The 57,671-nt window shown below is 43.7% G+C and carries 60 protein-coding genes (2 of these 60 cut by a window edge); 3 read left to right on the forward strand and 57 right to left on the reverse strand.

Going from position 1 to position 57,671, the window contains the following annotated elements; translation table 11 throughout:
- The 18 genes from BR02_RS0103185 to BR02_RS0103270 all read right to left on the reverse strand — a co-directional run.
- On the reverse strand, positions 1-346 hold the start of the coding sequence (locus tag BR02_RS0103185; RefSeq protein WP_051688102.1) for a Coenzyme F420 hydrogenase/dehydrogenase, beta subunit C-terminal domain. Its footprint begins 803 nt before the window's first position; only the first 346 of its 1,149 coding nucleotides appear in the window; the start codon lies at positions 344-346; the stop codon falls past the left edge of the window.
- A gap of 18 nt (positions 347-364) precedes the next feature.
- Positions 365-1,897 (reverse strand): lipopolysaccharide biosynthesis protein, encoded by a 1,533-nt coding sequence (locus BR02_RS0103190; RefSeq protein WP_031514117.1) that lies wholly within the window; start codon positions 1,895-1,897, stop codon positions 365-367.
- A gap of 8 nt (positions 1,898-1,905) precedes the next feature.
- Positions 1,906-3,021: a polysaccharide pyruvyl transferase family protein gene (locus BR02_RS0103195; protein ID WP_031514119.1), complete on the reverse strand. Its 1,116-nt coding sequence runs from the start codon at positions 3,019-3,021 to the stop codon at positions 1,906-1,908.
- Positions 3,022-3,069: 48 nt separating this feature from the next.
- Positions 3,070-4,260, reverse strand: a complete 1,191-nt coding sequence (locus BR02_RS14700) for a glycosyltransferase (RefSeq protein WP_031514121.1) — start codon at positions 4,258-4,260, stop codon at positions 3,070-3,072.
- A gap of 38 nt (positions 4,261-4,298) precedes the next feature.
- A complete protein-coding gene (locus BR02_RS0103205) occupies positions 4,299-5,579 on the reverse strand; it encodes an O-antigen ligase family protein (RefSeq protein ID WP_031514123.1) in 1,281 nt (426 codons plus the stop codon).
- Positions 5,576-6,703 (reverse strand): glycosyltransferase, encoded by a 1,128-nt coding sequence (locus BR02_RS0103210; RefSeq protein ID WP_031514125.1) that lies wholly within the window; start codon positions 6,701-6,703, stop codon positions 5,576-5,578. The genes BR02_RS0103205 and BR02_RS0103210 overlap by 4 nt, the downstream gene beginning before the upstream one ends.
- A gap of 230 nt (positions 6,704-6,933) precedes the next feature.
- Entirely contained in the window at positions 6,934-8,082 is a 1,149-nt protein-coding gene (locus BR02_RS0103215; protein WP_031514127.1) for a glycosyltransferase, read from the reverse strand.
- A gap of 44 nt (positions 8,083-8,126) precedes the next feature.
- On the reverse strand, positions 8,127-9,347 hold the full coding sequence (locus BR02_RS0103220) for a nucleotide sugar dehydrogenase (protein ID WP_031514130.1): 1,221 nt from the start codon (positions 9,345-9,347) through the stop codon (positions 8,127-8,129).
- Positions 9,347-10,621, reverse strand: a complete 1,275-nt coding sequence (locus BR02_RS0103225) for a glycosyltransferase family 4 protein (protein ID WP_031514132.1) — start codon at positions 10,619-10,621, stop codon at positions 9,347-9,349. Before BR02_RS0103225 ends, BR02_RS0103220 begins: the two co-directional genes overlap by 1 nt.
- A 110-nt stretch (positions 10,622-10,731) precedes the next feature.
- Positions 10,732-11,352 carry an acetyltransferase gene (locus BR02_RS0103230; RefSeq protein WP_031514134.1) on the reverse strand — a complete coding sequence of 207 codons (621 nt, stop codon included), beginning with the start codon at positions 11,350-11,352 and terminating at the stop codon, positions 10,732-10,734.
- Positions 11,349-12,029, reverse strand: coding sequence for a sugar transferase (locus tag BR02_RS0103235; protein ID WP_114638776.1), 681 nt, complete (start codon positions 12,027-12,029; stop codon positions 11,349-11,351). The genes BR02_RS0103230 and BR02_RS0103235 overlap by 4 nt, the downstream gene beginning before the upstream one ends.
- The gene (locus BR02_RS0103240; RefSeq protein ID WP_031514138.1) at positions 12,030-13,106 is read right to left on the reverse strand and encodes a DegT/DnrJ/EryC1/StrS family aminotransferase; all 1,077 of its coding nucleotides are present in this window, start codon (positions 13,104-13,106) and stop codon (positions 12,030-12,032) included.
- 98 nt (positions 13,107-13,204) lie between these two features.
- Positions 13,205-13,564, reverse strand: a complete 360-nt coding sequence (locus BR02_RS0103245; RefSeq protein WP_031514140.1) for a four helix bundle protein — start codon at positions 13,562-13,564, stop codon at positions 13,205-13,207.
- Between the two features lie 129 nt (positions 13,565-13,693).
- Positions 13,694-14,539, reverse strand: a complete 846-nt coding sequence (locus BR02_RS0103250) for a YveK family protein (RefSeq protein ID WP_031514142.1) — start codon at positions 14,537-14,539, stop codon at positions 13,694-13,696.
- 42 nt (positions 14,540-14,581) lie between these two features.
- Complete coding sequence (locus BR02_RS0103255; protein ID WP_031514144.1) at positions 14,582-16,405, reverse strand: SDR family NAD(P)-dependent oxidoreductase; 1,824 nt, start codon at positions 16,403-16,405, stop codon at positions 14,582-14,584.
- A 65-nt stretch (positions 16,406-16,470) separates the two neighbouring features.
- Positions 16,471-18,933, reverse strand: coding sequence for an O-antigen ligase family protein (locus tag BR02_RS0103260; RefSeq protein ID WP_031514146.1), 2,463 nt, complete (start codon positions 18,931-18,933; stop codon positions 16,471-16,473).
- A 177-nt stretch (positions 18,934-19,110) separates the two neighbouring features.
- Positions 19,111-20,181 (reverse strand): TolC family protein, encoded by a 1,071-nt coding sequence (locus tag BR02_RS0103265; RefSeq protein ID WP_169738565.1) that lies wholly within the window; start codon positions 20,179-20,181, stop codon positions 19,111-19,113.
- A 109-nt stretch (positions 20,182-20,290) separates the two neighbouring features.
- A complete protein-coding gene (locus tag BR02_RS0103270) occupies positions 20,291-22,639 on the reverse strand; it encodes a copper amine oxidase N-terminal domain-containing protein (RefSeq protein WP_051688103.1) in 2,349 nt (782 codons plus the stop codon).
- A 607-nt stretch (positions 22,640-23,246) separates the two neighbouring features.
- Here BR02_RS0103270 and BR02_RS0103275 point away from each other — a divergent pair.
- Complete coding sequence (locus BR02_RS0103275) at positions 23,247-23,951, forward strand: LCP family protein (protein ID WP_031514153.1); 705 nt, start codon at positions 23,247-23,249, stop codon at positions 23,949-23,951.
- 96 nt (positions 23,952-24,047) lie between these two features.
- On the opposite strand, the gene mreB is transcribed toward BR02_RS0103275, so the two are convergent.
- The 4 genes from mreB to spoIID form a co-directional block, all read right to left on the reverse strand.
- A complete protein-coding gene (mreB, locus tag BR02_RS0103280) occupies positions 24,048-25,082 on the reverse strand; it encodes a rod shape-determining protein (RefSeq protein WP_031514154.1) in 1,035 nt (344 codons plus the stop codon).
- 423 nt (positions 25,083-25,505) lie between these two features.
- Complete coding sequence (spoIIID, locus tag BR02_RS0103285; RefSeq protein ID WP_031514156.1) at positions 25,506-25,757, reverse strand: sporulation transcriptional regulator SpoIIID; 252 nt, start codon at positions 25,755-25,757, stop codon at positions 25,506-25,508.
- A 195-nt stretch (positions 25,758-25,952) separates the two neighbouring features.
- Entirely contained in the window at positions 25,953-26,600 is a 648-nt protein-coding gene (locus BR02_RS14705; protein WP_031514158.1) for a M23 family metallopeptidase, read from the reverse strand.
- 287 nt (positions 26,601-26,887) lie between these two features.
- On the reverse strand, positions 26,888-27,808 hold the full coding sequence (gene spoIID, locus BR02_RS0103295) for a stage II sporulation protein D (RefSeq protein ID WP_031514160.1): 921 nt from the start codon (positions 27,806-27,808) through the stop codon (positions 26,888-26,890).
- Between the two features lie 222 nt (positions 27,809-28,030).
- On the opposite strand from spoIID, the gene BR02_RS0103300 reads away from it, so the two are divergent.
- On the forward strand, positions 28,031-28,273 hold the full coding sequence (locus BR02_RS0103300; RefSeq protein WP_031514162.1) for a hypothetical protein: 243 nt from the start codon (positions 28,031-28,033) through the stop codon (positions 28,271-28,273).
- Positions 28,274-28,328: 55 nt separating this feature from the next.
- Here BR02_RS0103300 and murA read toward each other — a convergent pair whose 3' ends face one another.
- From murA to BR02_RS0103420, 23 genes are all read right to left on the reverse strand, one after another.
- Positions 28,329-29,585, reverse strand: coding sequence for a UDP-N-acetylglucosamine 1-carboxyvinyltransferase (murA, locus tag BR02_RS0103305; RefSeq protein ID WP_031514164.1), 1,257 nt, complete (start codon positions 29,583-29,585; stop codon positions 28,329-28,331).
- A 168-nt stretch (positions 29,586-29,753) separates the two neighbouring features.
- On the reverse strand, positions 29,754-30,386 hold the full coding sequence (locus BR02_RS0103310; protein ID WP_031514166.1) for a hypothetical protein: 633 nt from the start codon (positions 30,384-30,386) through the stop codon (positions 29,754-29,756).
- 159 nt (positions 30,387-30,545) lie between these two features.
- Complete coding sequence (locus tag BR02_RS0103315; protein ID WP_031514167.1) at positions 30,546-30,947, reverse strand: F0F1 ATP synthase subunit epsilon; 402 nt, start codon at positions 30,945-30,947, stop codon at positions 30,546-30,548.
- 1 nt (position 30,948) lies between these two features.
- On the reverse strand, positions 30,949-32,367 hold the full coding sequence (atpD, locus tag BR02_RS0103320) for a F0F1 ATP synthase subunit beta (protein ID WP_031514168.1): 1,419 nt from the start codon (positions 32,365-32,367) through the stop codon (positions 30,949-30,951).
- 46 nt (positions 32,368-32,413) lie between these two features.
- A complete protein-coding gene (atpG, locus tag BR02_RS0103325) occupies positions 32,414-33,286 on the reverse strand; it encodes an ATP synthase F1 subunit gamma (RefSeq protein ID WP_031514169.1) in 873 nt (290 codons plus the stop codon).
- 35 nt (positions 33,287-33,321) lie between these two features.
- Positions 33,322-34,827, reverse strand: coding sequence for a F0F1 ATP synthase subunit alpha (gene atpA / locus BR02_RS0103330; RefSeq protein WP_031514170.1), 1,506 nt, complete (start codon positions 34,825-34,827; stop codon positions 33,322-33,324).
- Between the two features lie 24 nt (positions 34,828-34,851).
- A complete protein-coding gene (locus tag BR02_RS0103335; protein ID WP_337999113.1) occupies positions 34,852-35,382 on the reverse strand; it encodes a F0F1 ATP synthase subunit delta in 531 nt (176 codons plus the stop codon).
- A gap of 8 nt (positions 35,383-35,390) precedes the next feature.
- Positions 35,391-35,927: a F0F1 ATP synthase subunit B gene (gene atpF, locus BR02_RS0103340; RefSeq protein WP_337999114.1), complete on the reverse strand. Its 537-nt coding sequence runs from the start codon at positions 35,925-35,927 to the stop codon at positions 35,391-35,393.
- A 123-nt stretch (positions 35,928-36,050) separates the two neighbouring features.
- Positions 36,051-36,281 carry a F0F1 ATP synthase subunit C gene (gene atpE / locus BR02_RS0103345; protein ID WP_031514173.1) on the reverse strand — a complete coding sequence of 77 codons (231 nt, stop codon included), beginning with the start codon at positions 36,279-36,281 and terminating at the stop codon, positions 36,051-36,053.
- Positions 36,282-36,325: 44 nt separating this feature from the next.
- On the reverse strand, positions 36,326-37,084 hold the full coding sequence (gene atpB / locus BR02_RS0103350; RefSeq protein ID WP_031514174.1) for a F0F1 ATP synthase subunit A: 759 nt from the start codon (positions 37,082-37,084) through the stop codon (positions 36,326-36,328).
- 49 nt (positions 37,085-37,133) lie between these two features.
- Positions 37,134-37,478 carry an ATP synthase subunit I gene (locus BR02_RS15010; RefSeq protein ID WP_157834920.1) on the reverse strand — a complete coding sequence of 115 codons (345 nt, stop codon included), beginning with the start codon at positions 37,476-37,478 and terminating at the stop codon, positions 37,134-37,136.
- A 153-nt stretch (positions 37,479-37,631) separates the two neighbouring features.
- The gene (locus tag BR02_RS0103365) at positions 37,632-37,892 is read right to left on the reverse strand and encodes an AtpZ/AtpI family protein (protein WP_051688104.1); all 261 of its coding nucleotides are present in this window, start codon (positions 37,890-37,892) and stop codon (positions 37,632-37,634) included.
- A gap of 237 nt (positions 37,893-38,129) precedes the next feature.
- The gene (gene wecB, locus BR02_RS0103370) at positions 38,130-39,278 is read right to left on the reverse strand and encodes a non-hydrolyzing UDP-N-acetylglucosamine 2-epimerase (RefSeq protein ID WP_031514182.1); all 1,149 of its coding nucleotides are present in this window, start codon (positions 39,276-39,278) and stop codon (positions 38,130-38,132) included.
- 68 nt (positions 39,279-39,346) lie between these two features.
- The gene (locus BR02_RS0103375) at positions 39,347-39,658 is read right to left on the reverse strand and encodes a MazG-like family protein (protein ID WP_031514183.1); all 312 of its coding nucleotides are present in this window, start codon (positions 39,656-39,658) and stop codon (positions 39,347-39,349) included.
- Between the two features lie 181 nt (positions 39,659-39,839).
- Positions 39,840-40,388: a GerMN domain-containing protein gene (locus BR02_RS0103380; RefSeq protein WP_031514185.1), complete on the reverse strand. Its 549-nt coding sequence runs from the start codon at positions 40,386-40,388 to the stop codon at positions 39,840-39,842.
- 84 nt (positions 40,389-40,472) lie between these two features.
- Positions 40,473-41,507: a type I glyceraldehyde-3-phosphate dehydrogenase gene (gene gap / locus BR02_RS0103385; RefSeq protein ID WP_031514188.1), complete on the reverse strand. Its 1,035-nt coding sequence runs from the start codon at positions 41,505-41,507 to the stop codon at positions 40,473-40,475.
- Between the two features lie 39 nt (positions 41,508-41,546).
- Entirely contained in the window at positions 41,547-42,278 is a 732-nt protein-coding gene (locus BR02_RS0103390) for a DeoR/GlpR family DNA-binding transcription regulator (RefSeq protein ID WP_031514189.1), read from the reverse strand.
- Between the two features lie 145 nt (positions 42,279-42,423).
- Positions 42,424-42,864, reverse strand: a complete 441-nt coding sequence (locus BR02_RS0103395) for a deoxycytidylate deaminase (RefSeq protein WP_031514191.1) — start codon at positions 42,862-42,864, stop codon at positions 42,424-42,426.
- Positions 42,865-42,950: 86 nt separating this feature from the next.
- Entirely contained in the window at positions 42,951-44,192 is a 1,242-nt protein-coding gene (locus BR02_RS0103400) for a serine hydroxymethyltransferase (RefSeq protein ID WP_031514194.1), read from the reverse strand.
- Between the two features lie 63 nt (positions 44,193-44,255).
- Positions 44,256-44,726 (reverse strand): ribose 5-phosphate isomerase B, encoded by a 471-nt coding sequence (gene rpiB / locus BR02_RS15835; RefSeq protein ID WP_031514196.1) that lies wholly within the window; start codon positions 44,724-44,726, stop codon positions 44,256-44,258.
- A 57-nt stretch (positions 44,727-44,783) separates the two neighbouring features.
- Positions 44,784-45,257, reverse strand: coding sequence for a low molecular weight protein arginine phosphatase (locus BR02_RS15840; protein ID WP_031514198.1), 474 nt, complete (start codon positions 45,255-45,257; stop codon positions 44,784-44,786).
- Between the two features lie 24 nt (positions 45,258-45,281).
- A complete protein-coding gene (locus tag BR02_RS0103415) occupies positions 45,282-45,818 on the reverse strand; it encodes a manganese efflux pump MntP (protein ID WP_031514200.1) in 537 nt (178 codons plus the stop codon).
- A gap of 80 nt (positions 45,819-45,898) precedes the next feature.
- Positions 45,899-46,957 (reverse strand): L-threonylcarbamoyladenylate synthase, encoded by a 1,059-nt coding sequence (locus BR02_RS0103420; protein WP_031514203.1) that lies wholly within the window; start codon positions 46,955-46,957, stop codon positions 45,899-45,901.
- Between the two features lie 112 nt (positions 46,958-47,069).
- Here BR02_RS0103420 and BR02_RS0103425 point away from each other — a divergent pair, with 112 nt between their 5' ends.
- Positions 47,070-47,765 carry a nickel/cobalt transporter gene (locus BR02_RS0103425; RefSeq protein WP_031514205.1) on the forward strand — a complete coding sequence of 232 codons (696 nt, stop codon included), beginning with the start codon at positions 47,070-47,072 and terminating at the stop codon, positions 47,763-47,765.
- Here the strand turns inward: BR02_RS0103425 and prmC are convergent.
- From prmC to BR02_RS0103480, 12 genes are all read right to left on the reverse strand, one after another.
- Entirely contained in the window at positions 47,725-48,615 is an 891-nt protein-coding gene (gene prmC, locus BR02_RS0103430) for a peptide chain release factor N(5)-glutamine methyltransferase (RefSeq protein ID WP_051688105.1), read from the reverse strand. The genes BR02_RS0103425 and prmC overlap by 41 nt on opposite strands.
- Before the next feature lie 23 nt (positions 48,616-48,638).
- On the reverse strand, positions 48,639-49,706 hold the full coding sequence (gene prfA / locus BR02_RS0103435; protein WP_031514208.1) for a peptide chain release factor 1: 1,068 nt from the start codon (positions 49,704-49,706) through the stop codon (positions 48,639-48,641).
- A 164-nt stretch (positions 49,707-49,870) separates the two neighbouring features.
- Entirely contained in the window at positions 49,871-50,071 is a 201-nt protein-coding gene (gene rpmE, locus BR02_RS15020) for a 50S ribosomal protein L31 (RefSeq protein ID WP_084170918.1), read from the reverse strand.
- Between the two features lie 98 nt (positions 50,072-50,169).
- Positions 50,170-51,411 carry a radical SAM family protein gene (locus tag BR02_RS0103440; protein WP_031514210.1) on the reverse strand — a complete coding sequence of 414 codons (1,242 nt, stop codon included), beginning with the start codon at positions 51,409-51,411 and terminating at the stop codon, positions 50,170-50,172.
- Positions 51,412-51,461: 50 nt separating this feature from the next.
- Positions 51,462-52,367, reverse strand: coding sequence for a M23 family metallopeptidase (locus BR02_RS0103445; RefSeq protein WP_031514212.1), 906 nt, complete (start codon positions 52,365-52,367; stop codon positions 51,462-51,464).
- A 73-nt stretch (positions 52,368-52,440) separates the two neighbouring features.
- Positions 52,441-53,721: a transcription termination factor Rho gene (gene rho / locus BR02_RS0103450; protein ID WP_031514214.1), complete on the reverse strand. Its 1,281-nt coding sequence runs from the start codon at positions 53,719-53,721 to the stop codon at positions 52,441-52,443.
- 80 nt (positions 53,722-53,801) lie between these two features.
- Positions 53,802-54,305, reverse strand: a complete 504-nt coding sequence (locus BR02_RS0103455; RefSeq protein ID WP_051688106.1) for a DUF2062 domain-containing protein — start codon at positions 54,303-54,305, stop codon at positions 53,802-53,804.
- A gap of 43 nt (positions 54,306-54,348) precedes the next feature.
- Positions 54,349-54,999, reverse strand: a complete 651-nt coding sequence (fsa, locus tag BR02_RS0103460; RefSeq protein WP_031514217.1) for a fructose-6-phosphate aldolase — start codon at positions 54,997-54,999, stop codon at positions 54,349-54,351.
- Positions 55,000-55,059: 60 nt separating this feature from the next.
- A complete protein-coding gene (locus tag BR02_RS0103465) occupies positions 55,060-55,914 on the reverse strand; it encodes a class II fructose-1,6-bisphosphate aldolase (RefSeq protein WP_031514219.1) in 855 nt (284 codons plus the stop codon).
- 112 nt (positions 55,915-56,026) lie between these two features.
- A complete protein-coding gene (locus tag BR02_RS0103470) occupies positions 56,027-56,719 on the reverse strand; it encodes a hypothetical protein (protein ID WP_031514221.1) in 693 nt (230 codons plus the stop codon).
- Positions 56,720-56,822: 103 nt separating this feature from the next.
- Positions 56,823-57,185: a response regulator gene (locus BR02_RS0103475; protein ID WP_031514223.1), complete on the reverse strand. Its 363-nt coding sequence runs from the start codon at positions 57,183-57,185 to the stop codon at positions 56,823-56,825.
- 76 nt (positions 57,186-57,261) lie between these two features.
- Positions 57,262-57,671, reverse strand: the 3' portion of a protein-coding gene (locus tag BR02_RS0103480; RefSeq protein ID WP_051688108.1) for a Yip1 family protein. 319 nt of this gene lie beyond the right edge of the window; only the last 410 of its 729 coding nucleotides appear in the window; the start codon falls outside the window, past its right edge — the gene reads right to left on this strand; its stop codon occupies positions 57,262-57,264.

Genomic DNA, 57,671 nt, shown 5'->3' on the forward strand with positions numbered 1-57,671 from the left:
CTACTTCAAATTCATTGTTAAAGCTCGCTCCAAAAACAACCCCACCTTGGTCTATTACCTGTTCTGCAATTAATGTAAAAATACCACCAGATGAGCTATCTAATCTAATCTTTTCATCATTATTAATACACGAATATGCAATCGGATCATTAAATACTTGCTTTCTATTAATTATTGGACATACATTTGCGCATTTATTACATTTTATGCATAAACTATAGTCAACCGATGGATATAAAAATCCTTCTTCATCTGTTTCCATAGAAGTAGAGTTTGTAGGACATATATTTTCACATGCATGGCATCCCATACAGTCCTTCTTTTCTTTTAACTCTTTATCGATCATAGCACACCCACCTATTAGCTAATTATCCCACTTAAATACCCGTCCAACAACTCTTCTTATTGGTTTTCCGATCAAGTCCTTCTCGTATTGATTCATTCCAAGAAGCCACATTGAAGTGCAAAATATGATAACATAAATGATTCCAAATCCTAAGAAGGATAATATATTATAAAGGTTAAACATTTTATTTATTAATATACCAACCAGTATTGGCAGTACTAAAGCTGGCAGGAAACTAAGTATCTGTTTCCAAAAGTACCTCATATCTAAGCCAACTTTAACATGATTATACCAATTCATAATGAATCCATTTCCAATTATAAGTGCAGTGGCTGTACCAATGGCAGCTCCTACTTCACCATACATCTTTGCCAAAGGGATTGTTATTATTACATTAATAATTGCAATAAACAAATAGACCCAAGTTGGAAATTGATGCATGTTTTTTGCTCGTTGTATTTCTATTCCTATGTTTTGAATGAGTGGTATAGTTACAGGTATTGCTAATAATAAAACTACTGGGTACGAACCATCATAATTATTACCTGCCCACATATTAATAAATGGTCTACCAAAAAAGATTAGACCCGTTAAAATTAATGAAAGTATAATAAACTGTATTCTTCCAATTCTCGTGAATAACTTAGCTAACTCATCGTTATTGTCAGCACTGGCCACTAGTCTATGCACCCTGGGAATAAACACACTAGATATAGCCGTTGAAAGCGACAAATAATAAGTATTTAACTGTGCTGCTAGACCATAAATAGCAACAGAAATCGTTCCATGGAATCTACCTAAAATAAATTTATCAACATTCCAATTAATCTGATCAATTACTAGATTAATAAAGATATATGAAGAGAAAACCGTCATTTCCCTCATCAACTTAAAATCAAATTTCCTAAAAGAAAATCTCATTTTTAGTTTTTTAATACAATAAATGGCATTAATAATCTCAATAGAAATATTTAGAGCAGTAGTCATAACCACCATTCCTACAGAACCGTAACCCATAAGCAAAACGGGTAATACAACAAATGGATTGACTACAATTTTAATCATTTGAACTAATTTTTGAAAGATAAACCGTTCATTGGCGGTAATGTGAGCAGTAAAAACAATGTTAGGAAATGAGATAGCTAAATTTATTACGAGGATCATCATCAATATCTTTGCTCTGGATAACTCGGTACTAGTAAGCTCCGATCCAAAAATCGCTTCAGTATTTAAAGCTAATATTGTTCCAGCAAAAACAGCTATCAGTCCAAGAATGGAAAAAATAATTAAAAACATACCATTCAAAGTAGCAATTTTTTCTTTATCTGCTTGAACTTTATACCTTGAATAGTAACGCATATAAGCACTGCCAAACCCAAAGTTTAATACTCCTAAATAAGCAACAACTGCTGCTACTAGGTTATAAAGACCATATTCGCTCTGCCCAAGTAATCTTAGCATTATTGGAGTATAGATAATTGATACTACATAACCTAACCCCATAGATATATATGATAAGGCAGCTCCAGCCTTTAATTGGTTTACCTTCATAATTTATTCTAATCCTCAATCTCCAAAGCATTTTTTAAATAGTCTAGTGATTTCTTCCTTTCAGCTTCTAAAATTGGTGGCACATGAGAGTAATCAGTTTCGAATACATTATCTTGCCATGATATGTTTTCAGCTTTTCTAGAGTTCAATTTGAATTTATTTAAAAGCGTATCAATTCTAGAATACATTGAAGTAGAACCCATCCTTTCAAACACTATAAAAGGCTTTTCTAAAAGTATTGAAAAAACTGCACCATGAAATGAATCTGTACAAAATATACTGCAGTCATTAATATAATCTATAAATTCACTAGGGCCTGTACGATAAGTTTCCTTTTCTCTAATATCCCCTAGGTTAATTACTTCCAATTTGTTTTCTTTAACTATGTTTTTAATTTGCTTTTTATAATTATCTGGCATACCACCTAAAAAATAAGTTAATAGATATTTTCCTTTAGGTTTGTTATTAGCTTGTTTTGCTATAGATAACCACTTTTCCTTCGTTAAAAGTAGTGTCGGATCAACTAATACTGGAGCATCCCTACCGGTTAACTCTTTGATTATTTTAGCACCATCATCTTCTCTAACAGACAACTTGTGCATACCGGAAAGCCATTTTTTATAATTTTTTGTGAATTCCGGTTTTATTTCAGATATACCAAAACTCGGTGCATAGGCTATTCTTTTATGTTTTTCTGCAAAGGTCAGGAAAAAGAAAGAAGTGCCATGCAGATTATTAGGATTCCAAACTTGATCACTGCCAGTAACAAAATAATCATATCGTTCAGATAAGTTTCCTGGAATATCACTTTTAGAAATAGCATAGTCGGTTTCTTTTATGTATTTTAAAGTAAACCTTTTAAATTCTTCAGTTCTTTTTGCAATGGTATCTTTTCTTATATTTTTCCAGATTCTATTGTAAGTTTTAATATATATTTCTTTAATACTACTCTTTCTTAGATTATTGATTCTTCTTTCTAGGCTTACCCCGCTTTTTGCTCTATCATTAATAATTGTCTCACAATAAAACCCCGAATTTTCTAGCACTTCTTGCATTGCATAATTTTGCAATCTATTACCATAATTAAAATAACCATTTAATGTTAATATTGCAATTTTTCTCATAGCCCTGCCCCTGTTATCCTTCTGAATTTATTATAATTAACACCTTCATTAATCCATGTCGTTTTTGATTCTTTCTAAAAATTTGGCTGCTAAATCTTCATGATTTAAGACACTTGCAGTATCTATTGCACTATATATAATTCTTTTTTTGTCTTTTATGTTTAACATAATTGCTTTTTCTAAAGTTACTTTTAAATTCTCAATGTCATCTGGAATACACAAAAAACCATTCTCACCATCAATTATTACCCCATCAATTCCCTCACCCTTAGAGCCTATGGTTATACATCCTTTTGCCATGGCTTCTACATAAACTAACCCAAATGTTTCAGGTGAACTTACCATTGCAAATATATCTGCTTCTTCCATTAACGCTAGTGTTTCATCCCTAGTTTTTTCACCTTCAAAATAAATATAATCTTCACTTCCTAGAGCTTTAACTTGTTTTTCCAGCCTCACTCGTTCAGGTCCATCCCCTATAATTTTCAGAATATAACCTTTTTTGTCTTTTATTCGTGCAAATGCATTTATTAATACATCTACTTTTTTTATTTTTTTCAAGCTACATGCAATCATAATAATTTTATTAGCATTTGCAATTTTTCTTTCTAATTTGTTACTATTTATAATATCTGTTTTATTAATTCCAAATAATATCTTATAGTAATCTTTTTCATTTTTGTTTCCATCATATACTTTTAAAAAGTTTTCTTTAATCTTTTTTGATCTAAACACTATTTTATCTACATTTTGATCAGTATTTATAAATCTTTTATAATTTTTCTTCTTAGATAGATATACTATATCAGAATTGTGTAAGCTTGCTAATAAAACACTATGACATGCCTTTGCAACTAATTCCCCTATATAAATTGATGGATTTAACATGTCACATATTATTATATCAGGGTTTTCTTTGTTAATTATTGTTTTTATAATTTTCTTCGCAACGAGTCTTATATCTTTGTTCCGATATCTTACTTTGGGGATTTTAGGAATAGGTACTCTATAAATATTGACATTGTCTAAAATGAAACTTTCTTCATACGCTAGCTTATTCATTGTCTTTGTTTTTTTTAAACATCTAAATATATTAGGGTAATATGGCCATAGTCTTATTACCTTTAATTCATTTTCTTTAACCCATTCCTTTGCAAAATTATGTACGGCATGTGTCGCTTGTATATTAGATTGACTTACATATCCAGGATATAGTGTTGTAATTAAGAGTATCCTCATTCTTATTCCCCTCATAAAGATCTGTTTTTTCTATATATTTAAGATGAATTTATTTTCTTGATGATTTTACTATCAGGTACTAAAGCTGCCAAAATCATTATTAAAGGCATAATTTGAAAACAATTGTAAATAATAGATGGTATCATGTATATTGCACTTCCAATTAATATAGACAAATATAGATATTTAAAAAAACTACGTTTACTTTTAATAACGGGAAATATAAAAATGAAAACAATATAAATCGTACCTACAATTCCATATCTCTTTAAAAATAGCAACCACTCATTATCTACTGAATGTTCATATTCAATTGACTTAGCAGGTCCTAACCCAAATATTGGACTGCTTTTAAAGTGTACAATATGTTCTTCCCAATTTGAGAGTCTTGCTTGAAAACTTGAGTCTGTTCCTATATTAATTCCCCTCATAAGTCTCCAAGTAAGCTCTTGAGGCAGGAAATTGAATATTATAGTGCCGATAGTTATTAAAAATACAACGGAAAAAATAACAACTTTTACTGCTTTTAAATTAATATTTCCTTTAAGAAAATTACTTATATTAGAGCTAAATAAATATAAAAAGGTAAACATGATTATACCAACACTCATAAAAAGAAATCCACTTCTAGATAGAGTCATAAGTACTCCTACAATAAACACCATCATATATAAGATATTCTTTTTCTCTTTGGTTTTTAAATATAAACCCCAAGACAATATAGCCCCTATCCCTGGCATAACTGCATATTCATTAGGATTAGATGTCATGCCAATTACCCTTGGAAAAGGATAATTATTAACTAAAGTTCTAAATTGAGTAGGTGCTATTATTTGAACATATTTTTCATTTAGATTAAATAAATTAAAGTATTGTTGAGTAGCAATTGCCACAGATATTAATAATATAAAAATTGTAAATTTTAAAATCTTGAGTTTATCTTTTTCATTTTTAATTGTCAATAAAATAATTAAATAAATTCCAAGATAAATAAAAATTTTATACAACTCAAAGAAATCGCTAGGTAAAACTTTTATTCCTTTAATTGAACCCACCAATATGGATAATATTATAAAAAAAGAAAAACTTAGATATAGAACTGGAAACCTTATGTTTTGTCTATTTATCCCAGTTTTCTTTCTTAACATTAGTTTCATGTACAAAAAAATTGCACAAATAACTACTATAACTTGTTCTACTCTAAATGCGGGTAAGCTAGTAATTCTAATATCAGGAATTAATATTATTGAAAAAACTATTATATAAATCATCCATAGGTTACTAGATGAATGTTTTTCATAATTATGCCTATCTATCATAAAATTCTCCTGTATTCCCTAATTATTTTTCCCCCAACAACCTCTGATGAGAATTTTTCTTTTATTTCTGTCGCTATGCTTTTTCTATTATATTTACCACTTTGTTGTTTCATATATTTCATGGCTTCTGTTAATTCTATTTTATTATCTACTTCAATTAATAAGCCATTTTTATCATTAATAAACATTTCTGGGCCACCACACTTAGTAGCAATAACCGGAAGTCCTGTTGCCATGGCTTCAATATAGGCTACCCCAAAGGTTTCTAGCTTTGATGCCAAGACAAAACAATGACTTTCTTGCATTTTTTTTGCAATAGTTTTCCTATCCACTAACCCCTCTAAAAACACTTGATTTGCCAAATCCAATTTTTTAATTAATGTTTCAAGAGTTTTTCTTTCTGGCCCTTCTCCATAAATGTATAATTTTATTTTTTTCTTACCTTTGAATGCATCATAAAATGATTTGATTAATAAGACCATTCGTTTGTTTGCTAACAAGTTACCAACTGATATAAAATTAAATGTATCGTAAAATTTATTAAAAGGTTTATACCGAAAGTTTGATGTATCAACTATGTTAGGGATTACTATCGAGGCTACTCCAAATTTATTTTTTAAATTATCAGCTAAATAATTACTAACAGTTATTACTTTTTTCATATAAATATATGTATTATTGCCTATATCCTGATGATAGCCACTTAGCTCATCTTGGTTCATTCCCGAAAAGTGTTCCGTATGTATTAATGGAATACCTGAGTTTTTAAATAACTCAGCAGTTATATATCCCATACCAATAAAATGAGAATGAATTATATCCGGTTCTCCATACTTATTGACTATTTTTTTATATAACCTATTTAATGCAGCTTTTTTGATTTTATTTAAAATATAATTAGGTATCCTACCACAAGGAATATTTATGGCCTCTATTTGTACCCCTTCTTTAACGAAGCTTTCATAGCCCCATTTTCGCCATCTGCGTATAGATCTAACATCTATTACAGCATATACCACTTCAACACCAGCTTTAACAAGAGCCTTTACTTGGTCAAATTCAAAAATGCCATTCATTTTATATTTTTCAGTTGGATAACCCCTCGAAACTATTAATACTTTCATAAATTCAGCCCTTTATGATTTTTATGAACTAACTATTCTTCTCCATGAGAAACTTTTATCTATTACAAATACATTTTACGAAAATCCTTTTTAATTTTCTCAAGGGATTTATAATAATTCTCTAAAAATAACAAGACCAAGAAGACTAAACTTTTTTGAGTCTTTATTTTCTCATACATCCGTAATCTTCTTATTCTTAAAATCTAGACTTTTAAAATATTGCACTTAGCTTATGTTATATGTTTGTATAATTCTATTAATCTCTTTTTCATTTCCGCCCACGAATAATTATTGTACGCAACTTTAGCATTTTTACCAAGTTCTTCCCAATCTAATGATCGACTAATTATCCTGTTAAGTAATTCTTTAAATGACTCTTCAGAATAATCAATGACATACCCCATCTTATTATCATTGACAATTCTATCAATGCCAGAGTTTCTTGCTACAATTATTGGTTTACCTAGCATCATAGCCTCATAAGCCTTATTGGGTGCAGAAAATTTATGATTAGGTATTCCCGGATCATACAAAGCAAACATAAAATCAGTTTTAGAATAAAGTCTAAGAGCTTCTGTATAATCTATCATTCCATAATAATTAATATTAGAATATTTACGACTCATATCCTCCACATAGTTACTTAATGTCCCCATACCAGCAATATTAAGTATTATTTGTGGATAATCCTTTATCACCTCTAAAGCTGATTTTATAAATCTGCTCTTGCCTAAACCACCTACATAAGTAAAAACGACCTTTTGTTTATGGGTATCCTCTTTTTTGGTTTTAAACATATCATCTATAAGCTCATCTGATACAATTGGAGTATTGTGAATAACTGTGAGATTTTTAGGATTACTACCCTCTATTTGTTTTATCCTATCTTCTGTACAAACAATCGTTGAAATTGCGTTATTTATCACCTTAAACTCTATCCTTCTAATAAATGGTTTTAGCTTTGAAGGTAAAGCACTTCTGCTATCAACATAAAAATCCGCGATATGATAAACATATCCCTTTTTAATTATTTTCGATATTAGAAGCACTGGTAGTCCAACGTCCAAATCAAATGCGTGTATTATATCGTACTTATCTTTGTTCCTTAAAAACCAAATGAACACTATTATTTGAAAGGCAATCAACTGAATAATATTGGTTATTCCTTTCCCAGGCGTGCTTTTGAGGTTTATTTCATAATTGTCAATAATTTTATCAGCAATAGCATAATTTTTCTTTTTTATACCTTTTGTCTTTCCTGAGTATCTATTTCTAGATAATATACAAACACTATCGAGTTCATTGCATAATGCATCTGACACCCTAGCCAGTGCAGCGTTTGTTCTAGCTTCAGCATTTCTTGAAATGCAAACTTTCATCATATCCCTCTTTAAATAAAATTTTCTTCACAAATCAAGTATCTCTACAATTTATAAACACCATCAAAATTGCAGATGTTTTTAGTGTCTAAGATTAACTTGTCTTTCACTAACTCAAGATTGTTTTTTATATGATCATGAGCAGTCATTATAACGAGTATTTCAATTTCATTTAAAAAATCTCCAAAGTTCATAAATTGATGATCAACGATTCTCTTCTTAATAAATGGATCATATACTTTAACTCCAAAAGCTAAATGCTCGTCCATTCTTTTAAGAAGTTGTAATGTTGGGCTTTCTCTGGTGTCATCAACGTTTTCTTTATATGCTAAGCCATATATGCCGATTTTAGAAATATCATTAATTTTATGCTCTCTCATTATATCTCGGATCCTACCTAATACATGAGTAGGCATAGAGTCATTAGTTTTTCTAGCCGTTAATATCAAGTTAGTTAGGTCAGGATAATCGCCCACTAAAAACCATGGATCTACAGATATACAGTGACCTCCTACCCCAGGGCCTGGTTGCAGAATGTTAACTCTTGGGTGCTTATTTGCGATACGAATAATCTCATATACATCCATATTATCTGCTCTGCAAATCTTTGCTAATTCATTAGCAAAAGCTATATTAACATCACGATAGGTATTCTCTACTACCTTTGACATTTCAGCTGTTCTAATATCTGTTAGTACAATTTCAGATTTGCAAAAACTAGAGTATAATTCTTTTACTTTTTCACCAATAACTGAGTCATCAGCACCTATTGTTCTAGAATTATATTCAAGCTCGTAAATCATATTTCCTGGAATAATTCTTTCAGGGGCATGGACTAAGTGAACATCCTCTCCAAGGGTAAAACCTCTTTTTTCTATTGCCGGACGGATATGTTTATCAATAGAACCTGGAGATATTGTTGATTCAATAATTAGCACTGCACCTTTTTCACATACATCAAGAACAGTGTTTACAGCAGATACCACATACTTACAATCAATTTTTTTACTTGAATTAACAAAAGGTGTTGGCACAGTAATTATATAGGTATCTGTTTTCTGATATTCAGTAGTAAACTTAATACCCTTGTTTATGGCTTCCTTAAAAAGCTCTTCTAGGCCTTCTTCTTCAAAAGTTAGTTTGCCTTGTGATAATGAATCTACTAATTCTTGATTAATATCTGTTCCTATGACCTCAATGCCACTTCTTGCAAGCATTAATGCTGTTGGGAGTCCTATATAGCCAAGACCAATTACATTAACCATTATTTGTTCTCCTCCGTCACACAATCAATTACTTGAATCAATTTTTTTGTTAAAACCTTAAAGTCGAATTCTTTAGCTCCTACCCTAGCATTTTGACCTAGTTGATCATATTGTGTCTTTGGCATTTCTTTTATATCTAAAATGGCTCTAGCTAAGTCATCCCCAGAAGCATTTTCAATTTCAATTCCGCATTTATACTTATCTATTATTGAGTAGCCCATTTTCACTGTCGAGATAATTGGTTTGCCCGAAGCCATGTATTCAAATAATTTATTAGAGCTATTTCCTCTAGCCCAGTTGTATTGATTCTGAGAATAATTAAGAATATTGACTGATGATTTACTTAAGATATATGGTATAAAACGTTTATTTACAAAGCCTTTTATTTTAACATTAGTTAAACCCTCAACCATAACTCTTTGTTCTAACATTTTCCTTTGGTCTCCGTCACCATATATTAAAAATTGAATGTCTTTATGGTCTTTTAATCGCAAAGCTACATTCAGGATTTTACCTACATCATTTACAGGCCTAATTGCTCCAACATAAACAACATTAAACTTTTTTGCCTCTAAATCAGGATCATCAAGAATATTTAAGTTTGAGGATTTTATAAAAGCATCTAAATCAACACCATTATTTATGTAATATGCTTTCTTTAAATTAATAACCCCACCTTGAAATAAATCCCATTTCTTCTCTTTGATATAATCTGTATCGCCTTCTTTTGTAAATATAAGTGCATCGGCTTTCTTATAAATCCAGTGTTCCCCTGAAACAAGCACTTTTCCAAGAAGGCTATTTTCTTTGACTTTATTGAATGCAAATATAGCTTCTGGCCATAAATCCCGCACTTCACAAATACAAGGTATATTAAATTTTTTAGCTATTTTAATACCTGCCACTAATGTAAGTGGATGTACACTTGAAGCTAATATAATATCTGGTTTGCCATGTTTCTTTGAGTATTCTTTTGCTACTGGAAATAAGTTTTTATAAAATGAAATCATATTGAGAATTCTTTTTTTTCCATTTCCTTTATATTTTGGAGTTTTAATAAATACAAATGGAATGTTATCTCTCGTGTCAGTTGAATATATTCCTTCTTCAATATCTATAACATCACCAGTATTATGTCTTACATTAGCACAGAAAATAGTTGTATTATAACCATTTTTAATCAGGTTCTTTGCAAACCAATAGTGACGTCCACCACGATTTTGGTACATATCAGTAGCATAATGATTCCATAGCCAAATGTTTTTTTTCTTCAACTTTAAGTCCACCTTGAGCTTTTCTTTGTAATGTTTATTGTAGAAAATCCTTTTATAGAATACATGTTGTTTTGTTCTATAAACCGGCTCTGTTTTTCATTGACGTTATATCAATGTATTTTCTTCACAGGCAACCCAATATATGTTCCAGCTTCAGTTATATCCTTAACCACTACAGCACCTGCACCAACTATGCAATCACTGGTAATATTTATATTATTACTTACAACACTTCCTATCCCCAACCATGTGCCCCTCCCGACTATAACAGTACCAGCAATATGTACACCTGGGGATATGTGAGTGTAATCTTCAATTACACAGTCATGATCTATTGTGGCACCGGTATTGACTATACAACCTTTACCTATCATGGTGCTACAGTTAATCACTGTTCCAGCCATTATTACTGTGCCAGCATCTATTTCAACCTGTTCCCCAATAATAGCACTAGGGTGAATTAATATTGGTATACTGGCACCTGCCATTTCAAGGTCAATCAGTATTTTTTCTCTTGTTTTGTTATTGCCTATTGCAACAAAAATCTCATAATCATTTATATATTTTATGGCATCACTAGATTTGCCTATCACCTCTAAGTTCATTGAGGTTTTTATGCTTTCATTATCATCTAAAAATGCTATGCTCTTCCATTTATTCATTTTCACGGCAATGTCAGCAACAACTTTACCATGGCCACTGGCACCGATTATAAGAAGTTTGTTTTTCATAGCTCTACTCTTCCCTTGGTATCTCCCTTGAAGGGCTCCATTGTGGCTGCATTCTCTGAATTGACACCTTCTCTTACAAAAACTTTCTTGAATGTTAAGAGAATAATCTTCAGATCACCAATAAAACTAATACTATCTACATACTCTACATCAAAGTTAAACTTGCTTTCCCAGCTAATAGCATTTCTGCCGTTTACCTGTGCTAAACCTGTTAAACCCGGCCTTACTTCATGTCGTCGTTTTTGATAATCATTGTAAAGGGGCAGGTATTGTACTAATAATGGCCTTGGGCCTATGATTGACATATCACCTTTTAAAATATTAAAAAGTTCAGGGAGTTCATCAAGTGATGTAGATCTTAAAAACTTTCCGAATCGTGTTAACCTCATCCCATCCGGTAATAATTCTCCATTCTCGTCTCTCTTATCCGTCATTGTTCGGAATTTATACATAGTAAAAATTCCTTCATTCAGCCCTGGCCGTTTCTGCTTGAATATTACTGGGCTACCTAGGTTAACTCTTACTAGTAATGCAACAATTAATAAAATCGGACTAAGAACTATAATTGCAATTAATGATAAGATAAAGTCCATTGGCCTTTTAATATACCTTTTATATATCCCACCCTTGGCAGATTGCAAAGGTGGTCTTATATTGGTTTTGACTTTCGTTTGCATTTACCTCCACAACCCTTTTACAATTTCCACAATTCTCCCAAGATCCTCATCATTCATCTTGGTATCGGATGGTAAACATATACCACTCTCAAATAGCTTCTCTGCCACATCTCCGCCAATGTAATCATACTTTTCAAAGAAAGGTTGCATGTGCATTGGCTTCCAGATTGGCCTTGATTCTACATTTTCTATTTCTAGTGCCTCCATAATATCTAGCGGTTTTACCTTACCACTTAGCGTCATACAGCTTAACCAGTAGTTTGGTTCATTCCATTCATTGATAGGCATGAACTCCACACCATCAAGCCCACCTAACTCCCTTTTATAAAACTCAAAAATGTATTTCTTTTTCTTGACTCTTTGATCTAGAACTTTAAGTTGCCCTCTGCCTATTCCGGCAACAATATTGCTCATTCTATAATTAAAACCCAGTTCACTATGCTGGTAGTGTCTTGCTGGGTCGCGACTCTGGGTGGCCCAAAATCTTACTTTAGCAATTCTTTCTTCATTATCAGATACTAACATCCCACCACCAGAGGTGGTGATGATCTTGTTTCCATTAAAAGAAAAGACACCGTAGTCTCCGAAGGTGCCTGTATGTTTTTCTTTATAATATGTACCCAATGACTCAGCAGCATCTTCTATTAATGGTACACTATGTTTATTACATATCTGAATAATTCTGTCCATATCTGCAGATAGGCCATAGAGGTGGACTACAATAACAGCTTTAGGTGAGTATTTTTCAAAAGCTTTTTCTAATGCCTCTGGGCTCATATTCCAAGTCTCATAATCACTATCAATAAAAACCGGGATTGCATTTTGATATATTATCGGATTTGCTGTAGCAGAGAATGTAAGTGTTGGGCAAAAAACAAGGTCTCCTTTGCCTACCCCTGCAGCTTTTAAGGCCATGTGAATTGCAGCTGTGCCTGATGATAATGCTGCCGCTGCCTTGCTGCCCACTTTATCTGCAAGTTCGCTTTCAAATTCGTCAACATTCTTACCAAGGGGCGCTATCCAGTTGGTATCAAAGGCTTCTTGTATGTATTGCATTTCGTATCCTTCATCACTCATGTGTGGTGATGAGAGATAGATTTTTTTTGACAATGCGTGTCATCCTTTCGGGATAGTTAGAAAGTAATAAGTTGGACAGTTAGAAAGCATAACGGTGGTTAGGACTTCGAAATTGATACCATTAGTCCGTTCAACAACCTTCCTACTTCCTCTGCTGATTTTAATGCCTCTTTGTATCTGTTTTCGTCAATATATTTTAATTCTTTTGCTAATAACAGCTGGTATTTCACTTCCTCTAAAGAGCCTCTTGCCATTAATAAAAACCTTTTGTATTCCTTGTTAGATCCTCTTGCTTTACCTTCTACTATATTGCTTGGTATTGAGACTGCTGCTCTTCTTATTTGTGATGTTAGACCGAAAAGCTCCTCTTTAGGAAAACTTTTGGTTAAATCATAAGTTTTTAATACCAACTGATGTGCCTTTTGCCAAACTATAAGTTTACTAGTATCGTTGTACATTAGAGTTCTCCGTTTTTGTTGTTAGACTAAGGGGTTTCCTTCCAACTTTCTACTTTCTACTTTCTTAACGATGATAGACACATCCGTTTCTGTAGAATTTCGTTCAAATCCGGTGTGTCCATTATTCATCTAACTTCCAAGTTCTTGATTCGGCTTTGTCTTCCGCCAGAAGTCTCTAAAGAAGACTAAAAACACACTGGCCATAAATCCTAATACACCTGCAATGGCCACGTTTAACATCTTACGGGGTGCCACTGCTTCCACTGGTAGTGGGGCAGGGTGCAACATTATATATAAGCCCTTACCGCCGGTTTGTAGTGACTGTTCTAGGTATTCCTTTTCAGCTTGCAGTTGTGATACATTGTGGTTTGCTTCATCCCACCTGGTGGCAAGTTTCTCGAATTGCGGATTAATCTGTGGTATTTGAATTACATGGGCACCTTCTCTAATTTCTGTAGTACCCAATAGCTTTGGGGTTTCTTCTAATTCTACTGTAATACTATCTAACAACCGTTCTTCTCTAAGAAGTTCTCTTTCTTTATCATCTATTAGCCTCTTCCGAAAATCTACTACACTATTAGAGGCTAGCTGATTAGCTATTTTTTGGATAGCCTCGGGGTTTTCACCTGAGACAGTAATCATTATTTGATTAGAGTCATTATTTAGCTCAGTTTTAACTGCTTTTTTTAAAGAATTGACAGTATAATTGCTACTATCTAACTGCAGTTCATCATATACTGCCTCAAACCTAGCATGTGTTGCCACTAACTCTTTATAGCTTTCTAATGACAAGCCTTGTTGTTCAACAAATTTTTTGTCGAACATGATGTTGGCTCTGGCTTCATATTTTTCCGAAAGAACAAAAAAACTCAATACACCGGCAAAAAATACCGATACTATACTTACTGCAATTATTATCCATTTGCCCTCTAATATTACCTCTATAAGTTCTCGAAGGCTAATCTCTTCTTCCATAATACGGCAACCCCTTTAATATTATAATTTAAGAAATATATGTTAACCAGTTAGTTTTCTATCCCACACCTTGAATTTTGGTATAAACTGTCTTAAAAACATTTCTGTCTCAACTTGATTTTGAGGTAGCTGCCCTGCCATAATCTCTGCAATTTTCTCTTCTATCAGTTTATAGTTTAAGTTATTTGGTTTTGCTACATATATACGCTTGTGGGTGGTGGCATTGACACCTTCTTCGGCTGTTAACAGCTCTTCATATAGTTTCTCTCCCGGGCGCATGCCGGTAATCACTATATCTATATCTTTTCCCGGTTCAAAGCCAGAAAGCTTAATGATGCTTTTGGCAAGATCCATTATTTTTACCGGGTCACCCATGTCTAAAACAAATATTTCGCCGCCTTTTGCCATGGCCCCTGCTTGGATGACCAGTTGCACCGCTTCGGGGATAGTCATAAAGTATCTGATCATATCAGGGTGGGTTACTGTTAACGGGCCACCTTCAGCTATTTGTTTCTTAAATAGTGGTACGACACTGCCTCTGCTGCCAAGTACGTTGCCAAATCTTACCGCTACAAAATTTGTATTGCTGGTTTTATCCAGATGTTGAATAAACATTTCTGCCACTCTTTTGGTGGCCCCCATTACACTGGTGGGATTTACTGCTTTGTCAGTGGATATAAGAACAAATTTTTTTGAGGCGTACAAATCGGCTAACCGTGCTACATTATATGTACCCATTACATTGTTTTTTATTGCTTCTTCGGGATTGGCCTCCATTAAAGGCACGTGTTTGTGAGCCGCAGCATGAAAGACCACCTGTGGTTTATATACTTTAAATATTTCTTCTATGGCTTTTTTATCTTGCACATCCTTTACTAAAGGAATTTGCTTTACATGTGGATTTGTATTCTTTAGCTCCATTTCTATATCATAAACATTGTTTTCGCAGTTATCAAGTAGCAGTAATTTCCGCGGTGAGTAATTGATAATTTGCCTGCATAGTTCTGAGCCAATTGAACCCCCTGCCCCGGTTACCAGCACCACTTGTCCATGGAGGTACTGGGTTATGCTTTCTAAGTCTAATTTCACGGGATCTCTGCCAAGTAAGTCTTCTACTTGAACTTCTCTGATTTTATTAACCGAAACATCACCATCAATCAACTCAAACATACCTGGTAATATTTTTACCATGGCTTCTGTATCCTGGCAAACCGTTACAATTTCTCTGATAACTTTCCTTTTAGCCGAAGGCATGGCGATAATTATTTCTTGTATAGCAAACTGGCTAACCAATTTTGGTATATCGTTTCTATCACCCAGAACCGGTAAGCTTAGTATTTTTAGTTTTTGTTTATCAATATCATCATCTACAAAGCCGACAATGTTTATTTTACCATTGTAGTGACTTTTTAGCTCCTTTGCCACCAGTACCCCGGCATCACCGGCACCTACTATTAATACCGGTTTGCCTCCTGTGGGCTGGTAAATTTTAAGACCATAATCTCGAACCACCCGCCAGCCCAATCTTGAGCCACCAATTATCACTATGTTAAGCACCCAGCTAATAATAAATACGCTCCTTGGCAGCAGGTGCGAGCCTGAATCCATCAGAAAGTAGGCCACCGTCACGTTTATAGCCATGCCCACTGTAACAGCGGTAATGACGGTAACTAGTTCGCCTATACTAGCATACTGCCACAGCCTATTATATAAGCCGGCTAGATAGAAAACAGCAATGACAATTAGGGTGAAAAATGGTGCTAGGTTTATATATGCGTCTATATACTGGCCAGGTATGGCACCGTCAAAACGTATTAATAGCGCTCCATATATGGCTATATTTATCAGGATAACATCGGTAGCCATTAAAATGACTTTCCGAATTGTATTATTCACTTAAACACACACCTTGTTTGCTATTTTTCAATATCTTAAAGTTCAATAACTATCAACTCTTCAATGCGCTGTTTATTGTTCTCGTTTTGCTCAACAGCAGTCTTTAGCCACTTACGGTGGTTACCTTCATCGCCAAGCTTTTTATAACATGCCGCCAACCAGACCACCGTCTCCCCTTGCAGGTTTTTATCTTTATGGGCTGCATTTAGTAGATTTAGTGACTCTTTATAGTCACCTTGCAAGTAGTTGGCTTTTGCCTGGTAAAGCATATCTTCCCTGGTTATGTTAAAGGGGCGGTTACCTCTTTTGCCTGTTTCCTCTAGTTCTTGTAGTACCGCAACTTTTTGCTCGTAATAGTGTGCAAACAATTGTAGATTTTCTTCAACTTCTCTTTTACCTTTATTATTTATCAAATTAGTCTCTGCCAAATAATAGCTATATTTTATTAGTGCACTATAAATGTTCGGGTTATAGGGGGCTACTTCTAAGGCGTTTTCTAGTACTTGAATAGCCTCATTTATATTACCATTTTGATAGTGTAGATCCGCCAACGCTAGTTTTGTTTTTGAAGAGTATGGCGCACTTTTTTCTAGTTTTGTTAAGGTCTCAATAGCCTTGTTTTGCATAGCCTTATCTTGGCTGGCTTGGCCCAGGGAATTTAACACTGCTGTGTATCTAATGGTTGCATCAATGTTTTTTGAATCCAGCTTATAGGCCTGTTCTATTTTACCTATAAGCAATTCACCCTGCGCCATGGCTTGGTTAGCTTGCTTTAGGCTGCTATGCGCTATCGCAGGCAAAGCATTTGCTACTAAAATAATGCAACTTAACACTGCAAGAGCTATACTATGGTGCTTATTATTTAGTATCGGTTTGTTAATTAAAGCAACTAATTTGCTAGTAAAAGCATCGCCTGCATCTTTTTCATCTAAGCCTATTGCTTCTCTAAATACAATGGCCATCAGCAACCAAATAATTACTGCATAGGCTGAGTATGACATATTAAAATCTAAGAAATTATGGCCCATCAGCATGAAAAACGCTAATATTATTGCTATTAAAAGATAATTGTTTTGGTGCCGGGTTCGCCAATATAAAAGGCCTGCCGTTACTAAAAACGCAGTTACTATCACTGTTAAGGTAATTATACCAAGGGTACCAGTTTCGGCTGCCACCTGCAGGTAATAAATGTGGGCCTGGGTACTGTAGTAAGAATAGCCCTGATATTTCTCAAACAGGGCATTCCACGCACCGCCCCCAGCACCTAGAATGGGATGATCTTTATATATTTTTACCGCATCTTCATAGAACACCAAGCGTGTTGAGGCACTGCTATCTTCTTCGACACTTTGAAAAGTTTCTACCCTGTTGATTAATGTTTGTAATATATGTGGCTCTTCCTCACTAGTTGGTGCAATAGAGGGTGCCACATACACCATGCCAGCAGTAAAGATAACTATCATTACCACCATGGTGGCTGCCTGGCTTATCAATAATTTTTTATTGTTATCTTTAGATTGGTGGTGTATAAAAGAATATATTGCTGATAAAACAATAGCTGTTGCTATTGCCCCCAGTAATACTAGCCAACCACCTTCAGGTATGGCCATCTCTTGGTTTCTTACGTTAACTTGAAAGGTCGCACTCATGATGCTATTGGCTTTTATATACACCAGCATGGCCGGGACAAAGGATATTGCTGTGTATACTATATATGGCACTTTATCCCTAAGGGGGACTATCAATAACGAGATACCATAAACAACAGCAAATACTAGCCATGCCCCACGGGAATAAGTAAGAATAAATACCGAAAACATTAAGGTAGAGGCAGCTAAATATAAGGCAGTGGCTGTGGTGGTTTTAATAGTATCTACTTCTATTAATTCCTGGTTTTTATAGTATGTTTTAAGTGCCATTACAAGGCTGATGAATATGCCTGCGCCTAATATTGCGGCTAGTGTATTGGGGTATTGATAAACAGAGGCTATTCTTGAAGACCATCCCCATAATACTGCATCATTAAATTCCCAGGTGCTCATAGCAACACCGTAGCCGTATAAGGCTGTCCAAACGGCGGTTATGACGATGACATTAAGGGCTATGTATCTGTGTACTCTAGTTATCATAGTTATTAATAAGATGTAGTAAATAACTACATAATGAATATTCCTCAGCAGTTCATCTCTGGCAAGGCCGGGGTCTGCTGCTACAAAAAGGGACAGAAAATACGCAACAGGCAGGCCCCACAGTATTATATCAACCGCCCTGTTAGGAAGGTAGATATCTTTATCGAGAAAATATTTAACTAGTAAAGCAAGTAAGAGAACGATGCTTAATAGGTGTACGGTGAAATAGTCTTCTCTGAAAAACAAGCCGCGAAAATAGGGGGATATTAGTAGTATTAATATCATGGCACCGAATACTAGGTTGCCTAACGTCCAAGGTTTGGCCTGTAGGTTCTGTTCTACTTTTCTTTTTCGTGTCTTTTTTGTCATTGTTCAACATCCTTAAAATATATAAACTACATCTCTAATTTTTCTACAAACAAGCTTAAATTCCTTCTTTTTTTGTTCTAAAACTGTCGGTGTATGGTAAGCGCTTACAAATTAAGTAGCTCTATAAAAAAGAAAATAGCGTCCAAAAAATAACTGGACGCTTAGTAGCTTATTTAGTTACTGCATGGCGTAGGCCCAAGGCTTTTCAAATGCTATAGCCATTAATTGATGTTGGCATATGATATTCAACAGTTCGTTCTTAGCTTGCTCAACTGCAAATTCTGCATTCAACAAATCAGTTTTTGTGGTCATACCTACGTCATTTTTTATTTTTACAACGCGCAAGTTTTCTTCCGCTACACGTAATTTTTCCTGTACACTACTATATTGTTTTTCTAATTGTTCAGCTGTATAGTAGAAAGAGCGCACAGCTAGACGGGTTTGATTTTTTATATCATTAGCAGTAACTCTCGCTTTATCAACTTCAATATCTACAGCCTCATAAGGCACAGTGTTAAAAGGATCCGTAACATCGTATAGACTCCGGTTGAGTCTATTAAAAGTAATGTTTTGTTCTGCCATCCAGACAGCGGGGCTTCTGCTAACTGCTCGGTTCACAGAAGATTCTAGATTATCCACTTCTAGCGGTGACAGTTGTGGATGGTCAACTAAAACTGGTCGGTCTTGAGGCCATAGGCCGATTAAATTATTTAGCTTCTGATAGGCATCGTCTAATGCTTTATTGGTAGCAGACAGTTGGTTTTTAGCTGTCATATAGTCTGACTGGGCGCTGACTGAACCTAAGTTATCAACCATCCCAATTTGACGGCTGATTATCGACATCTTATTAACCCATTCTTTATTTTCTAAATTTAATTGAGCCAACCTAACATTTTCTTGTGCTTGCAACACCTCGTTATAGGCTTTGATGGTAGACATAGCTACACTATCCTCTGTTGCTGTATAATCCCGCATTGAACTCTGCCATGCTAAATCCGCCTGAACTAGGTTTGTAAATGTACGAGCAGCATTAGAATTGGGCGTTGGTTCTGCGGGAATAAACAAAACTTTGTCATTGATAAAATCTCGCACTTCTTTACTGCGATCAATTTCATATTGTGCAACTTGGAGTCTGTATGCATTGGCAATAGCATTATCTATTGCCGTTTGTAATGTTAACTCCGGGGTTACTGGTTCTTTCGCCCATGTGGGTGAAATAGATACAGCGAACACAATAACAGTAATCAATAGTAACCTTAAGCATTTTGTCACTATATCACCTCTAAATTTTTCACATGTTAAGATATGATGAAAGCCCGGCCCTAAGGGCCGGGCTTTCAATTAGCCTAAATAGTTCTTATTTCATGTCGATTACTACTTGACCGCTTGCAAAACCTACTGTAGCTCCAAAAGCTTCAGCTACAAAGCGGGCAGGTAGCATGGTGCGATCGTTGCTAATTTCTGGAGCTACGTCCATAGTAGTTACACTACCATTAACATCGATGCTGTTGCTACCAATTGTCAGTGCTACAGTGGTGTCACCCTTAGTCAGGGTAACTACTCCACCTTCGTAAGCTACGTCATCTTCATCTACGCCCAGAGCATATGCTAAGAAGCGTACAGGTACATAAGTGCGATCGTTCTTAATGTAAGGAGCAGCGTCCATTACTCTCATGGTGCCATCTACGTTGTAGATCGTGCTACCAACAGTGAACATCGCGAAACCAGCGTCACCTTGAGCAGGAGTGGTTACTTTAGCATTTACTGCTTTGTCTACGGTGTTGTTGTTCGGGAAGATAGCCCCATCGGTTGTTCTGAATACAGTTCTGTCGCTATGACTAGAATCTACAACTCTTTCATCACTGGATTCATACTTCAGAGTTCCTCTGTAGTAATCTTCAACTTCATTTCTATCGTTAACTTCGTTTACTGCTGCACCCTTAATACTTACAGAAATGTCAGCTTCAGGTACAGTACGGTCTACTACATACTCAATTCCGGTAATTTTAATTGTACTGGCTTCTGTACTTTCACTATCAATCGGAATAACGAGTACTCTGTCATCGTGGCCACCTAATGACCTAGTTGTTAAACCATAGGTGTCAATCTTCAGGTCACCTTCAGTAACTTCGACTTTCGGTGTGCTAGCATAACGAACACCTTGTGGCAATTCAACTATAAGATCTTTATCTTTCTTAATTGCACGTTCGTCGTTTTCAGTGATAGTTAAGTCACCAGCTTTAGAAACTGAGCCAATGGCTACGTTAGTAACACCACTAGCAGAGATGGTTACTGGCTTAATTACGTTAGCTAAAACGACTTCACCCTTCAGTCCTGCAGTGCCGCCGATTTCAGCCACTAAGTCACCAGAGAAACCAGGCTGTACTACTACTTCTAAGTCTCCTAAGGAAAGCTCAGCTGCATCGTTGGATTCTCCAACAACCTTCCATCTAGCAGTTTTACCATCGGTACCGGTAAATCCATCAAACTCAAGTTTTACGCCTGCATCACTATCACTATCTATTTCACCCCATCTAGCATGTGAAGGCAAAGTTATAGTAATGGTGCGGCCATCAATCAAACTCTTTTGTACAGATTCTTTAATTACTACTTCAGCTACTTCTTGCTCAACTTGACCAGAATAGATGGTAGGAACATCTTTGGTAGAGATTGTAACATCATAGTCACCATAGCTACCAATTACCAAGGATGATGGTGAGAAGTCACTCTTACCACGTACTTGTACGGTCACTTCACCAACTTTAGCATCAGTTTCATCGTCAACTTCAACTGCTAATATTAATTCAAAAGTAGTTTCTTTTGAGGTCTTCTTATTCATATCGATTCTAAGCTCATCATCGCCTATGCCATTCATTGTGAGCTTCACGTCACCGGTACCATCGGTTTTTACTTCATCACCCCAAATTGTGTTAACATCCGCATCGGCCCAAGCAAAACCGCTGGGCAGTCTGAGTCTTAAGGAATCTCTTCCTTTTTCCAGAGCCCCAGCTTTCTTTTCAGTTACACGGATTACCACATGGTCGCCATCTCTGGTACCTTCGCTACTAAAGGTAGGAGTATTGGTTACAGCCAACTCAACTTTGTCACTGCCAGTAACTACACTACCGAGGTTTACACTACCGCTAGTAAAAGCAGAGTTGCTAGGTGCACTTGCTGTTACTGTAACAGGACCGCTGTATCCGTTTTTAACATATACGTTAGGGAAATCTATTCTGATGAAAGCGTTTTCACCTGCGATGCTAACAGCATTCACTGTAATCATAAACTCATTTTGAGTTAATCTTTGAACCTCTATGTCATTTATAGACAATTCGTTGGTGTCCCCAGCATAGTTACTAGGAACAGTAATTCTTACGGTATCGGTACCAGATGTAATTCCGCTGTTCCTTTGATCAGTACCAGCTTTTATTGAATAGGTAGAGCCTGATACAGTTATTTCGGTACCAATTTCAAAGTCGGCTGGCAACCTTAAACTAACAGAGTTTCCGGAATCATCAAGGATACCACCATCAACTTTAATCAACATAGAACCAACATTGCCCCATTCGCCATCATTAACACTGGGTGCCAATAGTGCTCTGTACTCAGTGCCACTAGCAAATGCACTTACTGGCAACAGCATGCTGAACATCATTACCATAGCCAGCATAATAGCCATGGTTCTTTTTGATCTCTTAAAGTTCAATTTGTTTCCCTCCTAAGTTGTTGTTTTGTTTTCCCGGACTTTATACCGGTTGGTCTATTGACCAAGTTATTGATTAGTTAGTTAGGACGAACCATCCCCCTTGATTAGGTTCGCCATCCCCCCTTTCAATAAGAATTATGAAAAGGTGCCGAGGTTTTTGCCATTTGTTATAATCTGATAGTATTGGGCACCAATTGCTAAGTATGGTGTTTTCTACATCAAGTGGCAAAAACCCTTCTAATATGGGTCTTTTTTTATCGGCAGTTTAAAAATTACTGTTTTGCCGATACATTACGATAGACGAGATGTTTTCCAAAAAGGTTCCCATTTGGTTGTAATTTTTTTACCAAATGCTAAATTTTTGGGTCTATCGCAACATTAAAGGAAGCGGTTGTAAGTGCTTCCAACATAATAGACGGGAGTTGTTTTGTTTTTGTTCCCAGTTTTTTATGTTTTTGGTTAAACAATATGCATTATATGTTAATGGTGGGTATAAGATTCCATTTCGAGGTGTATTATATAGGTGTGTTTGTGTGGGAGAGGGCGGGCATGGAAACCCGCCCCTACGCATATAAGGTAATTTCTGTGGTTTGGATGGGGTGGTTGGATGTACTACAGGGTTTTAGTGTTAATTCTGGTAATGTTTTTTTCATTTGGATTAATATCTAAACCTTCTCATGCTTCTTCTGATGTTAATGTGATTGTGCTTTGGACGGATGATGGGCGGTTGAAGGCTGCTACTTTGATGTGTGTCAAGCCTGAGAGTGAACGCACCGGTGTTATTGCGGTGCCGCGGTATGTTCAGGTGCCCTTGGGTGAGATGTATGTTTCTGTTGAAGAGTATTATTCTCTTCAAGGGCGTGATAGTTTAATTTCTTTATTAGAGAATAAGTTTGATTTTACTATCCATAGTTATGTGAGTATTGAACAGAAGGCTGTGGAGTATACCAGCAGGATATTGGGTGAGATTTTAGTAGGAGAAGATACTACCACTGTGGTTGATGCCTTTGAGGGGACATTGCAGGAGATACGGCGGGATGATCAGGCGGTAGTGCAGGCATTGGCTCGACGGTTGTTTCAGCCGGATGCGTTGATACGGTTACCTTATTTGACCTATGTTTTTATGACTAATATTGAGACTAATTTTCGGGAGCGGGATGTATTGACGGTGTTTTGGGCAGTGCGTAGTCATGGGGTGGATACCATGAAGAAGCGGGCGGTGCCGGGGGAAGATTATTTTGTTGATGGGCAGAAGGTACGGTTTGTGGAGGATGAGGCCTGGGAGTTGGTTTTGCAAGAGGTTACGGGGTAATTGCATGTAATAATGCACGTTTTAGGGCGCGATGAATCGCGCCCCTACAGTGTGCAATGTGATTATTTGGGGGTTCCCCCGTTTTTTATGTGATTATTAGCCCATTACTTTTCTAAAGAGCTTTTTGTTCTTCGGTGTCGGCAGTATGTTCATCATGGCCAGGGCTTTGCCTGTGCCTATGGCCACCGAGCTGATGGCTTCTTCTGATACGTATACCGGCAGGCCGGTTTCTTTGCTAATTAGTTTATCAAAGTTGTGCAGCAGGGCTCCGCCGCCGGTCATGATTATGCCCTTGTTTACTATGTCGGCCGCCAGTTCAGGCGGGGTGTGTTCCAGCACTTCTTTTACCGCGCTTACCACCGCTTCCAGGGGTTCGTATATCGCCTCGTATACTTGGCTGGTGGTAACGGTGATGGCTTTTGGTAAGCCTGTTACCAGGTCGCGGCCCCTTATTTGGGTGCTGCGGTTGTCGTCTACTAGGGCACTGCCCACTTCTACTTTTATTTCTTCACCGGTGCGCTCGCCAATCATTAGGTTAAATTCCCTTCTGATATATCTTACGATGGCTTCGTCAAATTTATCGCCGCCCACCCGTAAAGAGCGGCTGCATACTATGCCGCCCAGTGACAGCACCGCCACGTCGGTGGTGCCGCCGCCGATGTCTACCACCATGGAACCGCTGGGTTCTGAGATATCCAGACCGGCGCCCAGTGCCGCAGCTAAAGGCTCTTCTATTAGGTGGGCCTGTTTTGCACCGGCTTGAATTGCTGCCTGGCGCACCGCCCGTTCTTCTACACCGGTAACCCCCGAGGGGATGCATACCATTACCCGGGGCTTAAAGAACAATTTTTTTACGTTGGCTTTATTAATGAAGTAGCGAAGCATTTTCTCGGTAACATCGTAGTCAGCTATAACCCCTTCCCTTAGGGGGCGAATTGCCACAATGTTGCCCGGTGTACGGCCCAGCATGCGGCGGGCTTCTTCTCCCACTGCAATAATTTTTCCGGTGTCTTTATTTATTGCCACCACCGAGGGTTCCTGTAGTACTATTCCTTTGCCTTTAACAAAGACCAGTACGCTGGCTGTGCCCAGGTCTACCCCTATGTCGGTTGATCCAAAAAGTCCGAACATTTTAGTACGTTTCCTCCCCGATTTGTTCCACTGGTTTACATATGTGGGTGGGCATAGTCGCCCGCCCCTGCGTTAAAATAGACAAGTTTTGGGATCGGGTTGGGTTCGATAAATCGAACCCCCACATAATCGATAATAGAAGCTCACGTATTACATAATCGATTTACCTAGTGATAATCAAAACCCTACATAATCATCAATACGTAAAACCGTTCCCTACAAGATTTGACGGGGAAAGCCACCCGCCCCAACAGGGCATTGGACAAGTTGGTTGTCTGTTATCGAGCTTAAAGACCTTATGTGTTTTCTTAGGCTTGTCTATTTTTTAAGCAAGAAAAAATTAGTGGAACTTGAAATATATTTATTACTTTTGCTATCATTCGACTTTTTGGCTGGAAATCCTCTAATACTGTATAAATATACTTAACCTAATTCCTTGTATTTTTTTCTAGTTGCCTCGCCTCCACGGAGGTGGCGTTCTGATTTGTTTATGTCCAGTATCTTTTTAACTTCTCTGGCCAACTCTTTGTTTAATGACGGCAGCCGTTCTGTCATGTCTTTATGTACCGTGCTTTTGCTTACCTGAAATACCTGGGCGGTTTGACGTACGGTTGCCCCGGTTTCCAGAATGTAGGCGCAAATTTCTAATACGCGTTTTTGTATATATTCTTGCATCCCCCTACCTCCCCGGGCACACTTTTGAACGAGAATCCTTTGGATTGTTAATCACCCTTAAAAACCCGCCGCCTGTGGGGCGGGGTTCTAAGACGGGTTAGTTTGTGATAACTATTTAGATATATATGCCGGACAGGTTAAATAATGCTAAGAAATCGCTTGGAATTAAATGGGGGCGCATCCATGGGCTAGTTGCTATAAGGGGTTAATGGGGTGGCCGTTTTCCATCAAGGTAAATTCAACCTGTGAATCTTGTTCCACACCAAGTATGTCACCTTGATCAACCTCTTGATTAACTTTTACCTGCACCTGGCTTAGGCCGCTGTATTTGGTCTGATATCCTTGACCGTGGTCTATTATTACCATAAATCCCTTATGGGGGTGTTGGTCTATGTCTACTACTTTGCCCGGCAAGGCTGCCTTTACCGTTTCATCCTCCGGTACTGCAAATTTTAGCCCCTCACTGATGCGGTAGTCGTTATATTGTTCCGAAAAGTAGGGTTGGTGGTAGGTGAGTATTAGCTCTCCCTTTACCGGCAGGGCCAGCCGGTTTAGGTCTACCTGTGCTTGCTGCCTTTCTCTCTCTTCCTTTGGTTGTTCAATTGGTTCGTTTACTTGTTGGTGACTTTCTACAGCGGCTTTATGGCCGGTGTCCTTTACCACCGGCTGGTTTGGTGCCAGCACAACGAATTTAAGCAGGGTAAAGGTTGCCACCAAGACCATAAGGGCTGCAGCTGCATATACCCCGCCGCCCCTAAATAGCCATTTTTTTAACCATTCACGGTGTTTTTCCATGGCGTCTTTGTTTTTTAGTTTTTGTTTTAGGCTGTCAAATGGCCACATTGTTTATCACCTCAGTTGTAGTTTTGACCTTTGTTTGGGCTTTTATACATGAATGGCTGTGCGGGCTCGATGAATCAAGCCCCTACATTTTTGTTAATTGTACGGGTGGTTAAAATTATGGGGCATTATTGTCGGTCTGTTGTGTTGTGCGAATGTGGGGGTGAGGGTTTTGGGTTCAATGAATCGAACCCCTACATTTTTTGTTGATTGTCGGGGCGAAATTTGAGGTGTTATAAAAATTGCGGGTATGGGTTTGGTTGTAGGGGCGCGATTTATCGCGCCCAATATTATTTTAGCTCTGCCAGTTCTGTGCCCGGGTAGTAGTGGGATAAGATTTCTTGGTGGGTTTTTTTATTTTCTGCCATGCCCTTGGCGCCGTATTGGCACATGCCTATGCCGTGGCCGTGGCCTGTGGTGGTGAAGGTGATCTTGTTTTCATGTATTTCGTATTCAAACCAGGTTGATCTCAGGTTTAACAGTTCTCTAAAGACGGTGGCCGGTATTTGTTTTTCTGCTATGTTAACGGTTTTGGGCCTGCCTGTGCTGGTTTGTTCCGCTATTGTCGGCAGGGCCGTTAGGTCTGCCTGCAGCCTTTCTGCCACCTTATTCAGTGGGTAGGTCACTGTGCGCACCGGGTGTGGGTCGCTGCAATGGGGGCAGGGTACGCTTTTTAGGTAGGGCAGTTCTACCTGCCATACATCGCCGGAATTTTCGGTGTAGCCGCCGCCGCAGGATGCGTGGTAGGCCGCTGTGATTAGTTCCTTGTTATAAACCAGCACCTTGTTTCTTGTGCCGTCCACCGCCCTTTTTATTTTAAAGTAGTTTTGGTAGTAACTCAGTTTGCCCCAGCGTGCCATCATCTCTTCGGTTGATATCCAGGCCTGGCCGTGGCGGGGGTCGTCGCATAGGTCTGCCCCCGGGTGTGCAGGGTTTTCTACCCCACCGGGCAGCAGTCTTTGGGCGGCGTAGGTGCGGGCCGCCACCGCCTGGGCCTTCAGGGCCTCTGTGGGGAAGTTGGCAGGCATTTCCGCCGCCACCACTCCCAGAAGGTATTCCTCTAGGGCCAGCGTTTCTATTTCACCGGTCTGGTGCCGGTAAAGTTTTATTTCGGTTGTGGTTACCGGTATTTGTCGGTCTTTAAGTAATATGTTGGGCAGTGTGAGAGCAGCAACCGCGATTAGTATTAGGCCCAGGGCCAGTTTTTTCATTGGTGTTCACCTCGCATTGGTTTGTCCAATATGTATATGTATATGCGGGTGAAGTGGGGTTTAGAACACCAGTTTTTACTCAAATTAATAGCTCATTATGTCGCAATATGACAATACACAATTGAAGGAATTTTCGCATTATTGGTGTAATAATGTTATAAATTTTCGAGTGAACTCATTTAATTATAGTAGCTCGAATTATATTATAAGGAGGGAGTAATATTGACCATTGCGCTTTTCGTCTTAGGAGTAATAGGTTTGTTTTTTGGGCCAATAGGGTGGGTAGTTTCATTTGTGTGCTTCAGCCTATTCGTAGTAAGTCTTTTTACAAAAGGCGTTATCGGTACCGGGAAATTAATTATGAGTACAAAATGCCCTTACTGCAGGACTAAAATAAGCCGTAGTGCTTCTATTTGTCCGCAGTGTGGCAGTACTATTGAAAAAGAAAAGGTTGCGGGTACATAAAGTATTTAAGGGTGAAGTAGCCTTCACCCTTCTTTCATTATCATCCCTATATCTTCTAGTGAACATCTATGCGTGTTATTTCTGCACCCAGGGCCCTTAATTTTTCTTCCAGTTTATAGTAGCCCCGGTTTATATGATAAAGGTTGCTTATTTCCGTTTCACCTTCTGCGGCCAGGCCGGCTATTATTAAGGCGGCGCCGGCCCTTAGGTCGGTGGCCTTTACCTGGGTGCCGTTTAGGCGTTCTACACCGTACACTATGGCAGTGTGTCCTTCGGTCTTTATTTTTGCTCCCATGCGCTTTAGTTCGTTTACGTGCATAAAGCGGTTTTCAAATACCGTTTCCGTAATTACACTGGTGCCCTTGGCTATTGTCATCAGTGCCATCATTTGGGCCTGCATATCTGTGGGAAAGCCCGGGTAGGGCAGTGTCTTGATGTCTACCCCCTTTAGCTTTCCGTTAGATATTACCCTCAGGCCGTTTTCTTCTTCTACTACTTCTACACCGGTCTCCTTTAACTTGGCCACCACCGGCTTGAGGTGATCGGCTATTACGTTATCAACCAGCACGTTGCCGCCGGTAATGGCCGCTGCCACCATATAGGTGCCGGCCTCTATGCGATCGGGTATTACGTTGTGGCTGGTTCCGTGCAGTGATTTCTTACCTTCAATGCGGATTACCTTGGTGCCGGCACCCTTTATTTTTCCCCCGCAGGCGTTTATAAAGTTGGCCAGGTCGGTAATTTCCGGTTCCTCGGCTGCGTTTTCTATTATGGTTAGGCCTTGGGCCAGCGAAGCCGCCATCATAATGTTTTCGGTGGCTCCTACACTGGGAAAGTCCAAGTATATTTTGTTGCCGGTAAGTTTAGGGGCCACCGCTTCAATATAACCTTTGCCATAGGTAACCTTGGCGCCCAGGGCCTCAAAACCCTTAAGGTGCAGGTCAATGGGCCTGGTGCCGATGGCGCAGCCGCCCGGAAGGGAAATACGGGCTTTGCCGGTGCGGGCCAAGAGCGGCCCCATCACCAGAAATGAGGCCCGCATGCGGCGCACATAGTCGTAGGGAGCTTCCGATGCCCTTATCTCTCCGGCGGTTACCGTCATCTGGTCTTCGCTTATAACTACCCGGGCGCCCAGATGGCGCAGTACTTCGCCGATGGTGTGCACGTCCGTTAGGTTTGGCACTCCGCTTATAAGGCACTTTTCCGTTGTCAGTAGGGTGGCGGCAATGATGGGCAGCACGGCGTTTTTGGCGCCGTTCACCCTAACTGTGCCCTTTAATGGCCTGCCACCGCATACGATAAGTTTTTGCATGACTTATATCCCCGTTTACATGGTCTTTAATTTTAGTATTGACCTTTTCTGTTAGTAGTAAACGAGTAATTATTTGGGCTTTAGTTGGTTGGTCAGTAGGCTTGTTGGGGGCATGGGCGGGCGGTTAAACATCAAAAACCGCCACCTGGGGTGGCGGTTTTCTTGCGGTTATTGGATGCTGTTTATGGCAGCTGTTAGGTATCTGTAGTTGTTATTGTATTGATTTATCAGTTTTTCATTATACAGTTCATTGAAGCTGTCTCCGCTTACATCCACTGCGCTGCCTTCGCTGTCTATGCCATCATAGGTGATTTGGAAAAATTCTTTTACATTCTCCCTGTTCTTTTGGCCCAATACTAGTCTGTTTGTGTAAATGGGTTCATCTTTTAATTTATTGGCAAAGTCTTTTTCTTCCAGTACTGCTTGACACTGTTCAAACAGTTGATCTACTTCTGCTTTTAGCTCATAGAGCTCCATAATCATTTTGTTGTATGTTACTTGTCCATTAATCCATTGGTCCACGGTATCATCAGCGCTTATTACTATATTGTGTAGTTGGTCCCGCCATTCTTTTTCCAGTTCCGCCAATTCTTCTAATGTTGTTTTGTTGGCTTCATCAATTACTTCGTCTACATCTGCGTCGTCAGCAACTTCATTTGGGTCCAGGTCCCTCTGTTGTTCAGTCGGCTGGCCCTTGTCAGGGGTATCTGCTTCATTATCGCTGGCTCCTCCACAGCCGGCCAGTATTAGGGCCCCAATTAGGAAAACCGCTAAAAGTGTCAGCCTTAGTGTTTTTTTCATGTTAACTCCCCTTTTTACTTTATTTCATCTTGTATTTCTACGTTGATTTGTTTTTTCCTCTAATTTGTTACAAAAACTGTAACTTTCTACTGCTGCACCTGGGCTTATGCAGGAGGCAAAAAAGCCAGGGGTGAAATCCCCTGACTTTATTTGTTGCCGCTACTTTTGTGCGGCGCTTATTCTGTTTATCGCTCTTTTTAGAGCGGCCTCGGCGCGGGCAATATCGATGTTTTCGCTTTTTTGGGCCAGGCGTTGTTCAGCACGGCGCTTGGCCTCTTCAGCTCTGGCCACATCGATTTGGTCCGCCCGTTCAGCAGTGTCGGCCAGTACCACCACACGGCTGTTTTTTACCTCCACAAAGCCGCCGCTTATGGCAACTTTGATTGTCTTTCCGTCTTGGGTTAGCCTTAGCACACCGGTTTTCAGTGCGCTTACCAGCGGGGTGTGCTCGGGCAAGAAGCCCAGCTCACCTTCGCTGCCAGGGGCAACAACGTAATCAACTTCCTCACTGAACACCACTTTTTCAGGGGTGACAATATCAAGGCGTTGGGTTTTCGCCATATTATGCACTTCCCTCTAAAATCTTCTTGCCTTTCTCTACCGCTTCATCAATGGTACCTACATACAGGAAGGCTGCTTCCGGTAGGTCATCATGCTTACCGTCAAGAATTTCTTGGAATCCGCGGATGGTTTCTTTCAGTGGTACGTACTGACCCGGTGTACCTGTAAAGGCTTCAGCCACGTGGAAGGCCTGGGACAAGAAGCGCTGCAGCTTACGGGCACGGGCCACTATCAGCTTATCTTCTTCTGATAATTCGTCCATACCCAGAATTGCGATGATGTCTTGCAGTTCCTTGTAGCGCTGCAGTACACTCTGCACACCACGGGCACATTCATAGTGTTCTTTACCCACTACACCGGGGTCCAGGATGCGTGAGGTACTGTCCAGCGGGTCAACGGCAGGGTAAATACCCAGTTCCGCAATTTGACGGGACAACACAACGGTAGCATCCAAGTGAGCAAATGATGTTGCCGGAGCAGGGTCAGTCAAGTCGTCCGCAGGCACATAAACTGCCTGAATGGAGGTGATAGAACCCTTGGTGGTTGAAGTAATACGCTCCTGCATCTGACCCATTTCAGTGGCCAGGGTAGGCTGGTAACCAACCGCCGAAGGCATCCGGCCCAGCAGCGCAGAAACCTCAGAACCGGCCTGGGTAAAGCGGAAGATGTTATCAATAAAGAGTAGCACGTCGGCGCCTTGGTCACGGTAGTGCTCGCACAGGGTTAGGCCGGTCAGTGCCACACGAAGACGGGCTCCGGGCGGTTCGTTCATCTGACCGAACACCAGCATACATCTATCCAAAACGCCTGTCTCTTTCATTTCATGGTACAAGTCGTTACCTTCACGGGTACGCTCTCCAACGCCAGCAAAGGCGGAAATACCACCGTGCTGCTGGGCAATGTTGTTAATGAGCTCCATGATGATAACGGTTTTACCAACACCGGCACCACCGAACAAGCCGATCTTACCACCCTTAAGGAAGGGAATCATCAGGTCGATAACTTTGATACCGGTTTCCAGCATCTCAGCTTTGGTAGATTGTTCTACCAGCGGAGGAGCCGGGTTATGAATTGGGAAGGTTTCAGCTCCCTCAATAGGTGGCAACCCGTCAATGGGCTGCCCCAGTACGTCCAACATACGACCGAGTACAGGTTTACCCACCGGGACAGAGATGGGTCCACCGGTGTCCACCACTTTCATGCCCCGCACAAGACCTTCTGTGGAGGACATAGCAATGGTACGTACACGGTTGTTACCAAGGTGCAGGGCTGTTTCCAGAGTTAGGTTCCACTCGCCATAATCGCGATCCTGATCTTCGGAACGGATTTTTAACGCGTTATATATATCAGGTATCTGGCCGGGCGGAAACTCTACGTCTACAACAACACCCGCGACCGATATAACATGGCCTACGTTCATTACGTTCTCCGACCTCCTTGCCGTGTCGAGATATTACTGCATTTTATTATTCCAGTGCCGCTGCGCCACCAACAATTTCGGAAATTTCCTTGGTGATGGCAGCCTGACGGGCACGGTTCAATGACAGGGTAAGCTTGTCAATCATTTCTTTGGCGTTGCTGGTAGCAGAGTCCATTGCTGTCATACGGGCACCTTGTTCACCGGCCTTGGCCTCTAACATTGCCCGGAAGACGCTTACCTCTACATACTTGGGCAAAAGATCCCCCAGTACAGACTCAGCATCGGGTTCATACAGATAGGAAACCATTTCCTTCTTCTGTTCGCCTTCTCCGTCCTTCTTTTCCTCAGGAGTTTCTATGGGCAGCAGCTTAACCGTTGTGGGCCGCTGGGTCAAGACGTTTACAAACTCACTGTAGACTAAGAACACCTGGTCGAACTCACCGGCTGAGTATTTCTCTATTACAAATTGCGCCACTTCCTTAGCTTGGTTAAAACTAATGTTCTCACCAAGCTGAACAAACTCTGCACTTATTTCTATATTCCGGCGCCTGAAGTAGTCGCGGCCTTTACGGCCCACCGCCACCAGGGATACATTGTCCTGATCCCCTATATCGCGGGCACAACGCCGGATAACGTTTGCGTTGAAACCACCACACAAGCCTTTATCGGCAGTAATAAGGATATAGGCGATCTTTTTAGGTTCACGCACCTCCAGCAGTGGGTGACTCACCGATCCGCCGGCGGCAGCGCTCACCCGCCCCAGCACAGATGTTAGCTTGGTGGCAAAGGGCCGGGCGGCAGTTGCCGCCTCTTGGGCGCGGCGCAGCTTAGCCGCGGCCACCATCTTCATGGCCTTGGTAATCTGCTGGGTGCTTTTAACACTCCTAATCCGGCGCCGAATATCTTGCGCACTAGCCAAAAATTCTCACCACCTTACTCTTCAAACTGCCACTACTATACAAAGGTCTTTTTGAATTCCTCAATTGCCGCCTTCAACTTTTCTTCGGTTTCGGGCTTAATTTCTGCATCGTCTTTAATGGCTTTAATTATCTCAGCCTTATTGGAGCGCAAGTACTGCAGTAACCCTTGCTCAAAGGGGCGTACCTGTTCTAGCGGCAGATCATCCAAGTAACCGCGCACTGCGGTATAAATGGAGATAACTTGTTCTTCAACCGGCATTGGTTGATATTGCCCTTGCTTGAGAATTTCCATTGAGCGGGCACCGCGGTTTAGGCGGGCCAAGGTGGCTTTATCCAGGTCAGAACCAAACTGGGCGAATGCGGCCAGTTCACGGTACTGGGCCAGGTCAAGGCGCAGTGTACCGGCAACCTGTTTCATGGCCTTAATCTGCGCAGCACCACCCACACGGGATACTGACAAACCAACGTCAACGGCCGGACGCATACCCGAGTTAAACAGGTCTGTGTCTAGGAAGATTTGGCCGTCAGTAATGGAGATAACGTTAGTGGGAATGTACGCAGAAACGTCACCCGCTTGGGTTTCAATAATTGGCAGCGCGGTCAGTGAACCGCCGCCAAAGTCTTCGTTTAACTTGGCAGCACGCTCGAGCAAGCGAGAGTGCAGGTAGAATACGTCACCGGGGAAAGCCTCACGTCCGGGCGGACGGCGCAGCAACAGTGACAATTCACGGTAAGCAATGGCCTGCTTAGACAGGTCGTCGTATACCACCAACACGTCTCTTCCTTGCTCCATAAACTCTTCACCTATTGTACAGCCCGCATAGGGAGCAATGTATAAAAGCGGTGAGGGTTCAGAGGCGTTGGCAGCAACAACGGTGGTATATTCCATTGCACCGTGAGCTTCTAAAGTGGAAATAACGTTGGCCACGGTGGAAGCCTTTTGGCCCACTGCCACGTAAATACAAAGCATGTTTTGGCCTTTTTGGTTGATAATGGTGTCCACCGCCAGGGCTGTTTTACCTGTTTGACGGTCACCGATAATCAACTCACGCTGACCACGGCCAATGGGAATCATGGAGTCTACAGCTTTTAAACCGGTCTGCATCGGCTGGTGCACCGACTTACGGGTAATAACCCCCGGCGCAATACGCTCGATGGGACGGAACTTATCACTTTTAATAGGGCCCTTGCCATCAATGGGCTGGCCTAATGGGTTAACAACACGACCAACTAATGCATCACCAACAGGTACAGAGATAATACGACCGGTGCGCTTAACGGTGTCACCCTCTTTAATGTGGGTGTAGGGCCCCATGATAACACAACCGATGTTATCTTCCTCAAGGTTTAAGGCCATACCCAGGGTGCCGCCGGGAAACTCAAGCAGCTCACTGGCCATACATTCTTCCAGGCCATATACACGGGCGATACCGTCACCAACTTGGATAACGGTTCCCACGTCGGTTACTTCTACTTGGGCCTGGTATTTATCAATCTGCTGCCTGATAATTGAGCTAATCTCTTCAGGTCGCAAATTCATCTACCACTTCACCCCTATCTTCTACTAACTTGATTGTGACATGAGGCGTTGTCTTAGGGATTCAAGTTTATGCTTGACACTGCCGTCAATAACCTTATCCCCTATTCTTACTAACAAACCGCCTATCAGAGAAGCATCAACTTTGTATTCCGGACTAACTTCTTTGCCGGCCAGCTTATTTAATACCCCGGCCAGCTGTTCCTTCTGCCCGTCTGACAACTCTACGGCAGATACTACCTGTGCATCTACCTTGTTGCGGGCAGCGTTAGCCAGGTGGATAAATTCAACAACAATATCATTTAGATAAGCTTCACGCTGACGGTCCATAAGCAGGTACAAAAAGTTCATAATTGTTTCCGACACGCGACCCTCAAATAGCTGCTTGAGAACTTCACGTTTTTCAGCGGCGGTGATTTGAGGATGGTATAAAATCCTTTGGATACCCCGCTCGCTTTCAACAACTTGAGATACGCCTTTAAGCTCTTCTTCCATTGCGTCCAGCTTATTGTTGTCAACGGCAATTTCATAAAGTGCTTGGGCGTACCTTCTCGCCACCGCACCCCTTAACATGGTAATTTACCTGCCTCATCAACGTATTTTTCAACCAGATCTTCATGCAATTCATCGGTGATTTTATCGGAAACAACTTTTGAAGCAACAAGAATTGATAAGCCAGCCACTTCTTTTCTTAATTCCACAACAGCCTTTTCGCGCTCTCTTTCAATATCTTGCAGCGCATTGTCTTTTACGCGGTTAGCCTCAGTTTTAGCATTCTCAATTATTTGAGCGGCTTCATCTTCGGCCGTCTTAGTTGCCCTTTGAATAATTGCTTGGGCTTCTTCTCTGGCTTTAGCTAAGTCAGCGTTTAATTGCATGCGTATTTTTTCAGCCTCTTGACGGCTGTTTTCCGCAGCGGCAACATCTTCGCCGATTTTTTCTCTGCGGTTATCAATGAGCCGTATCAAGGGCTTCCAAACAACTAGACGAAGGAATATTAACAGTACGATAAAGTTGAAGATTTGCGCAAGCAGGGTCATGTTAAACGACAATGGGCCGGCGCCTTCAGCTGCGCGGGCAACTTCATACAATTGCAGCTCCACTTGTTCCCCTCCTTCCTTCTAAGCGGGACGAATTAAGGCGATAGCAGGTTTGGCCTGCCCAAACCTGCTATTGCGCCTCTTGCTCGCAAAATACCAATACTAAATAAGTACATATGGAGCCAATTAAATGTTACCCAAAAGCATGAACGCAATAACAACAGCAATAATGGGCAGAGCCTCGATCAGACCAACTGCGATAAACATAGTTACCTGCAGAATACCTCTGGCTTCCGGCTGACGAGAAATACCTTCAACAGTTCTACCACTTACAAGACCAATACCAATACCAGCACCACAAGCTGCGATACCGGCAGCTATACCAGCACCTAATGCTGCAGCAGCACTAACCTCCATGCATTTCCCCTCCCTTCTAACGATAAATTTTACAAATTAATTTATCAGTGATGTTTATTCACCGCTTGGGCAGTATAAACGATGGTCAGCATACTGAAAATAAATGCCTGGATGGTACCGACAAAGATACCAAATGCTAACCAAATAACGTGAGGAATAAAGCCACCCATAAAGTTTGCAGTTATGGGTATCATGCCAAGCAAGACCAGTGTGAACATTTTCTTAGCAAAGATGTTACCAAAAAGACGGAAGCCGAGTGTCACCGGCTTAGCGATTTCCTCAACTATAACCAGCGGTAAGAAGAACGGGTACGGCTCCACATAGTGTTTGAAGTAACTCAGTCCCTTGTCTTTAATACCCAATACCTGGATGCCGATGAATACCATCAAGGCAAGACCAATGGTGGTATTGACATCACCGGTGGGCGAATCCATCATAGGAATCATCCCCAGCATGTTTGCAAACCAAATAAATACAAACAAAGAAAGAACAATTGGCATCACCGAAGTGGCCCTCTTTTGGCTGGTAATGTTATCAAAGATAATATCTCTTAAAAAGGTATAAACAGTTTCAAAAGTCACTTGCAGCCTGCCCGGTTTGTCAATGCTGAGGTTTTTCACAGCTAAATAACCAACTAGGGCTACAATTGCCATGGTAATCCAGGTCATAACAACGGTAAGAACGTTAATTTCAATAGGTATTCCATTTATAGTCCCAAAGTTGGTGGGACCATACCACATGTCACCAAGGACTCTTTCCCAGCCACACAGAAGTTCCTTCTTGACTTCGTCTGGACTTTTCACCTATAATCTCCCCCCCTTCACAGATAATTTTAATTCTATATTTTTTTGGTTATGCATCTTTTTTCTTGACCAGGTATATGGCGTAATCTATCACCGTTAAAATATGGGGTAAAATTATTCCCACGGCCACGCTGAGCATATCCAGCATTTCAATGTAAAAGGCCAAAAAAAGTACGCCGATAATTATCACCCAGCGCATCATTATTGCAATGCGCAAAAACACTTCGCCGATGCTGGCCGGCATGGTGCCAAACAGCCTCACCCGGTTGTATGACAGCACCAGGTTAATCATGCCCACTGCAGACCCTACCGCCAGCCCCCACCTAAAGGACGATTGGGGGTCTAAAAGCAGGTACCCTAAAGCAAAAACCAGAAGAAATGAAGTATGTTTCAAACTGCGGGAAAACTGTTTTCTTAAGTCGCGGGCATTTTTCAGTTCATTTCACCCTTTATTCTTGCTATTGAAAATTGCCATTGTAAAAATTAGCTGCTTTACTTAGGGGGCGGCATGGTGACCGACCCCCTAAAAAACCTTTATTTGGGCATTTTATTTGCTGTTATTGCCGTTTTTAAAAAACACCTCTAAGGTTTTAACGATACCCATTACCCCTATGCCTAAACCCAGCAGTATGCCAAGGATTAAAAATATGGGCTCGGTATCGAACCTGTTGTCCAGGTACTTGCCGGCGTAAAAGCCCACCGTTGTGGTCACCGCCATCTCCACCCCAATGGTGGTGGTAACCCCAACTGCATGCAGTAATGCATTTTTACCGTTACCGTTTTTATTATGAGTTTTCGTAATATTCATTAACTCCTTTTTTCACTAATGGGAGGGCAGATGGAGCTGTGATAATTGTTTCAAGCCGGTTTAGTTCAGTGTACTTTATTTCCTGTATTTACAAAACTTTTGTTTGTAATACGTTAAATTCTACATCAAAAAGGTTATTCCTTCATAACTAAATGATTTATTTTAAAATTTTTTGCGTATTTTATCGATAATTACACCTACTAAAACAGCTGCGAAACCCAAACCTAGTGCCAGTAGTTAAATGCCAGTAAATTCCTCCGGTGGATAATTGTTTAAGTTAAATTTGTAACAAAGTGTCCCGGCAATTCGGCGGGATGCATGTCCGTCGCCGTAGGGATTTACAGCTTCTGCCATGGCTTTATAGGCTTGGCGGTTTTCCAGCAGTTGAGTGGTATGTTTATGTACCTCTGCCCGGTCTGTACCGATCAGGCGCACCGTACCTGCATGTACCGCCTCGGGGCGCTCGGTGGTATTTCTTAACACCAGCACCGGTTTGCCCAGTGAGGGGGCTTCTTCCTGTATGCCGCCGGAGTCGGTAAGTACCAGGTAGCTGCGCTGCATGAGGTTAATAAAGGGCTGGTAATCAAGGGGTTCGATAATATGCACCCGCTCGGTATCGCCCAGCACCCGCTGTACCACCTGCCGTACCGCCGGGTTTTTGTGGACCGGAAATACAATTTCCACATCCCCATGGCTCTTTACTATATCCTTCAAGGCCAGGTAGATTTGCTCCATGGGCCCCCCGAGGTTTTCCCTGCGGTGGGTGGTTAGCAATAATACCCGGCGCCTTTCAAAGTCTATGCTGTCAAGCTCCGGAATATTAAAAATATATTTTTCTTTTACGGTGGACTTTAGGGCATCTATTACAGTATTGCCGGTAACAAAGATATTTTTCTCGTCTATTCCCTCTTTTAACAAATTTTCCTTGGCCTTGACCGTGGGGGCAAAGTGCAAATCTGCCAGCACCCCGGTCAGCTGCCGGTTCATCTCTTCGGGATAGGGGGAATACTTGTTATGGGTGCGCAGACCCGCCTCCACGTGGCCAACCGGTATTTGCTTATAAAAGGCGGCCAGTGAAGCCACAAAGGTGGTGGTGGTATCGCCATGCACCAGCACCAGCTGGGGTTTATTATCTTCAAGCACTTCTTTTAAACCGGAAAGTGCCCGGTTGGTGATATCAAACAGGGTTTGCCCTGCCTGCATGATGTTGAGATCATATTGGGGGGTAATACCAAAAAGCTCCAGCACCTGATCGAGCATCTCCCGGTGCTGGGCGGTAACTGCAACGCTGCATTGTATGCCTTCTGTTTTTTGTAATTCCAGTACCAGGGGTGCCATTTTTATGGCTTCGGGTCTGGTGCCAAATACGGTAAGTACCTTAAGCATGGTAGCCTCCCTTGTGGGATTTCTGAATTATTGGATTATCCTAGGGGTTCGATTCATCGAACCCTGGATTATTCCGTTAAATAACCCTTTCTAACCAACTTTTCTATGTGTTGGTCCCGTATTTCCGAAATATCTATGTTGTACTGTTCTTCTAAAACAAACATCATGGATACTGCCGTTTGGGCCACATCTAATAACTCCCGGGCAATTAGCTGCATTGCCTCTTGTTCGTTAACTGCCGGCCTTTCGCCGCTCATTCCCCTTAACTTGCCAATGGCCTGGGCCAGCTCGCCGGTTTCCTCCATCAGCTTAAGTGCGGTAGATTCCAAGGTGGGCGAAAGATTATTTAATTTTGGCAGGACCACATTTTTGGTTTGCATTGTCATACCTTCTATAAACATATTATCAACTTAACTTTTGGAAGCTATACGAATACTTATCTTCTGCAAATCTTTAGAAATTCCTCCCTAAATTCTTTGCAATGAAACTGACAGTTTTATCCGGCCATAAGGGTTTGTCGAAAATAAAAGGACCGACCAAATAAGGGTCGGCCCTTTTATACTATTCTTTTATTAAATCAAAGTTTGGTGTAAAGGGTTCTGTTGTTGGCATATGTCCAAAAATGCTTTCTTCTATTTCCCCTTCGATGGTAAATTGCACCTCGTTTACTCCGATGTTTTTGGCTAAGGAGTTAACTATGCTGTATACGGTAAAGGTTTCGCCGGTGGAGCCGCCCCAGTGGTTGTCTTTAAGTGCCCGGTTAAAATCTACCAGGGCTGCGTTTTCTACCACCTCAATTGACAGCACCTGGCTTTCTTCGGGCACTGTCTTTAACAGGGTGTCAGAACCTTCAATGAGGGCTTCAATCACTGCCTTGCCCACCACCTCTGGGTCATCGCTTTCCACCTCGATAATGCGCTGTTCAGGCACTAGGTACATGGCCTGGTCGTCAGAAAAGTACAGTGTCACTTCTATTTGTTGAGTATCTTGTCCCTTGTCATCCGGATCCCCTTGGGGCTCTGCTTGCTTATCTCCTCCACCGCAGCCCGCCGCAAATACCATTAGGGCAGCCAACATCAGACCAATAACAGGTAGCCATCTTCTTTTCATTTGAGAATCCTCCCCTTAACTAGTTATCTCTATTATACAGGGGAATCATTACAGACCGATAGACAATTTTTACAATGCTGTGAATTAATTGTTACATTTTAATGATTTAGCCACCATAATTGCCAAATCCAGCACCCGGTTTGAGTAGCCCCACTCGTTGTCGTACCAGGAAACCACCTTGGCCAGGTTCCCTTCCATAACCATGGTGGATAAACCGTCTATTATGGATGAATGGGGATTGCCGTTAAAATCTTTCGAAACCAGCGGCAGGGAGCTGTAAGCCAGTATGCCCTTCAAGGGCCCCTGGGCGGCTTCCTTTAAGGCGGCGTTAATCTCTTCGGCGGTGGTTTGGGTCTCTAGTTCCACCACCAGATCCACCACAGATACGTTGGGGGTGGGTACCCGCATGGCAAAGCCGTTTAATTTTCCTTTAAGCTCAGGCAGTACCAGGGCCACCGCTTTGGCCGCCCCGGTGGTTGTGGGTATGATAGACTGTCCCGCAGCCCGGGCCCGGCGCAGGTCTTTGTGGGGCAGGTCTAAAATGCGCTGGTCGTTGGTGTAAGAGTGCACTGTGGTCATCAAGCCCCTGACAATGCCAAACCTGTCGTTTAGTACCTTGGCAAAGGGCGCCAAGCAGTTGGTGGTGCAGGAGGCGTTGGATATAATGTTGTGCTTAGCCGCATCATAGTCAGCATCGTTTACTCCCATAACTATGGTGGCATCCACCTCTTTGCCCGGTGCAGTGAGAATTACTTTTTTTGCCCCGGCCGCAAGGTGTTTAGAGGCAGCGGGGCCGGTGTTAAAACGGCCGGTGGACTCAATCACAAGGTCCACACCGAGTTTTTTCCAGGGAAGTTTAGCCGGATCGGTTTCCTTAAATACCTGTATTTCTTTGCCCTTTATAAGCAGGGAATTATCGGTGCAGGCCACATCGGCCTTTAATTGGCCGTGCACTGAATCGTATTCCAGCAAGTGGGCCAGGGTCTGCGCATCTGTAAGGTCGTTCACTGCTACAATATCAAGGGCGCTGCCCTGCTGCAGCAGGCCCCTTTCTACCATCGCCCGCAGTACATTTCTTCCAATACGGCCAAAACCGTTAATAGCAATTCTAACTGTCATTTCATTACCCCCTTAAATTTTAAATGACTGTGCGGTGTGCTAGCTTAGCTTTGCTGTCAGTACCTTAACCCCCATATTTTCCAGCTGCTGCCCTGTGTTTTCGTCCAGGCGGGAATCTGTAACCAAGACATCTATTTGGTCCCAGTGGGCAAAGGTGTGATAGCAAACCTGGCCAAACTTGGCGCTGTGGGCCACCAAAACCACCTGCTTGGCTGCCTCTATCATGCTCTGCTTTATTTCTGATTCTTGCATGTTGTTGGTGGATAAGCCGCGGTCAATGCTCAGGCCGGTGGTGGCCAAAAACAGCTTATCTGCATTGAAATTGGCAAGGGCCTCCCTTGTCATGGGCCCCACCAGGGCCTGGGTTGTTCCCCGCACCTCGCCGCCGGTTACCAGCAAGGTAATTTCAGGCCGGTTTAGCAAAAGATTGACAATTGGCAGTGAGTTGGTAATGGCCACGCATTTTTTCTTCAGTGATTGGGCCACCGCCAGGGTGGTTGTTCCTGCGTCCAGAATGATAGAATCCCCTGCTGCCACTAAGTCTGCCGCCAACTTGCCAATAAAAGTTTTTTCCCGTTCGGCCTCCCCTAACCGGGCAAGAAAACGGGCTCCCCCGTGTTCACGCTGTATCAGCCCCAAATCTGCCAGCACCTTCAGTTCGCGGCGAATGGTCATTTCTGAAACATCAAAGCGTTTTGCCAGTTCTGCCACCGTTAGGTTTCCATGTTCTTGCAGTAATAATCTAATTTTTTCTCGCCGCTTGCTAGTCAATGTTCTTCCTCCTTTTGTTTATTTTAGCACTTTTTTCTGTTCATGTGAACACTTTTTTGTTAAAATCTTGTTGGTATGCACAGATTCCTGGGCATTTTTTCTACTAAAAAAGGCGAACCTTTCGGTTCGCCCTTGGCAATATAGTCTATGTAAAATGTATTAATTTTACCCCCGCCTCTTTAAACATGTCCAGGGACCTTTCATCCGGGTAGCTGCCGGCAAATACCACCTTTACTATGCCGGCGTTTATTATCATTTTGGCACACAGGACGCAGGGCTGGTGGGTGACGTATAGGGTGGCCCCTTTAATGGCCACGGCATGTACCGCCGCCTGGATAATGGCGTTTTGCTCTGCGTGGAGGCCGCGGCACAGTTCGTGCCTTTCCCCCGAGGGTATATTGTGCTCTTGGCGCAGGCAGCCAATTTCAAGGCAGTGTTTTAATCCTGCCGGGGCCCCGTTATAGCCGCTGGCCAAAATGTGGTTGTCTTTCACCAACAATGCGCCCACCTTGCGGCGCAAACAGGTGGCCCTTGAGGCCACCACCTTTGTTATATCCATAAAATACTGATCCCATCCCGGGCGCATATTGTCAAACCCCCTCTTTTAGGGTTCGATAAATCTAACCCCTGTAATACCGAAACCCCTTGTAGGGGCGCGATTTATCGCGCCCTCTAGTATAGGGGGTATTTTTCGCACAATCCCTTGGCCATTTGTCTGGCGCGCTCCACTGCTTCGGGATTGTCCTTTTGATTAATTGCCGTGGCTATAATATCCGCCACCACCAGCATATCTTCCTCTTTAAAGCCCCGGGTGGTTACTGCCGGGGTGCCCAGGCGAATACCGCTGGTGACGAAGGGTTTTTCCGGGTCAAAGGGAATGGCATTTTTATTTACTGTTACAAAGGCCTCTTCCAGCAGCTTTTCTGCCTCTTTACCGGTGACGCCGTTGGCACGCAGGTCTACCAATATCAGGTGGTTGTCGGTGCCGCCGGATACCAGATTAAAACCTCTGTCTGTCAGCCCCTTGGCCAAGGCCTGGGCATTGTTGATAACTTGCTGCTGATATTCTTTAAACTCCGGTTTTAGGGCTTCACCGAAGGCCACCGCCTTGGCTGCAATGACGTGCATCAGGGGGCCGCCTTGGGTGCCGGGGAAGATAGCCTTATCTATTTGCCGGGCATATTCTTCTTTGCAGAGTATGGCACCGCCCCTGGGTCCCCGTAGTGTTTTGTGGGTGGTGGTGGTAACCACATCGGCATAGGGCACCGGGTTAATGTGCAGGCCTACGGCACACAAACCGGCAATGTGGGCCATATCCACCATTAGGTAGGCACCGGCCTCTTGGGCGATTTCCCCCATTATTTTAAAATCTATTTCCCTGGGATAGGCGCTGGCTCCGGCCACTATCATTTTAGGCTTATGTTTTAAGGCCAGTTCACGCACCTCATCGTAGTCAATGCGGTGGGTTTCCGGGTCTACCCCGTAGGCTACAATGTTAAAGTAGGTGCCCGATATGTTCACCGGGCTGCCGTGGGTCAGGTGGCCACCGTGGGCCAGGTTCATGCCCAAAATGGTGTCACCGGGCTTTAACAGGGCAAAATACACTGCAAAGTTGGCGTTGGCACCGGAATGGGGCTGCACGTTAACGTGTTCAGCACCAAACAGTTCTTTAAGGCGGTTTCTGGCCAGTTCTTCGGCAACATCAACAAATTCGCATCCACCATAGTAGCGTTTGCCTGGGTAGCCTTCGGCATATTTGTTGGTAAGAACGGAGCCTTGGGCTTCCATCACTGCCTTGCTGACAAAGTTTTCAGAGGCGATCAATTCTATGGTACCCCGCTGGCGGGCGATTTCTTTTGATATGGCCTCGTAAAGTTCAGCATCAGTTTCCGCTAAGCGTTTTACATTTACCACTTTGTTTTCCCCTCTCTGATACCGTTGCTGCATACCCAAGCCATTGAAAGTGTCCTTGGCTCTTTATCTGCAACAGGTCTTATTTGGATTGTATTTTTTTTCGATATCGCTTATCTTATTTACCCGCCGAGCATGCCTGTCACCGGCAAAATCGGTTTCTACAAATACCTTAACCAGTTCCTTTGCAGTTTCAGCAGGTATTACCCGAGAGCCAAAGGCCAGGATGTTGGCGTCATTGTGCTCTCTGCTCATTTGGGCGGTGTATTTATCATGACAGGTGGCCGCCCTGATGCCGGGCACCTTGTTGGCAGCTATGCAGATGCCTATGCCGGTACCGCAAATAACAATGCCCCGTTGGGCATCTCCCCGGGCCACGGCTTCGGCCACCTTTAATGCAAGGTCCGGGTAATCAACGGATTGGTCGGAATATGTACCGTGGTCTTCAATTTCAAGGCCGTCAAAGGTATTAAGGTATTTTATTATTTCGGATTTTAGCTCGTATCCCGCATGATCGCTGCCAATGGCTATTTTCAAGATTTTTTACACCCCTTGTGGAATTATTATAGGATATGCCAATAAGAAGTTTTATTTCTACATGTTTTTGCTTTTTCCTGCATCTTTTATCATTCTGTTAAAAGCCATTGCGATTAACTGTTCCAGTTGGCCGGCGCAGGATTGATATATGGGCAGGGCCTGTCCATATGGATCCAATATGTCTCCGGGGATGCCGGCGTATTCCCCCAGGGTATGGGTTTTTTCTTCCGCCTCGGGCACCATCTGCAGCACCTGTTGGCGGTGCCCCAAGGTCATGGTAAGCACCAGGTCTGCCTCTTTGATTAATTCCGGCGTAATGACGGTTGAACTGTGCCTGCTGATATCTATACCTTTTTCCTTCAAGGCTTCCACAGCCTCTTTTGTGGCCGGGCCACCGGAGATGGCACAGGTGCCCGCAGAGGATATTTCAATATCCATATGGCCGTATTTTTCCTCTGCCAGCGCCTTGGCCAGGCCTTCGGCCATGGTGCTGCGGCAGGTATTGCCGGTACATACAAAAAGTATTTTCATTCTTTAACACCACCTTAATAGCCGTTAGAACAGAAAGCTAATGCCGATACCGATCAGTATTAGGCCCCCAAACAATTGGGCCTTGTTGCCAATCTTGCTGCCAATGAATTTGCCAAAGGTCAGCCCTAAGTAGGTCATCAGGCCCGCCACCAGACCAAATATAATGGCCGCCTGCATGAGGTTTACATCCTTCACACCCAGGGTAAAACCTACGCTCAGGGCATCCATGCTGACACTGCCGGCCAGCACAATCAGGCCCCAGGTGTTGGTCAGCAGTATTTGAGTTTCGCCTTCTTCGCTAAACACCTCTTTAATCATGCGCACGCCCAGGTAAATTAAAATTAAGGCCCCAATAATTGCGGCGGCGCGATCCAGGTAGCCCCCCACCACTTCACCAATATAATAGCCGGCCACCGGCATTATCACGTGGAATATCCCAATGGTGAAAGTAAGCAGGTATATTTGTTTACGTCTAATGCCGGCCATGCCTATGCCCACACAGAGGGATATGGCATCGGCCCCCAGGGCCACCGCCAGCAGCAACAGCATTAAAATTGTCATTTAAGCTCTCCTAAACTTAAAGCCATGGTTTTGTAAATATAGATCTATTTTATGTTTGTAATTTGTAAAGTATTAGCGCCTTAGGTTTTTACTATATTTCCGTTTGCCGCCCGGCGCAGGCGATCCATTACCGCCCGGCCCAGCCCCCTTTCGGCTACCCCCTCGGCTATAATAAGGTCTACGCCCAGGGCGTCAAATTGGCGCAGGGCGGCATACAGTGTGGCTGCAGCCCCGGCAAAATCACTGCGGCTGCCGTACTTCAACACCACTGCCCCACCGTAAGAAGGGGCATTTTCTTGGCTGGCAAGCACACCCACCCTTTTGCCCTCTTTTAAATGGCGACTAATTAACTCTTGGGTAGGGGCAACCGGGTCCCCGTCGCCCTCCACCAGCACCAGCCTGGCCTTAGGGGAATAGTGTTTGTATTTTAAGCCCGGGGAGCGGGGTTTTTCCGCCCCGGCCCCATGGCTCACCTGCCCGATCACCTGCTTTAAATGCTCGGCAGTGACCCCGCCGGGGCGCAGGACGGTGGGTACAGGGGCAGTTATATCTAAGACGGTGGATTCCACCCCCAGGTCAGCCGGGCCCCCGTCCAGCACCCCTTGGATGCGGCCCCTTAAATCCTCCATCACATGGGCAGCGGTGGTGGGACTGGGGCTGCCCGAAAGGTTGGCGCTGGGGGCGGCCACCGGCACCCCGGCAGCTGCAATAAGCTCTAAGGCCACCGGATGATTGGGCATGCGCACCGCAACGGTATCCAGACCGGCGGTGACCTCCTTGGGCACCGCATCGGTTTTTGGCAGCACCAGGGTAAGGGGCCCGGGCCAAAAGGCATCTATCAGCTTCTCGGTCAGCTCCCGGGCACTTGGGCTGTGGTAAACTGCCACTTGGCCCATCTGCTGCCGCTCACAAATATGTACTATTAAGGGATTATCGGCCGGCCGGCCCTTGGCTTTAAATATTTTCTCCACCGCCCTGCCGTCCAGGGCGTTGGCCCCCAGGCCGTAGACCGTTTCGGTGGGGAAGGCCACCAGGCCACCCCGGCGAATAATTTCCCCTGCTTCTTTTATTGCCTCAATTGCACCTCGGTCACCGTAAAGATCCTCTATCTTCCAGTGCCGGGTGTTAAATTCTGACATAATCTGCCACTCCCATCTCTAGTGCAGTAGTATATCACAAAATATGCGGTCATAAAACCAATGCCGGTTAAATATGCATAAGCATAGATTTGTCCTCTTGGGGGTCTTTTTAATGAGTTTTACTCTTATGCTTATTTCCGCCTTCGGCATCGGGGCACTGCATTCCCTGGAACCCGGCCACGGCAAAAGCATTATGGGGGCTTATTTGGTGCTTTCCCGGGGCCGGGCCATACATGCGGTGGTATTGGGCTTGATGTCGGCGGTGACCCACACCATGGTAATTGTGCTGATGTCGCTGGCGGCCCACGGGGTGCTGGGGGCGGCAGCGGGCCAGGGAGGGATGTCCGATGCCACCATGGAGCTTTGGTTAAAGCTTGTGGCCGGCCTATTGATTACCTGCATTGGTTTGCGCATGGCCCTTCGCCGTACGCCGGACTGTGGCTGCGGCTGTGGCAGCCGGCACTCTTTTTCGCCACCGCCTGCCGGCGGAACGGTGGATTGGCCCACCCTGGTTTTAGTGGGCTTCACCAACGGTTTGATACCCTGCCCCAGCGCCCTGGCGGTGCTCTTAATGAGCATCAGTGCCGGGGCGGTGGTAAGCGGCATGGTGCTGGTGGTGGCCTTTGGCATAGGCGGGGCCATATCCTTAATTGCTGTGGGTTTGCTCCTGTTAAAGTTATCCCAGGGCGCCGGTAACTTAATCAGCAACAGGGCCTGGTCCAATCTGAGCCGGCTAAGCGGCCTGATAATTGCAGCCATTGGCTTTTTTACCTGTTACGGGGCCCTGGGGGCCTTGCTGGGCCGGTGAGCCCTGCCACCACCAAGCGTTCCCTGTCTCCCAGGTCCCGGTAGAGTTTGGCCTGCCAGTGGGGCTGCTCAAACAGGGCCAGGGCGCCGTCACCCTGGCCGGGGCCTATTTCTATTAAGAGGTGGCCGCCGGCTTTTAACAGCTGCCGGGCCTGGGGTATTAACTGCCTGTATAAATCTAAACCGTCCGGGCCACCGTCCAGGGCCAGTTTTGGCTCCCTTTGTACCTCTTTGGCCAGGCCGGCCATGTCACCGCTGGGTATGTAGGGCAGGTTTGCGGTGATCAGGTCTAGGGATTTGGGGGGCCGGGTCTTAATCAACTGCTCCAGCAAGTTGCTTTGCAAAAACTTTACCCGCCGCTTCACCCGGTGGGTGACGGCGTTTTCTTGGGCCAGCTCTAGGGCTTCCGGCGAGATATCCACCGCCAGCACCTCTAATTGGGGTACAAAATGGGCGGTGCTGATGGCTATGGCCCCGCTGCCGGTGCCGACGTCTGCCATTACCGGCCGCTGCACCTGCTTGGCCAGGTGAATGGCCCTTTCCACCATTAGCTCCGTGTCCGGCCGGGGAATGAGCACTGCCGGGCTTACCTTAAAGTCCAGCCCCATAAATTCCTTCTTGCCCAGTATATAGGCGGTGGGAATACCCTCTATCCGCCGGTCCAGGCAGCTTTGGTAGCCCTGCACCTGCACCGGGTCGAGGATTAAATCCGCCCGGGCGTAAAGGGAGGCCCGGCTGCAGTTCAGCACATGGGCCAGCAGTATTTCCGCCTCCAGGCGGGGGTGTTCTATGTTTTTTGCCTGCAATAAAGCCCTGGCTTCTGCCAGGGCTGTTTTAATATCTGTGGTCATTTAATTTGCCTCTTTTGAATTACTTACTCTGCCTCTTTAAGGCGTTCAGCCTGGTCTGCGGTGGTCAGTGTTTCTATTATTTCATCCAGGCGGCCCTGCAGTACTTCGCCCAACCGGTGCAGGGTCAGGCCCACCCGGTGATCGGTAACCCTGTTTTGGGGAAAGTTGTAAGTGCGGATGCGCTCACTGCGGTCACCGCTGCCCACCATGGACTTTCTGGCGCTGGCAATCTCTTGCCGCTGTTCCTCCTGGGCTTTTTCATACAGGCGCGCCCGCAGCACCTTCATGGCCTTATCCTTATTCTTGTGCTGGGACTTTTCATCCTGACAGGATACCACAATGCCGGAGGGCAGGTGGGTGATGCGCACCGCCGACTGGGTGGTATTTACCGACTGCCCCCCCGGCCCGGTGGAGCAGAACAGGTCAATGCGCAGGTCGTTGGGGTTAATTTCAATTTCCACCTCTTCTGCCTCGGGCATCACTGCCACCGTTGCGGCAGAGGTGTGAATGCGCCCGCCGCTTTCGGTGGTGGGCACCCGCTGCACCCGGTGCACGCCGCTTTCGTACTTCAGTGCACTGTATGCCCCTTTACCCTCCACCATGAAGGTTATTTCCTTTATACCGTCCATATCGGTATAGTGGGTGTTCATAATGTCGATCTTCCAGCCCCGTTCCTCGGCAAAGCGGCTGTACATGCGAAATAGGTCGGCAGCAAATAGGGCCGCCTCTTCACCGCCGGTACCGGCACGAATTTCCACAATAACGTTTTTATCGTCGTTAGGGTCTTTGGGCAAGAGCAGCAGCTTGAGCTGAGATTCCAGGTCTTCCTTTTTTTCTTCCAGTTCCTGCTTTTCCATCTCAGCCATTTCCTGCATTTCGGCATCCAGGTCTTCCTTAAGCAGTTCTGCGGTGTCTTCCAGCTCTTGCACTACCTTTTTGTATTCCCGGTAGACCGTTACTATTTCTTCTAACTCCGAGTGATTTTTAACGTACTGCTGCCAACGGTTGAGGTCGGCAATTACCTCGGGGTCGCTTATTAAGACACTTAATTCTTCGTATTTTTGTTCAAGACCGGCCAGTTTGTCAAGCATCTTGTTCACCTTCCTCCAATACGGTGTTCCGCATTGGCAACTTAATATGACAAGCCATACCCGCAGGGTACAACTGATATGAAATGTGTTACATCTAAGGTGCCATTTATTATTAGGCATTGTAAAGAAATAGCAGAGCATACTGCTCTGCTACCTGCTCACTGTTACTTTAGGCCATATTTTTTGCGGAACTTGTCAGCACGACCACCTGTATCTACCATACGCTGCGATCCGGTATAGAATGGATGGCAGTTGCTACAAATGTCTACACGCATTTCCTTCCTGGTTGAACCAGTGCTAAAGGTGTTTCCACATACGCAGCTTACTTTAGCCTCATGGTATGGAGGATGGATCTTTTCCTTCATCTAACTCACCTCTTAACCTTTAAAAATACAGTGTCGGTCAATACACACTTAGTTATTTTAGCACACTCTACCGCTATCTGCAACTTTTTTTCACAGGTTCAGCGAAGGGGTTTGCTGTAGTTGCCCACCGGCACCTCTTCCTTTAGGGCGGCTATAAAGTGCCCGATACCCATGGGCTGCTCCGCCGGCAGGGGTAGTTTTTCCAGCAAGTAGTCGGGATCAATATTCAGGTTTCTTATCTGCACCAGGTCCACACCGGTTTCCTTTATGAAGTCCAACAGCCTATGGGTTTCACTGGGCAGGTCGTTTAATCCGGGGAAGGTTAAAAGGTTTAGGTAAACAAATACTCCCCTTCCCTTGGCCAGTTTTATGCTCTTTTTTACGTCATCCAGGGTGTAGCCCCGGGGGCGATAATAGGCCCGGTAAATTTGGTCATTGGCGCTGATGATGCTTACCCTTAAGGAGTCTAAGCCCGCCGCCGCTATTTTTTCAATTCCCCCTGTGTAGCCGGCGTTGGAATTGATATTTATGGTGCCCTTGGGCGTCAGGGCCCTCATATGCCTTATGGCCTGGGCAATGGTATCGGCTGCCATGGTCGGTTCACCCTCGCAGCCTTGGCCAAAGGAAATGATGGCATCGGCGGCCTGTTCCAGGTGGTCTGCCCCCACCTCCACCACCTCTTTAACGGTAGGTCGAAAGTTTAGCCTGGATTGGGGCGAGGGGCAGCATTCCGCCGGCTGCTCCGATATACAGCCCAGGCAGCGGGCATTGCAGGCGGGGGATACGGGCAGGCCCCCTTCCCACCTTTGGTAAAATATGTTTTGGGCGGTAAAGCATTGGTATTCCCTTGAACAGTGGGCCAGATGCCGCAGAATTCTGTTTTGGGGGTATTTTTCTAAACGCCGGTCAATTAGGCGGGGCAGGTTTTCGGTGCTGTAATAGCGGGGATTCCATTTTACCGTTTCGTCCGTCTGCATGGCGGCCACGTACAGTCTTTCATCCTTCAGCACCACCGCGGCGTAGCCCAGTAGGGGCAACGGTTTCTTGCCGGCCCGCCTGTAGCCGGGCAGGAGGGTACGGCTGTAGCCCTGGGGCAGGGTTGCACCCACCGGATAAGCGGGCCCCGGGCCGTAGGGGTTTTCCTTGAGCAGTACAAAGTCACCCTTCTTGTTAATACCAATGGGGTGGGATTGGGGCAGCATCACCAGCCCCGCACTTTCCGGCAGCGGTATCAGGTCTTCATCTATTATTTCCACAAACATTTCCCCGGTCCGGCCCACCGGTTGGATTGGGTAGTCAAAGAACTCTCCCCTGGAGTTGGCAAAGAGTAGTTTGTACATGGCGGTCTCCCTTTATTAAATTTTGAATTATAAGTTTTAAATTATAAGTCCTAGGCGTAGGAGTTCAGTTCAATACAGAGCAGGGGGTCAAAGGGCACTCCCTGGTATTGAACCTCCCAGTGCAGGTGGGGGCCAAAGGATCTGCCCGTGTTGCCCACCCTTGCTATGGGATCATTTTTTTGCACATACTGGCCTGAATTAACCAGCAGAGCGGAGCAGTGGGCGTAGAGGGTGCGTATGCCTCCGCCGTGATCAATAATTACCGTGTAGCCGTAGTCGCCGTAATAGCCGCAATAGGCCACTCTACCCCCCTGGGCTGCCCTAATCAGTGCGCCCTGGTCGGCGGCAATATCCACACCGTGGTGGGGCCGGCCTTCATCCCGGATACCAAAGGGGGAAGATATTCTACCCTTTACCGGCCAGTCCATGGCAAAAAAGGGCATGGCGGTGCTGCCCGACGCAGCGGCGGCAGCTGCTTTTGGGCCGGCCCCGGCAGCCGGTATGGTTAAGGTTTGTCCCACCTGCAGGTAGTCGGGGTTGCTGATCCTGTTGACCCGCAGCAGTTCCTGCACCGGCACCTGATAGTTTTGGCTAATGGCTATAATGCTTTCACCGGCCTTTACAGTGTGGCTGGTTTGTCCGCCGGGCAGGTCGATTGCCTGTCCAACGTAGAGCCGGCTTTCGCTGTCTAAGCCGTTGGCTGCAGCCAACCGGGCCACCGATATGCCGTGCCTATTGGCCAAATCCCACAGGGTGTCGCCGGGTTTTACCCGGTATACCGTGGTGCCGGACCGGGACACCCCTGCCGGCGCTGTTTCCGGTTGATAATTTACACGGTTAACGCCATAGGGTTTGTTTTTTATAATCATTTCATCTAACCGGGCATGGGCAGCGGGGCTAAAGCAGCCCATTAGCAGCACCAGCACCAGTAAGTATACTGTTCTTTTGAATAGCATTTAGTCTCACCTCATAATGACAATAGTTAGTTATATTATTGCCATTAGTTGGGAGGGCTATTCATTATTTGTTTTAATCGTCGTTGGTCACCATTTTACGGGTGGGGGGGTAGCTGGGCACTATGGCCTTGGCCTTTTTTCTCTGCTGCAGCATGGCCTGAACCAACTGGCTGTTGGTTTTGCTGTTTTTCATGCGTTCAAAAAGAACTTCCAGGGCATCCCAGGGGTTGGCGTTGCTGAAAGCCCTTCTAAATCCCCAAACCCACTCCAATTCATCCTTGGTAAGCAGGGATTCTTCGCGCCTGGTGCCCGAGCGCTGTACGTCTATGGCCGGGAAGAGCCTGCGTTCGGCCAGGCGGCGGTCCAATATTAATTCCATGTTGCCGGTGCCTTTAAATTCTTCAAAAATAACGTCATCCATGCGGCTGCCGGTTTCAATCAGGGCCGTTGCCAGTATCGTTAAACTGCCCCCTTCTTCTAAATTGCGGGCAGCACCGAAAAATCTTTTCGGCTTGTGAAGGGAAGCCGGGTCAACGCCGCCGGACAGGGTTCTGCCGCTGGGGGGTATCACCAGGTTGTAAGCCCTGGCCAGCCGGGTGATGCTGTCCATTAAAATAACAACGTCCCGCTTGTGCTCCACCAGGCGTTTGGCCCTTTCCAGCACCATTTCTGCCACCTTTACATGGTTTTCAGGCGGCTCATCAAAGGTAGAAGCCACCACTTCACCGTTCACTGAGCGCTCTATATCGGTTACTTCCTCCGGCCGCTCGTCAATTAGCAGCACCATCATTTCTATTTCCGGGTGATTTTGGGAAATGCTGTTGGCTATTTCTTTTAGCAGGGTGGTTTTGCCCGCCTTGGGGGGGGCCACTATTAAACCACGCTGCCCCTTGCCTACCGGAGCAATTAAATCAATAATACGGGTACTTCTTTTCTCCGGGCTAAGCTCCAGGGAAATTCTGTCTTCCGGGTAAAGGGGGGTTAAGCCGTCAAAGTGCAGTCTTTCTGGAGATATTTCAGGGGGATCGCCGTTTACTTCTTCCACCCTCAGCAAGGCAAAGTAGCGTTCGCCTTCCTTGGGTCTGCGCACCTGGCCGGATACCCGGTCCCCTGTACGCAGGTCAAACTTTCTGATTTGGGATGATGATACATAAATGTCATCATTGCTGGGGTGGTACTTAAAGGGTCTTAAAAAACCATAGCCGTCGGGCAGTTTTTCCAGCACCCCTTGGGCTTGAATTATACCCTCCTGTTTGGTTTTGTATTTTAGAATTTCAAAAATCAGTTCTTTTTTGCGCAGTTTATAATAGCCCGGTAATTCCATGGCCCGGGCTATCTTGTACAACTCTACCATGGTTTTGCTTTCTAAAGTATTGATGTTTACATCCAAGATTCTCAAATCTCCCATCATATTTACTTAATGCCGATGACAATTTATTTTCTTATAAACCGGCTGCCTTGCCCCGCTTGGGTCAGGGTTATTTTCTTTTGCAGCACCCTGCGGGAAATGAAGTAGACCAGGGTGCAGACCACTATTGTGTTCACAATTGCACCCACCAAAAGGGGATGCCCCATGGTTTTGCCCAGCGTTAACCAAGTATTTACACTGGCAAATTCAAGGTTGGAAGTAAAAAGGTATAGGGGCACCGGTTTGCCGGTTAGCAGTAAAGAACCCACTATTACGTCAAGGGCAAAGAAAAAAGGTGCGGCCCATTTAAAGAGGATTAATGTCAGCAGGGCTGCAATAACGTTAAAACCCATCAACCAGGCTGCAAAGTAGGCAAGGGGATAACCGAATATCGGTATTGGTAAAAAGAGCATGGCAACGCCCACCGCCATTCCACCGGCGATTTTGTGGGGTGCATCTGGCAGGCTCATTAGTTTATTATATCTTTCAATAAAGATTTGTCGATACTTCTCTATTAATTCCTTTAACACTGGGGCTCTCTCCCCTGGATCTACTTACAGGTGGACAGGTGTATTAGTTTTGGCCCGGCACCTTGGCCCAGTCGGCCAAAAATTTTTCTATACCTGCATCTGTTAAGGGGTGGTTAATCATCTGCTTTAATACTTTAGGCGGAACGGTGGCAATGTGTGCACCTGCCTTGGCAGATTGCAGCACATGTAGGGGATGTCTAATGCTGGCAGCTATAATTTCTGTTTTAAATTGGTAATTGTTGAAGATTGTAACTATATCATAAATTAAATCCATTCCGTCGTGGCCGATATCATCTATCCGGCCCACAAAGGGGCTTACATAGGTGGCACCTGCCAAGGCGGCCAGCAGGGCCTGGTTGGCTGAAAACACCAGGGTTACGTTGGTCTTTATGCCCCTTTCCCTGCACTCCTTGGTTACTTTCAGGCCCGCTTCGTTCATGGGCAGTTTAACCACTATGTTAGGATGAATTTCAGCCAATTGTATTGCTTCTGCCAACATTTTATCCGGTTCAAGGCTTACAGCTTCAGCGCTAATGGGGCCCTTAACCAGGTCGGTTATTTCTTTTACCACCTGGGCAAAATCCCTGCCTTCCTTTGCTATCAGCGAAGGGTTAGTGGTGACGCCAGAGATAACGCCCAATTGATAACATTCCCGAATTTCGTCTATATTTGCAGTATCCAGAAAAATTTTCAAAGCCTAAATCACCCCTCACCTCATAATTGCCTTAGCCTTAGCCCGGCCTTGGGGCTAAGGCTAAGCTTTACCGCTTGAGCCAAATATTCTGATTTTTTCCCTTATTACTTCTATGGCAGCTTCCCTGCCCGGGCCAATTATTTTTCTGGGATCTATTTCATTGGGTTTTTCATTTAGCACCTTGCGGATGGCACCGGTAATTGCTTCCCTGATGTTGGTGTCGATGTTCACCTTGCATACGCCCAAAGAAATGGCCCTTTGAATGGCCTCGTCGGGCACTCCCGATGAGCCGTGCAGTACGATGGGTATTTTAACCAGGGACTTAATTTTTTCCAGTCTTTCAAAGTCCAGCTTGGGTTCTCCCTTGTACTGACCGTGGGCAGTGCCAATGGCCACCGCCAAGGAGTCAACATTGGTACGTTCTACAAATTCCCTTGCTTCCTCGGGGTCGGTGTACATGGCGTCTTTTTCATCTACGGTAATATCATCCTCTGTGCCACCTATTTTACCCAGTTCTGCCTCCACCGATACCCCCACCGGTCTGGCCACCGCCAATACACGGTTGGTAAGCTCTATGTTTTCCTCCAGAGGGTATTGTGAACCGTCAATCATCACTGAGCTAAAGCCAGCCCTAATGCACTGGACACACTGCTCAAAACTGGTGCCGTGATCCAGGTGTAGGGCCACCGGTATTTTTGCTTGCTCCGCCGCTATTTTTGACATGCCCACTATCCATTCTAAACCGGCATACTTAATGGCACCTTGGCTGGCCTGAATAATAACCGGGGCATTTTCTGCCTCGGCCGCAGCTATAATTGCCTGCACAATTTCCATGTTGTTACAGTTAAATGCTCCCACTGCGTATTTCCCGGCCTCGGCCTTTTGTAGCAATTCATTAACTGTCACCAATGCCATTATATTTTCCCCCTTTGTTTTTTATTCCCTACTAAGATAATTAAAATGCCCGAACCTTGTTCGAGCATGTTTAATCGGTCATCTTATTATGGTCTAAATACTGGCTCTTTATTTAATGTTTGTTGCGTTTGCGGCACTTTTTTTTCGGCTTATGCTTGGTGCCGTTGTTAGCTAAGCTATCTAAACACTTAAAACCATGCCTGGCCAGCTCGATATACTCCACCTCTTTAATAACCCTTAGGTCTTCTTCGGTTTCAGCATAGATAATGTTAATGCTATCACAATCTTTGCATTGCAATTCCAACCTGTCGGGGAATATGTCCACCTCTATGGAGTCATTGCCGCACTGGCAGTAGAGGGCGTTTCTTTCAGCTATATCGTGTAAGCAGTTTAGCACCTCGTACATTATGCCCGAATTATTAAAGTAATCGTCGTTATCGAACTGATCAATTAACTTTTCAAGGTCGTATTCATGGTTCTTTACAGCTTCACGCACCTTTTTATCCGGTCCCAGGTGTCCCAATTCAACGCCTGTTTCCTGGCAATAAAGGTTGATCAGTTGCTGTGACCACAATTTAGACCCGGTAATCTGGCGCTGGTGCTTCACCTCACAAATTACACAGGGTAACTGCAGTGCATAAAAGCCGTTTCGTTTTTTGCTGGCAACTAACAGGACGGCGCCGCAGGCACACTTCACTTCCAGCTGCCGACGGCCGGAGAAAGCAAAACGGGACAGCATATGAAATTCTAGTTTTCCGCATTGGGGACATCTCATGGCCAGTACAGTGCTGGTGTTAATAAGCATTGCCCGCAGACCTCCTATCTTTATCTGCAACTTTAAGTAAAATATTCGCCGTTTATGCATAAACTCCTTTTCTTTATTAGTATTTCTAACAAAATTATATTGCTTATTTTATATATTCCTTTGCCAGCCGGCGAACCTTTTCTATGTCAAAGGGCTTACACAGGTAATCCTTTACCCCAAGCTGCTCTGCCTTTTTAACATTTTCTGTCTCACCGGAGGCGGTAACCATCACCACCGGCACCTCTATATCCATATCCCTGATTTTTTCCAGTGTTTGCAGGCCGCTGAGGCCGGGCATGTTCATGTCCAGCAGCACCAGGGAAGGGGTAATCCTTTGCAGCTTTTCCAATGCCTCTGCACCGCTGGCAGCCTCCTCTATGCAAAAGTCCCCCTTAAAAATTTCATAAAGGAGCCTTCTGACTCCGGGCTGGTCGTCTACTATTAGCAGTGTTTTTTGAGCGTGCAATATTCCACCTCCCAAGCATCTCCCATTTATCTTTACCATATTTCGTCATTATTGGCAAAAAACCTGCAAACCGCTGCTAGATATTTATTTGGGTTAAAAAAGTTGAGGTTAAACCGGCCAATACCAGCAGGGATATCAGTGCAAATACCACACCCGCAGCCCAGGGGGTGGCAACCACCGCAAAGGCCCTGCCGGTGGTAAATTTATGTGCCTCCCTCAGGCCAATGGTTAACAGCACCACTCCCCACAGGTATATGGCAATGGATGCAAGGGCTGAGAGGGTATCAACGGCAGCCGATTGAGGAAGAAGAATTTCTAAGCCTTGTATGGGCAGCATCAGTACCGCCGGCAGTCCTGCTAAACCGTACACGGTAAAGGAGGTGAGCGCCCTTCCCCGGCCCCCGTAAAATTCAGCAATTAGGTGCAGCAGGGCGCTGTAGAAAAACCACAGCAGTATGTTTAAGATAAAGGCCCCCATGGCCATCA

The organism is Desulfofalx alkaliphila DSM 12257 (genome assembly GCF_000711975.1).
GTDB classification, from domain to species: domain Bacteria; phylum Bacillota; class Desulfotomaculia; order Desulfotomaculales; family Desulfohalotomaculaceae; genus Desulfofalx; species Desulfofalx alkaliphila.

Excerpts from the sequence above, each read along its gene's own strand:
- BR02_RS0103380 (WP_031514185.1), bottom strand. The coding sequence starts at position 40,388 with ATGAAAAGAAGATGGCTACCTGTTATTGGTCTGATGTTGGCTGCCCTA.
- prmC (WP_051688105.1), bottom strand. The coding sequence starts at position 48,615 with ATGACCACAGATATTAAAACAGCCCTGGCAGAAGCCAGGGCTTTATTG.
- BR02_RS0103260 (WP_031514146.1), bottom strand. The coding sequence starts at position 18,933 with ATGACAAAAAAGACACGAAAAAGAAAAGTAGAACAGAACCTACAGGCC.
- BR02_RS0103425 (WP_031514205.1), top strand. The coding sequence starts at position 47,070 with ATGAGTTTTACTCTTATGCTTATTTCCGCCTTCGGCATCGGGGCACTG.
- BR02_RS0103465 (WP_031514219.1), bottom strand. The coding sequence starts at position 55,914 with ATGGCATTGGTGACAGTTAATGAATTGCTACAAAAGGCCGAGGCCGGG.
- atpE (WP_031514173.1), bottom strand. The coding sequence starts at position 36,281 with ATGGAGGTTAGTGCTGCTGCAGCATTAGGTGCTGGTATAGCTGCCGGT.
- BR02_RS0103395 (WP_031514191.1), bottom strand. The coding sequence starts at position 42,864 with ATGCGCCCGGGATGGGATCAGTATTTTATGGATATAACAAAGGTGGTG.
- BR02_RS14700 (WP_031514121.1), bottom strand. The coding sequence starts at position 4,260 with ATGAGGATACTCTTAATTACAACACTATATCCTGGATATGTAAGTCAA.
- BR02_RS0103445 (WP_031514212.1), bottom strand. The coding sequence starts at position 52,367 with ATGCTATTCAAAAGAACAGTATACTTACTGGTGCTGGTGCTGCTAATG.
- BR02_RS0103230 (WP_031514134.1), bottom strand. The coding sequence starts at position 11,352 with ATGAAAAACAAACTTCTTATAATCGGTGCCAGTGGCCATGGTAAAGTT.
- spoIIID (WP_031514156.1), bottom strand. The coding sequence starts at position 25,757 with ATGCAAGAATATATACAAAAACGCGTATTAGAAATTTGCGCCTACATT.
- BR02_RS0103440 (WP_031514210.1), bottom strand. The coding sequence starts at position 51,411 with ATGTACAAACTACTCTTTGCCAACTCCAGGGGAGAGTTCTTTGACTAC.
- murA (WP_031514164.1), bottom strand. The coding sequence starts at position 29,585 with ATGCAAAAACTTATCGTATGCGGTGGCAGGCCATTAAAGGGCACAGTT.
- BR02_RS0103195 (WP_031514119.1), bottom strand. The coding sequence starts at position 3,021 with ATGAGAAAAATTGCAATATTAACATTAAATGGTTATTTTAATTATGGT.
- BR02_RS0103420 (WP_031514203.1), bottom strand. The coding sequence starts at position 46,957 with ATGTCAGAATTTAACACCCGGCACTGGAAGATAGAGGATCTTTACGGT.
- BR02_RS0103205 (WP_031514123.1), bottom strand. The coding sequence starts at position 5,579 with ATGATAGATAGGCATAATTATGAAAAACATTCATCTAGTAACCTATGG.
- mreB (WP_031514154.1), bottom strand. The coding sequence starts at position 25,082 with ATGTTCGGACTTTTTGGATCAACCGACATAGGGGTAGACCTGGGCACA.
- rho (WP_031514214.1), bottom strand. The coding sequence starts at position 53,721 with ATGGTAGAGTTGTACAAGATAGCCCGGGCCATGGAATTACCGGGCTAT.
- BR02_RS0103250 (WP_031514142.1), bottom strand. The coding sequence starts at position 14,539 with ATGGAAGAAGAGATTAGCCTTCGAGAACTTATAGAGGTAATATTAGAG.
- atpD (WP_031514168.1), bottom strand. The coding sequence starts at position 32,367 with ATGAACGTAGGCCATGTTATATCGGTCGCGGGTGTTGTTGTAGACGTA.
- prfA (WP_031514208.1), bottom strand. The coding sequence starts at position 49,706 with ATGCTTGACAAACTGGCCGGTCTTGAACAAAAATACGAAGAATTAAGT.
- BR02_RS15840 (WP_031514198.1), bottom strand. The coding sequence starts at position 45,257 with ATGAAAATACTTTTTGTATGTACCGGCAATACCTGCCGCAGCACCATG.
- spoIID (WP_031514160.1), bottom strand. The coding sequence starts at position 27,808 with ATGAAAAAACTGGCCCTGGGCCTAATACTAATCGCGGTTGCTGCTCTC.
- gap (WP_031514188.1), bottom strand. The coding sequence starts at position 41,507 with ATGACAGTTAGAATTGCTATTAACGGTTTTGGCCGTATTGGAAGAAAT.
- BR02_RS0103245 (WP_031514140.1), bottom strand. The coding sequence starts at position 13,564 with ATGTACAACGATACTAGTAAACTTATAGTTTGGCAAAAGGCACATCAG.
- BR02_RS0103310 (WP_031514166.1), bottom strand. The coding sequence starts at position 30,386 with ATGAAAAAAACACTAAGGCTGACACTTTTAGCGGTTTTCCTAATTGGG.
- BR02_RS0103210 (WP_031514125.1), bottom strand. The coding sequence starts at position 6,703 with ATGAAAGTATTAATAGTTTCGAGGGGTTATCCAACTGAAAAATATAAA.
- BR02_RS0103375 (WP_031514183.1), bottom strand. The coding sequence starts at position 39,658 with ATGCAAACCAAAAATGTGGTCCTGCCAAAATTAAATAATCTTTCGCCC.
- BR02_RS0103315 (WP_031514167.1), bottom strand. The coding sequence starts at position 30,947 with ATGGCGAAAACCCAACGCCTTGATATTGTCACCCCTGAAAAAGTGGTG.
- atpA (WP_031514170.1), bottom strand. The coding sequence starts at position 34,827 with ATGAATTTGCGACCTGAAGAGATTAGCTCAATTATCAGGCAGCAGATT.
- BR02_RS0103240 (WP_031514138.1), bottom strand. The coding sequence starts at position 13,106 with ATGAGTGATGAAGGATACGAAATGCAATACATACAAGAAGCCTTTGAT.
- BR02_RS0103365 (WP_051688104.1), bottom strand. The coding sequence starts at position 37,892 with ATGAATATTACGAAAACTCATAATAAAAACGGTAACGGTAAAAATGCA.
- BR02_RS14705 (WP_031514158.1), bottom strand. The coding sequence starts at position 26,600 with ATGTGGCCATTTGACAGCCTAAAACAAAAACTAAAAAACAAAGACGCC.
- rpmE (WP_084170918.1), bottom strand. The coding sequence starts at position 50,071 with ATGAAGGAAAAGATCCATCCTCCATACCATGAGGCTAAAGTAAGCTGC.
- BR02_RS0103235 (WP_114638776.1), bottom strand. The coding sequence starts at position 12,029 with ATGCAAACGAAAGTCAAAACCAATATAAGACCACCTTTGCAATCTGCC.
- BR02_RS0103220 (WP_031514130.1), bottom strand. The coding sequence starts at position 9,347 with ATGGTTAATGTAATTGGTCTTGGCTATATAGGACTCCCAACAGCATTA.
- BR02_RS0103190 (WP_031514117.1), bottom strand. The coding sequence starts at position 1,897 with ATGAAGGTAAACCAATTAAAGGCTGGAGCTGCCTTATCATATATATCT.
- BR02_RS0103255 (WP_031514144.1), bottom strand. The coding sequence starts at position 16,405 with ATGGCTACCGATGTTATCCTGATAAATATAGCCATATATGGAGCGCTA.
- BR02_RS0103275 (WP_031514153.1), top strand. The coding sequence starts at position 23,247 with ATGTACTACAGGGTTTTAGTGTTAATTCTGGTAATGTTTTTTTCATTT.
- BR02_RS0103470 (WP_031514221.1), bottom strand. The coding sequence starts at position 56,719 with ATGCTTATTAACACCAGCACTGTACTGGCCATGAGATGTCCCCAATGC.
- BR02_RS0103215 (WP_031514127.1), bottom strand. The coding sequence starts at position 8,082 with ATGAAAGTTTGCATTTCAAGAAATGCTGAAGCTAGAACAAACGCTGCA.
- BR02_RS0103415 (WP_031514200.1), bottom strand. The coding sequence starts at position 45,818 with ATGACAATTTTAATGCTGTTGCTGCTGGCGGTGGCCCTGGGGGCCGAT.
- wecB (WP_031514182.1), bottom strand. The coding sequence starts at position 39,278 with ATGCTTAAGGTACTTACCGTATTTGGCACCAGACCCGAAGCCATAAAA.